The organism is Mycobacterium tuberculosis complex sp. N0072, from assembly GCF_030323725.1.
Classification (GTDB): domain Bacteria; phylum Actinomycetota; class Actinomycetes; order Mycobacteriales; family Mycobacteriaceae; genus Mycobacterium; species Mycobacterium tuberculosis.
Genome location: NZ_CP040689.1, coordinates 4,022,919 through 4,079,687, shown reverse-complemented (window position 1 = coordinate 4,079,687; position 56,769 = coordinate 4,022,919). Strand labels below are relative to the sequence as shown.

Here is a 56,769-nt window from a genome sequence, read left to right as displayed (position 1 = left end):
GGGTTAACGTCACCGCAAGGATGACAACGCCTCCCTGCGCGCCCAGTTCATTGGAGGTTAGCTTCAGCAAGACCGGAAACCCCATCACCAATATCGCGCTGGCACCGGCCGCGATGATCGAATGGGCGGCGCCCCTCAGGAATGTCGCAGTAGCGCCGGGCGTCATCAAGCGGGCGGCCGCGCGTGTCGGGGGTGAGGTCATCAACATGATCAGCCAGGCAACCAAACCCGCCACGGTTGCCCAGATGAACCCGACCAGCTGCCATCCGATCACGAACGTGGCCGCGGCGACCACCACCCGGATGACCGCGTCGGCCACCATCAGCGCGCCGTACTGGGTCCACCGGTTGGTGCCGGCCAGCATGCCCAGCAGGGTGGCGTGTAGGCAAAACCCAGCCAGCCCGATGCTGAGCAATGCGACCGATAGCCAGCGCGCCTCGGCGAATACCCGCCCGCTCCACAACGGTGAGCTACCGGCGATCACGACCAACGAGCCGAGGCCGACCATCCCGGAGACCCGCAGCGGATGGGTACGGCGGCCGTCTGCAGAGACGTCCAAGTACCCCAGCGAGCGGACCTCGCGGGTGGTTTCTTGCAGCAGGCCGTTGGCGGCCCCGGTGACCAGTCCGAATGCGCCCCAGAACACCCCGAATACCGAGAAGCCGTTGGGAGCCAGGTTGCGGGCCGCCAGATAAATCACCGCGTAGCCGCACAGCGCGGTAACCGCGGTCGCCGTGCCGACCCGGGCTACGCTGCCGCTTGCGATAGCTCCGCCAGAGGCGCCCGAGGAGCCAACAGGAGATGCCGTATCGCCGACTTCGGTCACCGCGGCGGCGCCAACGGCCAACCGACATGGATCGTCACGACTGAAAATAGTAGGCGGGCCGGTTGGCCGCGCTGCGCGGCGCGAGCCTGACCAATTGATGTCGGTTCGTCGCTATTGTGGGGTTTTTCCTCGGAAGGATCCATGTCAACGTTCCGCATCTTCGGCTTCTCGCTGCTGATGACGGTGGTGGCGTTGGTTACCGGATATTTGCACGGCGGGCCGACCGCCCTGTTCTTGCTGGCGGTTCTGGCGCTCCTTGAGGTATCGCTGTCGTTCGACAACGCCATCATCAACGCCGCGATTCTGCAGCGGATGAGCCCGTTTTGGCAGCGGATGTTCCTGACCATCGGGATTCTTATTGCGGTGTTCGGGATGCGGCTGGTGTTCCCGCTGGCCATCATCTGGACCACCGCGGGCCTGGACCCCGTCCGCGCAATGGAGCTGGCGCTTCGTCCACCGGCCCATGGCGCGCTGGAATTTGCGGACGGATCGCCCAGCTATGAAAAACTGATCACCGCTGCGCATCCGCAGATCGCGGCGTTCGGCGGCATGTTCCTGCTGATGCTTTTCCTGGACTTCGTCGTTCACGACCGCGATATCAAATGGCTGAAGTGGATTGAGGTCCCCTTTGCCCGCATCGGTCGACTCGGTCAGGTCCCGGTGATAGTGGCCAGTGTTGGGTTGGTCCTTGCCGGCGCGCTGTTGACACACTCCAGCGATCAGCGGGGTACGGTGCTGATCGCCGGCCTTTTGGGCATGGTGACCTATCTTGTCGTCAACGGGATCAGCCGGGCGTTCCGGCCGGCGGGGTTGGGTGAAGCCACGCCGGGCGTGCAGGCGAGGCAGGCGGCCGGAAAGGCTGGTTGCGCGTTGTTCCTGTATCTGGAGGTGCTCGACGCCGCCTTCTCTTTCGACGGCGTCACCGGGGCCTTTGCGATCACTACGGACCCGATCATCATCGCGCTCGGCCTTGGTGTGGTGGGTGCGATGTTTGTCCGGTCGATCACGATCTATCTGGTGCGACAGGACACACTGGACCGGTACGTGTACCTGGAACACGGCGCACACTGGGCGATTGGCGCGCTCGCCATAATCTTGCTGTTGTCCATCGACCACCGATTCGCCGTCCCCGAGTGGGTCACCGCTTCGGTGGGGGTGGTTTTTATCGGGGCGGCGTTCACCGAGAGTGTGCGGCGCAATCGCCTAACAGTCAGGTCCCCCACGAAGTTCGGATCATGACCGGCGGAGGGTGCCAAGGCGCGGGGCGGGCGCCCTAAGCCCAAATCAGTGTGTACCGGCCTTGAAGCGCTCCACTGAACGCTGCACCTCTGCCTCGGCTTCGGCGCGGTCGACCCAGTCGGCCGCCTTGACGAACTTACCTGGTTCCAGGTCCTTGTAGTGCACAAAGAAATGCTTGATCGCATCCAGCTCGAAAGCCGGAACGTCCCCGATGTCTTGGACGTGGTCCCACCGGGGGTCACCGGCTGGGACGCACAGCACTTTGTCGTCGCCGCCGTGCTCGTCGACCATCCGGAACATCCCCACCGGCCGCGCCGCCACCAGCACCCCGGGGAAGACCGGCTGCGGTAGCAGCACCAGCGCGTCCAGCGGGTCGCCATCGTCACCTAGGGTGTCCTCGATGAAGCCGTAGTCGGTCGGGTAGGCCATCGGGGTGTACAGGTACCGGTCCAGACGAACCCGCCCCGTCTCATGGTCGACCTCGTATTTGTTGCGCTGGCCCTTGGGAATTTCGATGGTCACGTCGAATTGCACGCGTCGGCTCCTTCAGATCAGAGTGCATGGGACAACGGGCAGGTCCAATGCGTCCGTGGACACCCTAGTCGAGCCGGTACCGTGGCAGCGTCGCCCTGCCGGTTCGGCAGAATGGGACCGGAAAGGCAGGAGAGCTCATGGGTCCCACACGCTGGCGGAAATCCACGCACGTGGTCGTCGGCGCGGCCGTGCTGGCGTTTGTCGCCGTTGTGGTGGCGGCCGCAGCGCTGGTCACTACTGGTGGTCACCGGGCTGGCGTGCGCGCACCTGTGCCTCCACCGCGGCCACCCACAGTCAAGGCGGGAGTGGTCCCTGTGGCGGACACCGCTGCGACACCGAGTGCCGCTGGCGTGACCGCGGCGCTTGCGGTGGTGGCGGCCGATCCTGATCTGGGCAAGTTAGCAGGTCGGATCACCGATGCCCTGACCGGACAAGAACTTTGGCAGCGGCTAGACGACGTGCCCTTGGTGCCGGCTTCGACCAACAAAATCCTGACGGCGGCGGCGGCTCTGCTGACACTGGACCGACAGGCCCGGATCAGCACGCGGGTGGTGGCCGGCGGCCAGAACCCCCAGGGACCTGTCGTGTTGGTGGGCGCGGGCGATCCGACGCTGTCGGCAGCGCCGCCCGGTCAGGACACCTGGTATCACGGCGCGGCTCGCATCGGTGACCTCGTCGAACAAATTCGCCGCAGCGGTGTGACGCCCACCGCCGTGCAGGTGGACGCTTCGGCGTTTAGCGGTCCGACGATGGCGCCGGGTTGGGATCCGGCCGATATCGACAACGGTGACATCGCGCCGATCGAAGCGGCGATGATCGACGCCGGGCGTATCCAGCCGACCACCGTCAATTCGAGACGGTCCCGCACCCCGGCGCTGGATGCCGGTCGGGAGTTGGCCAAAGCCCTTGGCCTGGACCCCGCGGCGGTGACGATCGCATCGGCTCCGGCCGGCGCGCGGCAGCTGGCCGTGGTGCAGTCGGCGCCGTTGATCCAGCGACTGTCTCAGATGATGAACGCCTCCGACAATGTGATGGCCGAGTGCATCGGCCGCGAGGTAGCGGTCGCGATCAACCGGCCGCAGAGCTTTAGTGGCGCGGTCGACGCGGTGACCAGCCGATTGAACACCGCACACATCGACACCGCCGGCGCTGCGCTGGTGGATTCTAGTGGATTGTCGCTCGACAACCGCCTGACCGCTCGGACGCTCGATGCAACGATGCAGGCCGCGGCTGGACCCGACCAGCCCGCGTTGCGGCCGCTGCTGGATCTGCTACCGATCGCCGGTGGCAGTGGCACGCTGGGCGAGCGCTTCCTCGACGCGGCCACCGACCAGGGTCCGGCCGGGTGGTTGCGGGCCAAGACCGGCTCGCTGACCGCGATCAACTCGCTAGTCGGGGTGCTCACCGACCGTAGCGGCCGAGTGCTCACCTTCGCGTTCATCTCCAACGAAGCCGGTCCCAACGGTCGCAACGCGATGGACGCTCTGGCCACTAAGTTGTGGTTCTGCGGGTGCACGACGTGACCGGAGCGTCCGAGCTGACACTGGGGAACACGGTCGATTGGGAATTTGCGGCCAGCGTCGGGGAGCGGCTGGCCCGGCCCGCTCCGCCGTCCACCGAATACACCCGTCGCCAGGTGATCGACGAGCTGACCGTCGCGGCGGAGAAGGCCGAACCGCCGGTGCGCGACGTCACCGGTCTGATCGCCGACGGTGTGGTGCCGCCGGCCCGTGTCGTCGACCGGCCGGCGTGGATTCGCTCGGCCGCCGAATCGATGCGGGCGATGACGCACGGAAGCGCCAAACCGCGGGGGTTTCTCACCGGTCGGATCACCGGTGCGCAGACCGGTGCCGTGCTGGCGTTTGTGGCCTCGGGCATCCTCGGCCAGTACGACCCGTTCGGAGCCGCCGGAGAAGGCTGCTTGCTGCTGGTATATCCCAATGTGATCGCCGTCGAGCGTCAACTGCGGGTCGAGCCGTCCGATTTCCGGTTGTGGGTGTGCCTGCACGAGGTCACCCACCGAGTCCAGTTCACCGCCAACCCCTGGCTGTCCGGCTACATGTCGCAGGCGCTAAACCTGTTGACCTTCGAACCCGTTGACGACATCGGGCGGGTGGTGAGCCGGCTGGCGGACTTCATCCGCAGCCGTGGACACGGTACCGACGATTCCGAGGTCAACCCGTCGGGCATTCTGGGCCTGGTGCGAGCCGTGCAATCCGAGCCGCAACGTAAGGCCTTAGACCAGCTGCTGGTACTTGGCACGCTGCTGGAAGGCCATGCCGAGCATGTGATGGATGCGGTCGGGCCGATGGTGGTGCCCTCGGTGGCCACCATCCGCCGCCGCTTCGACGACCGTCGTCATCACAAACAGCCGCCGCTGCAGCGGCTGGTGCGAGCTCTGCTGGGCTTCGACGCCAAGCTCAGCCAGTACACCCGAGGCAAGGCATTCGTCGACCATGTGGTCGACCGGGCGGGAATGAAGCTGTTCAACACGATCTGGTCGGGCCCCGAGACGCTGCCGTTGCCTGCCGAGATCGAAAACCCGCAGCGATGGATCGACAGAGTGCTGTAGCGCAGCTGCGTGCGGCTGCGGAGCAGTTCGCTCGGGTCCATCTCGACGCCTGCGACCGTTGGAGCGTGGGGCTCTCCGGCGGCCCGGACTCGTTGGCGCTCACCGCTGTAGCCGCACGGCTGTGGCCCACCACCGCACTGATCGTGGACCACGGTCTGCAGCCCGGCTCGGCCACGGTCGCGGAAACAGCTCGCATACAAGCGATTTCGCTGGGATGTGTGGACGCGCGGGTGCTTTGCGTTCAGGTGGGCGCGGCCGGCGGCCGGGAGGCGGCGGCGCGCAGCGCCCGCTACTCGGCATTGGAGGAGCACCGCGATGGCCCGGTGCTGTTGGCCCATACGCTCGATGATCAGGCCGAGACAGTGTTGTTGGGGCTTGGCCGTGGTTCGGGGGCCCGGTCGATCGCCGGCATGCGTCCGTACGATCCGCCCTGGTGCCGGCCGCTGCTGGGGGTGCGCCGCAGCGTGACACATGCGGCCTGCCGGGAGCTGGGCCTGACCGCCTGGCAGGATCCGCACAACACCGACCGCCGCTTCACCCGAACCCGATTGCGCACCGAAGTGCTGCCACTGCTGGAGGAAGTGCTGGGCGGAGGTGTGGCCGAAGCGCTGGCTCGCACCGCGACAGCGTTGCGCGAGGACACTGACCTCATCGACACGATCGCTGCGCAGGCGCTGCCCGGAGCCGCTGTTGCTGGCTCACGGGGACAGGAGTTGAGTACCAGCGCCTTGACCGCGCTGCCGGATGCGGTGCGGCGCCGGGTGATTCGGGGCTGGCTGCTGGCCGGCGGCGCGACCGGACTGACCGACAGGCAGATCCGCGGAGTGGACCGGCTGGTCACCGCGTGGCGCGGTCAGGGCGGGGTAGCGGTTGGGTCCACGTTGCGCGGTCAGCGACTGGTCGCCGGGCGGCGCGACGGCGTACTTGTGTTGCGGCGCGAGCCCGTTTGACGCCCGCGTTGGTCGTTGGTCCCGCGGCGTGGCACGCTGTGCACGTGACCCAGAGCTCCTCGGCGATCACCCCCGGGCAGACGGCGGAGCTTTATCCGGGGGACATCAAGTCGGTGCTGCTCACGGCCGAGCAGATTCAGGCCCGCATCGCCGAGCTCGGCGAGCAGATCGGCAACGACTACCGCGAGCTGTCCGCTACCACCGGCCAGGATCTGCTGCTGATCACCGTGCTGAAGGGCGCGGTGCTCTTCGTCACCGACCTGGCGCGAGCGATTCCCGTGCCGACCCAGTTCGAGTTCATGGCGGTGAGTTCGTATGGGTCATCGACATCCTCGTCGGGCGTGGTGCGGATCCTCAAGGACCTCGACCGCGACATCCACGGCCGCGACGTGCTGATCGTCGAGGACGTCGTCGACTCCGGCCTTACGCTTTCGTGGTTGTCGCGGAACCTGACGAGCCGGAATCCGCGGTCATTGCGGGTGTGCACGCTGCTGCGCAAGCCCGATGCGGTGCACGCCAACGTCGAAATCGCGTACGTGGGTTTCGACATTCCCAACGACTTCGTCGTGGGCTACGGCCTGGACTACGACGAACGCTACCGTGACCTGTCATACATCGGGACGCTGGACCCCAGGGTCTATCAGTAGGCGGCTAGGTCAGTTCCCAGACCACCGTGACCGAGAAGCCCACCGTCTGCTGGCCGGGTTCCAGCGGCACCGCGGATAGGCCGCGCGGCGGCGCCGGCGCCTCGTGCGTGGGCGCGGCGCCAGATGCCTCGGAGATCGAGATCACCTTGCCTAGCCGCAGCCCCGACAGTTGTGCGTACTGGTCCGCACGGTTCTTGGCGTCTTGGAAGGCGCGCGCCCGGGCATCCTTCACCAGCTGCGAGTCGTCGCCAATCGAGTAGCTGACCGAGCTGATCCGGGTGGCGTCACCGCCGGTGCTGACGACGAGGGCCAGCAGCCGCGACGCGGCGTCGGTCGGGTGGATCTTCACCTCGATGTCGTTGTCTGCCCGATACCCGGTGATGGTGGCGGTTCCGGCCGGCTCCGGATTGCTGTACTGCGGTGCCACGGTGACCCTGGTGGTGCGGATGTCCTTGCGGTCCAGGCCGGCACCCACCAGTGCATCGATCACCGCTTGCTGGCGATCATTGGTCTGGTTCATCGCGCTGGTGACGTCGGCCGCGGTGACCTGAATGCCGACGTCAGCGATCAACGTGTCCGGCACACCCTGCACTTGCCCGGATCCGAACACGGTCACCTGCCGCGGATCGGCACCGAGCGATCCCGAGTTGTGGGAATCGCACCCCGACAATGCGGCGGCAAGGCCGGCGGCCACCAGGGCGATCGAATGACGGACCAATCGGATCATGCCTGGGACCCTAGCGCCTGCGCCGTTGAATCGGTCGACGGTTGCTTCAGCGTGGCGTGGTGTGCGCAAGTTGCGCATTGTAGGGCCCGTCGATGCCAGTACCCCGAAATTCATACCAAACTCAAATTACTTGTTACCAATGAATTTCAGGGGAATTTCAAAAGCTACGGAAATGCCCTTGAAGTAAATGAATTGTTATTGACTTAGCCGTGAACAACCTGTGTGAAGTCTGTGATGTTCCTATAAGGATGGCTAGCCTGTCGTGTGGTCTTCAGCGGGGAACGCCGAAAGCTATTGATGCAACGCGCATTAGAGGGAGGAAAATACCATGTCGATCATGCACGCCGAGCCAGAGATGCTGGCTGCGACCGCGGGGGAACTGCAGTCGATCAACGCCGTTGCGCGGGCCGGAAATGCAGCGGTGGCGGGCCCGACGACGGGTGTGGTTCCGGCCGCCGCTGATTTGGTGTCCCTGCTAACCGCCTCCCAGTTTGCCGCGCATGCACAGCTGTACCAGGCGATTAGTGCCGAGGCGATGGCGGTCCAGGAGCAGTTGGCGACCACGCTGGGCATCAGCGCCGGTTCATATGCGGCCACCGAGGCTGCCAACGCCGCCACGATCGCTTAGGAGAGGCCGATGCTGGACTTTGCTCAGTTACCGCCGGAGGTCAACTCCGCGCTGATGTACGCCGGACCCGGTTCGGGACCGATGCTGGCTGCCGCGGCGGCCTGGGAGGCGCTGGCCGCCGAGTTGCAAACCACGGCGTCCACCTACGACGCTCTGATCACTGGCCTGGCCGACGGGCCATGGCAGGGGTCCTCCGCGGCGTCCATGGTGGCTGCCGCCACGCCCCAGGTGGCGTGGTTGAGGAGCACCGCCGGGCAGGCCGAGCAAGCCGGCAGCCAAGCGGTGGCAGCGGCGAGTGCTTATGAGGCGGCGTTTTTCGCGACCGTGCCGCCCCCGGAGATCGCGGCCAACAGGGCGTTGTTGATGGCGTTGCTGGCGACGAACTTCCTTGGCCAGAACACGGCGGCGATCGCGGCCACCGAGGCGCAATACGCCGAGATGTGGGCCCAGGATGCGGCCGCGATGTACGGCTATGCTGGCGCGTCGGCGGCGGCGACGCAGTTGTCGCCATTCAATCCGGCGGCGCAGACCATCAACCCGGCCGGGCTGGCCAGCCAGGCCGCATCTGTCGGACAAGCTGTCAGCGGGGCCGCAAATGCGCAAGCACTCACCGACATTCCTAAAGCGTTGTTTGGGCTTAGCGGAATCTTCACCAATGAACCGCCTTGGCTCACCGACCTTGGCAAGGCGCTCGGTTTGACCGGGCACACCTGGTCCTCGGACGGTAGCGGGCTCATCGTGGGCGGAGTGCTTGGCGACTTTGTGCAGGGTGTGACCGGGTCGGCAGAACTTGATGCCAGCGTGGCCATGGACACGTTCGGCAAATGGGTCTCGCCCGCTCGGCTCATGGTCACCCAATTCAAGGACTACTTTGGCCTGGCGCACGACCTGCCGAAGTGGGCGAGTGAAGGCGCCAAAGCCGCCGGTGAGGCCGCCAAGGCGTTGCCGGCCGCCGTTCCGGCCATTCCGAGTGCTGGCCTGAGCGGCGTTGCGGGCGCCGTCGGTCAGGCGGCGTCGGTCGGGGGATTGAAGGTTCCGGCCGTTTGGACCGCCACGACCCCGGCGGCGAGCCCCGCGGTGCTGGCGGCGTCCAACGGCCTCGGAGCCGCGGCCGCCGCTGAAGGTTCGACACACGCGTTTGGCGGGATGCCGCTCATGGGTAGCGGTGCCGGACGTGCGTTTAACAACTTCGCTGCCCCTCGATACGGATTCAAGCCGACCGTGATCGCCCAACCGCCGGCTGGCGGATGACCAACTACGTTCGTTGATCGAGGATCGAATTCGACGATTCAAAGGGAGGAATTCATATGACCTCGCGTTTTATGACGGATCCGCACGCGATGCGGGACATGGCGGGCCGTTTTGAGGTGCACGCCCAGACGGTGGAGGACGAGGCTCGCCGGATGTGGGCGTCCGCGCAAAACATTTCCGGCGCGGGCTGGAGTGGCATGGCCGAGGCGACCTCGCTAGACACCATGACCCAGATGAATCAGGCGTTTCGCAACATCGTGAACATGCTGCACGGGGTGCGTGACGGGCTGGTTCGCGACGCCAACAACTACGAACAGCAAGAGCAGGCCTCCCAGCAGATCCTCAGCAGCTGACCCGGCCCGACGACTCAGGAGGACACATGACCATCAACTATCAATTCGGGGACGTCGACGCTCATGGCGCCATGATCCGCGCTCTGGCCGGGTTGCTGGAGGCCGAGCATCAGGCCATCATTTCTGATGTGTTGACCGCGAGTGACTTTTGGGGCGGCGCCGGTTCGGCGGCCTGCCAGGGGTTCATTACCCAGTTGGGCCGTAACTTCCAGGTGATCTACGAGCAGGCCAACGCCCACGGGCAGAAGGTGCAGGCTGCCGGCAACAACATGGCACAAACCGACAGCGCCGTCGGCTCCAGCTGGGCCTAACCCGGGTCCTAAGTTGGGTCCGCGCAGGGCGGGCCGATCAGCGTCGACTTTGGCGCCCGATACACGGGCATGTCGTCGTCGGGAACACTGCGCCCGCGTCAGCTGCCCGCTTCCCCTTGTTCGGCGACGTGCTCGGTGATGGCTTTGACGACCGCTTCGCCGGCGCGGCCAATCAATTGGTCGCGCTTGCCTCTAGCCCATTCGTGCGACGCCCGCGGCGCCGCGAGTTGTCCCTTGAAATAAGGAATCACAGCACGGGCGAACAGCTCATAGGAGTGAAAGGTTGCCGGTGGCGGGGCCCAGTCGTGGCCGAGCAGTAGCAACGTTCCGAAGCCACCCGACCGGTGCAGCAAGTCTTCAATGTGGGCGATCGCGTCATCGGGCGTGCCGATGCAGCAATTTCCCTTGGCCGCGTATTGCTCGACGAATTCCCGAGACGACTGGGTGCCTTCCACGGTGTTCGCCAACGGGACAAACCCTGCCGCGCCGAAGTACCTCGAGAAGTCGGGTAACCCGTAAGTGCAGTCGTCGATCGCCTGGTCGCGGCTGTCCGACAAGTGCATGATGCTCAACACCCGCCAATCGGCGCGATCCGGCTCGCCCCGCCCAGCTTTGGCGGCCTGCTCCCGCACCACGCCCCACGCTGTTTCCAGCGCAGCGTAGCCGCCGGGCACTGACATCGACAGTGATAACAGCGACGTGCCCAGCGCACCGGCCAGTCGCGGACCCGATGGCGAAATCATGGCTGCGGTAGCGATTTCGGGGTACGGCCAGGTGTAGGGGCGGATGTGCAATTGCGCTTCACGCAGGGTGAACCAGTCGGAGTGGCGGTCGATTCGCTCGTCAGGTGCGGCACGGAACAGCGCGAGAATCGCCTCGAGGGACTCCTGCATCATTCGTCGCTGCTCGACCGGATCGATGCCCATCATGTAGGCGTCCGACGGCAGCGCGCCGGGGCCGGTGCCGAACATGACCCGCCCACGGGTCAGGTGATCCAGCAGCACCCAACGGTCGGCCACCATTAGCGGATGATGGTAGGGCAGCGAAACCACTCCGGTACCTAGCCGGATGTGGGTGGTCCGTTCCGCTGCGGCCGCGATAAACACCTCCGGGCAAGCGATCAGCTCGTAGCCACCGGAGTGGTGTTCGCCAAACCACGCCTCGTCGTAGCCGAGCCGGTCCAGCGCAACGACGCGCTCCATGTCGTATTGCAACGCCACGGTCGGGGATTGACCGGTCGGATGGAATGGCGTGATGAAAACGCCAAAACGCGACGGTGCCTTCATCGCAACTCCAACCCCGTCAGGAACTCCAGCAGGGCCGCGGTCACCTCACCGGGACGTTCCTGCTGCAGCCAGTGACCGGCCCCGTCGATCAGCACCTCGCGATACGGGCCGGAGATCACCTCCGCAGCGCGGTCGGTGCGGGTGAACGTCAAGACGGGATCGGCTGTGCCCGCAATGAACAACGAGGGCACGGAGATCGTCTTGCCGGCGAGGTCGGCCGTGGTCTCCCAGTTGCGGTCGAAGTTGCGGTACCAGTTCAGGCCGCCGGTGAAACCGGTGCGGGTGAACTCGCCGATGTAGTGGTCGAGTTCCTCCTGACTAATCCAGGCCGGCAACCCGGCCGGCTCCGGAAGCCGATCGATAAAGCCGTCGGGGCCGGGCGCCAGCATACGCATTGCCGCGCTCTGATCGCCCGGAGGGCGCAGACCGCCGATCATTCGGCGCATCGTGCGGGCCGGGTCGCCATTGAGTTCGGCGTCGGCGATGCCGGGCTCCTGGAAATAAAGGATGTAGAAGAAGTTCTCCCCAAACCTGCTGCGGAACGCTTGCGTCGGCGGCACCTGTGCCCGGGGCAGCGCGGGGACGCTCAACGCGGCAACGGCGGCGACTCGGTCAGCGTGCAGCAGTGGCGCGTTCCACACCACCACGGCACCCCAGTCATGACCAACCCAGACCGCCCGCTCGGCACCGACATCATCTAGTAGGCCCACTAGGTCAGCGGTCAACCGGTGAATGTCGTAGGCCTCGATCGCCTCTGGGCGAGACGATCCGCCGTAACCGCGCTGATCGGGAGCCAACACGTGGTAGCCGGCGTCGGCAAGCGCAGGAATCTGGTGTCTCCATGAATAGGCCAGTTCGGGAAAGCCGTGGGCCAGTATCACCACGGGTGCGCCGGGCTCACCGGCCTCGACCACTCGCAGTCGCACGCCGTTGGTATCAACTAACCGTTCGGTAGGTGCGCCCATCGTCTCACCAAATCACACCGGGCACCGGCCTGAGAAGGGCTTGGGGAGCAGCCAGAGGCGATTGTCGCGGGTGCTGCCGCGCATCATTGATCGGCCGGCCGGACCAGTCGGGCCTCCCTTGACGTCCGGATCGCACTTCCTGTGCAGCTGGCATGGCTACAGCTCACAGTGACTGCCCCACGATTGCCGGCCAGGTCCAGTTCAAATTCCGGTGAATTCGCGGACAAAAGCAGCAGGTCAACCAACCGCAGTCAGTCGAGGGTCCCAAACGTGAGCCAATCGGTGAAATGGCTTGCTGCAGTGACACCGGTCACAGGCTTAGCCGACAGCACCGGAATAGCTCAGGCGGGCTATAGAGTCCTATAGAAACATTTGCTGATAGAATTAACCGCTGTCTTGGCGTGATCTTGATACGGCTCGCCGTGCGACCGGTTGGCTCAGTAGCTGACCACCATGTAACCCATCCTCGGCAGGTGTCTACTAAGGCGAGACACCGCATTGGTGGGGATGCATCGCAAATCGGTCCGAGCATGTAGCACTGCCGTTATCCCGGGATAGCAAACCACCCGGAACCAGGGCTATCCCAGTCGCTCTCCGACGGAGGCCGTTTCGCTTTCCGTTGCCCGATAACTCCCGAGTGGATATCGGCGTCATCAGATTCAGGCTTTTCTTCGCAAGGTACCGGTGTTCGCTATATTCGGATATCTCGGACGGATAATTACTAAAACTTCAGTGGTTTAGATAAGGCCGCCGCAATACTTCGCCGATCTTGCCGAGCGCAACGGATTTCCATCGTCGGTTTTCGTCGCCTTATCAAACATGATCGGAGATAATGACAGATCGGCCTAGCTAGGTGTTTAGCGGACGCGATTTAGGACAACCGAGATTTGCTTTGCCTCGCAACCATGAGAGCGCCCCGCTTCGACGCCGAATCGGGTGAGTGATGGTGGGTTAGCACAGCCCTGATTGCGCCACCGGCGAGGTGATTGTGCCCGCCACGAGGCCGCCGCCGGCTAGCCCCATGAGCACACTATATAGACTCTCCTGCAACAGATCTCATACCGATCGAAGGCGAAGCGCAGGCATCGACGTCGGAGACACTGCCTTGGGATCGCGCCGCCTACACGGCGGTTGGCGCATTGTCGCAGCGCAGTTGCAGGAGGGCAAATGTGCGCAGACGATGTAGTCGACAACAAGTGAACATGCCGTCTTCACGAACTCAAAACTGACGATCTGCTTAGCATGAAAAAAACTGTTGACATCGGCCAAGCATGACAGCCAGACTGTAGGCCCTACGCGTGCAATGCAGAACCAAGTCTATGCATGGAATCGACGACCGTTGAGATAGGCGGCAGGCATGAGCAGAGCGTTCATCATCGATCCAACGATCAGTGCCATTGACGGCTTGTACGACCTTCTGGGGATTGGAATACCCAACCAAGGGGGTATCCTTTACTCCTCACTAGAGTACTTCGAAAAAGCCCTGGAGGAGCTGGCAGCAGCGTTTCCGGGTGATGGCTGGTTAGGTTCGGCCGCGGACAAATACGCCGGCAAAAACCGCAACCACGTGAATTTTTTCCAGGAACTGGCAGACCTCGATCGTCAGCTCATCAGCCTGATCCACGACCAGGCCAACGCGGTCCAGACGACCCGCGACATCCTGGAGGGCGCCAAGAAAGGTCTCGAGTTCGTGCGCCCGGTGGCTGTGGACCTGACCTACATCCCGGTCGTCGGGCACGCCCTATCGGCCGCCTTCCAGGCGCCGTTTTGCGCGGGCGCGATGGCCGTAGTGGGCGGCGCGCTTGCCTACTTGGTCGTGAAAACGCTGATCAACGCGACTCAACTCCTCAAATTGCTTGCCAAATTGGCGGAGTTGGTCGCGGCCGCCATTGCGGACATCATTTCGGATGTGGCGGACATCATCAAGGGCATCCTCGGAGAAGTGTGGGAGTTCATCACAAACGCGCTCAACGGCCTGAAAGAGCTTTGGGACAAGCTCACGGGGTGGGTGACCGGACTGTTCTCTCGAGGGTGGTCGAACCTGGAGTCCTTCTTTGCGGGCGTCCCCGGCTTGACCGGCGCGACCAGCGGCTTGTCGCAAGTGACTGGCTTGTTCGGTGCGGCCGGTCTGTCCGCATCGTCGGGCTTGGCTCACGCGGATAGCCTGGCGAGCTCAGCCAGCTTGCCCGCCCTGGCCGGCATTGGGGGCGGGTCCGGTTTTGGGGGCTTGCCGAGCCTGGCTCAGGTCCATGCCGCCTCAACTCGGCAGGCGCTACGGCCCCGAGCTGATGGCCCGGTCGGCGCCGCTGCCGAGCAGGTCGGCGGGCAGTCGCAGCTGGTCTCCGCGCAGGGTTCCCAAGGTATGGGCGGACCCGTAGGCATGGGCGGCATGCACCCCTCTTCGGGGGCGTCGAAAGGGACGACGACGAAGAAGTACTCGGAAGGCGCGGCGGCGGGCACTGAAGACGCCGAGCGCGCGCCAGTCGAAGCTGACGCGGGCGGTGGGCAAAAGGTGCTGGTACGAAACGTCGTCTAACGGCATGGCGAGCCAAATCCATTGCTAGCCAGCGCCTAACAACGCGCAATGCTAAACGGAAGGGACACGATCAATGACGGAAAACTTGACCGTCCAGCCCGAGCGTCTCGGTGTACTGGCGTCGCACCATGACAACGCGGCGGTCGATGCCTCCTCGGGCGTCGAAGCTGCCGCTGGCCTAGGCGAATCTGTGGCGATCACTCACGGTCCGTACTGCTCACAGTTCAACGACACGTTAAATGTGTACTTGACTGCCCACAATGCCCTGGGCTCGTCCTTGCATACGGCCGGTGTCGATCTCGCCAAAAGTCTTCGAATTGCGGCGAAGATATATAGCGAGGCCGACGAAGCGTGGCGCAAGGCTATCGACGGGTTGTTTACCTGACCACGTTTGCTGCCCGCAGTGCAGGCCACAGCGTCTTCCCAACGACCTGTTCGGACTGACCACGCCAGCTGCCCAGGCCGACCCTTCCCGGGTGGCAATGAATTCCGAAGGGACGGTGGACTTGCCCGGAAATGACTTTGACAGCAACGATTTCGACGCCGTGGATCTCTGGGGCGCCGACGGCGCGGAGGGCTGGACTGCGGATCCGATTATTGGCGTCGGGTCGGCGGCGACCCCGGACACCGGACCCGACCTGGACAATGCCCACGGTCAGGCGGAGACGGACACCGAACAAGAGATCGCGCTTTTTACCGTGACGAATCCCCCACGCACGGTGTCGGTATCGACGCTGATGGACGGCCGGATTGACCATGTCGAGCTGTCGGCCAGGGTGGCCTGGATGAGTGAGTCGCAGCTCGCTTCTGAGATCCTGGTGATTGCCGACCTAGCGCGGCAGAAGGCGCAGTCGGCCCAGTACGCCTTCATCCTTGACAGGATGAGTCAACAGGTCGATGCAGATGAACACCGCGTCGCACTGCTACGTAAGACCGTGGGCGAAACCTGGGGGTTACCATCGCCGGAAGAAGCCGCGGCAGCAGAAGCTGAGGTGTTCGCGACGCGCTACAGCGACGATTGTCCAGCACCAGACGACGAGAGCGATCCATGGTGAGTTGAACCGCCCCGGCCGCTGCGGTGACTCTGGTGCTCCGCGTGTTTCCCGACTGGGCTCACAATTCGCGGCTCAGCATTAATAGAGCACGGGTGGAAAATGTGCACAATGCCAAAGCTTTGGCGCGCCTTCATGGCGGGCCGGCCGCTCGGGAGCACCTTCACGCCCAGACAGCCAACCGGGGCTGCGCCGAACCACGTTCGCGCGCTGGATGACTCAATTGACCCGAGTTCTGCTCCCGCTGCCCGTGCTGCTCTTTAGTCACGTCCGCAACACTGGACTCCACCGGGGGCGATGGTCGCTGTGCTCACCTATGCGCGACAACTCGGTTTCTGCCGGTCAACGCCGCCTACAATCCCGCACAGCCGCAACCAACTTGTGAACAAAACCGCAGGTCAGGCAGCTGTCGCTGAGAGCTGGGCAGATCGGGTGTCGCCCGGTGCAGTGACACATGCGACCGGAGCGATGTGCCCGACCCTCGGTGCGCACCAATTCGAGCCAAATCAGGTCCGGTGCACCGCGTGTTTGACCCGAACGCTCAGCTGTCGGATTTTCCGACGCCGTCGGGAACTACCGGTCGTTGGTCTAGCCAGTGGCGACCCGCTGCACCCGGCTCTGGGGTGATTGCCTGGCTCCTCCTCGGCCCGTTTTGCGGGCCGCATTGTCGCCAGGCGCGGGGTTTGCGATCGCCACGGGGCTGATGGTGGCGACCCGCTGCACCCGGCTCTGGGGTGATTGCCTGGCTCCTCCTCGGCCCGTTTTGCGGGCCGCATTGTCGCCAGGCGCGGGGTTTGCGATCGCCACGGGGCTGATGGTGGCGACCCGCTGCACCCGGCTCTGGGGTGATTGCCTGGCTCCTCCTCGGCCCGTTTTGCGGGCCGCATTGTCGCCAGGCGCGGGGTTTGCGATCGCCACGGGGCTGATGGTGGCGACCCGCTGCACCCGGCTCTGGGGTGATTGCCTGGCTCCTCCTCGGCCCGTTTTGCGGGCCGCATTGTCGCCAGGCGCGGGGTTTGCGATCGCCACGGGGCTGATGGTGGCGACCCGCTGCACCCGGCTCTGGGGTGATTGCCTGGCTCCTCCTCGGCCCGTTTTGCGGGCCGCATTGTCGCCAGGCGCGGGGTTTGCGATCGCCACGGGGCTGATGGTGGCGACCCGCTGCACCCGGCTCTGGGGTGATTGCCTGGCTCCTCCTCGGCCCGTTTTGCGGGCCGCATTGTCGCCAGGCGCGGGGTTTGCGATCGCCACGGGGCTGATGGTGGCGACCCGCTGCACCCGGCTCCGCCGGGTTTGCGATCGCCACGAGCGGTAACCTGGACTTTCCAGCTGCGTGTATCGGGAAGGACCTGGCCGGCACGGCCGATGATCGATGAACCGGAAAAACGTGACTCGCACCATAACAGCGATCGCCGTCGTGGTGCTGCTCGGCTGGTCGTTCTTTTACTTCAGCGACGACACCCGCGGCTACAAGCCCGTTGATACCTCGGTGGCGATAACACAGATCAACGGCGACAACGTCAAGAGCGCACAGATCGACGATCGCGAGCAACAGCTGCGGCTGATCCTGAAGAAGGGTAACAACGAGACCGACGGGTCCGAGAAGGTCATCACCAAGTACCCCACCGGGTACGCCGTCGACCTGTTCAACGCGCTCAGCGCCAAAAACGCGAAGGTCAGCACGGTCGTCAACCAGGGCAGCATCCTGGGCGAGCTGCTGGTCTACGTGCTGCCGCTGCTGTTGCTGGTGGGGCTGTTCGTGATGTTCTCCCGCATGCAAGGCGGCGCCCGGATGGGCTTCGGGTTCGGCAAGTCACGCGCCAAGCAACTGAGCAAGGACATGCCCAAGACCACCTTCGCCGACGTCGCAGGTGTCGACGAGGCGGTCGAGGAGCTCTACGAGATCAAGGACTTCCTGCAGAACCCCAGCAGGTACCAAGCGCTGGGCGCCAAGATCCCCAAAGGCGTGCTGCTCTACGGGCCGCCGGGAACCGGTAAGACGTTGCTGGCTCGTGCGGTGGCCGGCGAAGCCGGAGTGCCGTTCTTCACCATCTCCGGCTCCGACTTCGTCGAAATGTTCGTCGGCGTCGGCGCATCCCGTGTCAGAGACCTGTTCGAGCAGGCCAAGCAGAACAGCCCGTGCATCATCTTCGTCGACGAGATCGACGCCGTCGGCCGACAAAGAGGCGCCGGGCTGGGCGGCGGTCACGACGAGCGTGAGCAGACCCTCAACCAGTTGCTAGTCGAAATGGACGGTTTTGGCGATCGCGCCGGCGTCATCCTGATCGCGGCCACCAACCGGCCCGACATCCTGGACCCGGCGCTGTTGCGGCCGGGCCGCTTCGACCGCCAGATCCCGGTATCCAACCCCGATCTGGCGGGTCGGCGGGCGGTGCTGCGCGTGCACTCCAAGGGCAAGCCGATGGCCGCGGACGCCGACCTCGACGGACTGGCCAAGCGGACCGTCGGCATGACCGGAGCCGACCTGGCCAACGTCATCAACGAGGCGGCGCTGCTGACCGCCCGGGAGAACGGCACCGTCATCACCGGTCCCGCCCTCGAGGAAGCGGTGGACCGGGTGATCGGCGGCCCGCGCCGCAAAGGCCGGATCATCAGCGAGCAGGAGAAGAAGATCACCGCCTATCACGAGGGCGGGCACACCCTGGCCGCTTGGGCGATGCCCGATATCGAGCCGATTTATAAGGTGACGATCCTGGCACGCGGGCGTACCGGCGGGCACGCGGTGGCGGTGCCGGAAGAAGACAAGGGCCTGCGGACCCGCTCGGAAATGATCGCGCAACTGGTGTTCGCGATGGGTGGGCGCGCCGCCGAAGAACTGGTGTTTCGTGAGCCGACCACCGGCGCGGTGTCCGACATCGAGCAGGCCACCAAGATAGCGCGCTCAATGGTCACCGAATTTGGAATGAGCTCCAAGCTGGGCGCGGTCAAATACGGCTCCGAACACGGCGACCCGTTCCTCGGACGTACCATGGGCACCCAGCCGGACTACTCCCACGAGGTCGCCCGCGAGATCGACGAAGAGGTCCGCAAGCTTATCGAGGCGGCGCATACCGAAGCGTGGGAAATCCTGACCGAATACCGCGACGTGCTGGACACTTTGGCCGGCGAGCTGCTGGAAAAGGAGACCCTGCACCGACCCGAGCTGGAAAGCATCTTCGCTGACGTCGAAAAGCGGCCGCGGCTCACCATGTTCGACGACTTCGGTGGCCGGATCCCGTCGGACAAACCGCCCATCAAGACACCCGGCGAGCTCGCGATCGAACGCGGCGAACCTTGGCCCCAGCCGGTCCCCGAGCCGGCGTTCAAGGCGGCGATTGCGCAGGCTACCCAAGCCGCTGAGGCCGCCCGGTCCGACGCCGGCCAAACCGGGCACGGCGCCAACGGTTCGCCCGCCGGCACCCACCGGTCCGGTGACCGCCAGTACGGCTCCACCCAGCCTGACTACGGTGCCCCGGCGGGCTGGCATGCGCCGGGATGGCCCCCAAGGTCATCTCATCGGCCCAGCTATAGCGGTGAACCGGCACCGACGTATCCGGGTCAGCCCTACCCGACCGGTCAAGCCGATCCGGGTTCCGATGAGTCCTCGGCGGAGCAGGATGACGAGGTCAGTCGGACCAAGCCGGCCCACGGCTGACGAACGGAGCATTCGATGTCGCAGCTGGATTCGCGCAGCGCATCTGCTCGTATCCGTGTGTTCGACCAGCAACGTGCCGAGGCCGCGGTGCGCGAATTGCTGTACGCGATCGGCGAGGATCCGGATAGGGACGGCTTGGTAGCCACCCCGTCCCGGGTTGCCCGGTCATACCGCGAAATGTTCGCCGGGCTCTACACCGACCCCGACTCGGTGTTGAACACCATGTTCGACGAAGACCACGACGAGCTGGTGTTGGTCAAGGAAATCCCTATGTACTCCACCTGCGAACACCACCTGGTGGCGTTCCACGGTGTGGCCCACGTCGGCTACATCCCGGGCGACGACGGCAGGGTGACCGGCTTGTCAAAGATCGCGCGACTGGTCGATCTGTACGCCAAGCGACCTCAGGTCCAGGAGCGGCTCACCAGTCAGATCGCCGATGCCCTGATGAAAAAACTCGATCCACGCGGGGTAATCGTGGTGATCGAGGCTGAGCATCTGTGCATGGCGATGCGCGGGGTTCGCAAGCCCGGCTCGGTCACCACTACGTCGGCGGTGCGCGGACTGTTCAAAACCAATGCCGCTTCTCGAGCCGAAGCGCTCGACCTCATTTTGCGGAAGTGAGTCCGGCGCCCGTGCAGGTGATGGGGGTTCTAAACGTCACGGACGACTCTTTCTCGGACGGCGGGTGTTATCTCGATCTCGACGATGCGGTGAAGCACGGTCTGGCGATGGCAGCCGCAGGTGCGGGCATCGTCGACGTCGGTGGTGAGTCGAGCCGGCCCGGTGCCACTCGGGTTGACCCGGCGGTGGAGACGTCTCGTGTCATACCCGTCGTCAAAGAGCTTGCAGCACAAGGCATCACCGTCAGCATCGATACCATGCGCGCGGATGTCGCTCGGGCGGCGTTGCAGAACGGTGCCCAGATGGTCAACGACGTGTCGGGTGGGCGGGCCGATCCGGCGATGGGGCCGCTGTTGGCCGAGGCCGATGTGCCGTGGGTGTTGATGCACTGGCGGGCGGTATCGGCCGATACCCCGCATGTGCCTGTGCGCTACGGCAACGTGGTGGCCGAGGTCCGTGCCGACCTGCTGGCCAGCGTCGCCGACGCGGTGGCCGCAGGCGTCGACCCGGCAAGGCTGGTGCTCGATCCCGGGCTTGGATTCGCCAAGACGGCGCAACATAATTGGGCGATCTTGCATGCCCTTCCGGAACTGGTCGCGACCGGAATCCCAGTGCTGGTGGGTGCTTCGCGCAAGCGCTTCCTCGGTGCGTTGTTGGCCGGGCCCGACGGCGTGATGCGGCCAACCGATGGGCGTGACACCGCGACGGCGGTGATTTCCGCGCTGGCCGCACTGCACGGGGCCTGGGGTGTGCGGGTGCATGATGTGCGGGCCTCGGTCGATGCCATCAAGGTGGTCGAAGCGTGGATGGGAGCGGAAAGGATAGAACGCGATGGCTGACCGAATCGAACTGCGCGGCCTGACCGTGCATGGTCGGCACGGGGTCTACGACCACGAGCGAGTGGCCGGGCAGCGGTTTGTCATCGATGTCACCGTGTGGATAGACCTGGCCGAGGCCGCCAACAGCGACGACTTGGCCGACACCTATGACTACGTGCGGCTGGCTTCGCGGGCGGCCGAGATCGTCGCCGGACCCCCGCGGAAGCTGATCGAAACGGTCGGGGCCGAGATCGCTGATCACGTGATGGACGACCAGCGAGTGCATGCCGTTGAGGTGGCGGTACACAAGCCGCAGGCGCCCATTCCGCAGACGTTCGACGATGTGGCGGTGGTGATCCGACGCTCACGGCGCGGCGGCCGCGGTTGGGTAGTCCCGGCGGGCGGCGCGGTATGACGCGGGTAGTGCTCTCGGTTGGCTCCAACCTGGGTGACCGCCTGGCACGATTGCGGTCGGTCGCCGACGGTCTCGGCGATGCGTTGATTGCGGCTTCCCCGATATATGAGGCCGACCCCTGGGGTGGGGTGGAGCAGGGGCAGTTCCTCAATGCGGTGCTGATCGCCGACGATCCTACCTGCGAACCGCGGGAGTGGCTGCGGCGGGCGCAGGAGTTCGAGCGCGCTGCGGGCAGGGTGCGTGGCCAGCGCTGGGGTCCACGAAATCTCGACGTCGACCTGATCGCCTGCTACCAGACCTCGGCCACCGAGGCTCTGGTCGAAGTGACCGCGCGGGAGAACCACCTCACGCTGCCGCACCCACTGGCGCATCTGCGGGCCTTTGTGTTGATCCCGTGGATTGCCGTCGACCCAACGGCGCAGCTGACGGTTGCCGGGTGCCCGCGGCCCGTCACGCGACTGCTGGCCGAGCTGGAGCCCGCCGACCGCGACAGTGTGCGGTTGTTTAGGCCGTCGTTCGATCTGAATAGCAGACACCCCGTCAGTCGGGCACCGGAAAGCTGATGGGACCGACCCGAAAACGTGATCTGACCGCCGCGGTGGTCGGCGCCGCGGCGGTGGGATATCTGTTGGTGGCGGTGCTTTACCGGTGGTTTCCGCCGATCACGGTGTGGACGGGCTTGTCCTTGCTCGCGGTCGCGGTCGCCGAGGCGTTGTGGGCTCGCTACGTGCGGGTCAAGATCAGCGATGGCGAGATCGGAGACGGGCCCGGCTGGCTGCACCCGCTTGTGGTGGCGCGCAGCTTGATGGTAGCCAAGGCCTCGGCCTGGGTGGGTGCGCTGGTGACGGGGTGGTGGATCGGGGTACTGGCGTACTTCCTGCCGCGGCGGTCATGGCTGCGGGCGGCCGCCGAGGACACCACTGGCACGGTGGTGGCGGCGGGCAGCGCGCTAGCGTTGGTGGTTGCCGCGCTTTGGCTGCAACATTGCTGCAAGTCTCCGCAGGATCCGACCGAGCACGCCGACGGCGCGGAAAGCTAGCCCACACCCGACGGTGCCGCGCGCTGCGTCGGCCATGGCCGAACCGGCGATGGGCGTCGGTCGTCGACGTTGCTGGCCGGGCGGCCGACCCGGAATGCGGGGTTGTCTACGCGGCGAATTTGGCCGAACTGCCTACCCGGCTAAGCCATGCGGGAATCGCCGGACCGGCGCGACACGCGGATTGACCTCGCCCGGGTACAGTCAGGCCATGACCGTTCTGTCCCGCGGCGCCCGGGTCCGGCGCGGCGGCCGCAGGCCGGGTTGGGTGCTTTTGACGGCGTTGCTGGTCCTGGCGATTGGGGCCAGTTCCGCATTGGTTTTCACCGATCGCGTGGAACTTCTCAAGCTCGCTGTTCTGCTGGCGCTGTGGGCGGCGGTCGCGGGTGCGTTTGTGTCGGTGCTTTACCGCCGGCAAAGCGACGTGGATCAGGCCCGGGTGCGTGACCTGAAGCTGGTCTATGACCTTCAGTTGGATCGCGAGATTTCGGCGCGCCGGGAGTACGAGCTGACCCTGGAATCTCAGCTGCGCCGCGAGCTGGCCTCGGAGTTGCGCGCTCCGGCCGCCGACGAGGTAGCAGCCCTGCGGGCCGAACTGGCCGCGCTGCGAACCAGCCTGGAGATTTTGTTCGACGCCGACCTCGAGCACCGTCCGGCGCTGGGGACCGTGGAGAAAGAGGCCAGGGCCGCGCGTGCCCTCGATGGCGAGAGCCCTCCCGCGGACTGGGTATCCAGCGATCGGGTTATGGCGGTCCGCGGGGGTGATGGCGCCAGCCGCACCGACGAGGCCTCGATCATCGATGTGCCGGAGGTGGGGGTACCACCGGTGAGCGGAGGACCGCGGCATTATGAGGCTCCGCCACCGCCGCAACCTGAGCCGTTATTCGAGCCGCGCCACCGGCCCCCGCCGCTCCCGCCGCAACAGGAGCGACCAGTCTGGCAGCCGGTCACCAGCCACGGGCAGTGGCTGCCTGCCGAAACACCTGGCAGCCAGTGGGCATCCGTCGAACCCGAAACCACGCCGGCGGCCCCGCCGCCGGGGCGCCGGCGCCGCGCCCGGCATGCCAGCCCAGCAGACCAGGCCTACAATCCGCCCGCCTACGTCGAGCTCGCGGCACAATACGGTGAATCCGGTCGCCGGTCGCGTCATTCGGCGGAGCACCGCGACCATGACATCGGCGGCTCCGGTGCCGGGACGGGTGAGCGTCCGCCGTCACCTCCAATGGCCCCGCCGCCGCCTGCTGAGCCCACACGCCGGCACCGCACCGCGGACACGCCGCCGGATGACTCCGGTGGTTTGCATGCGCGGGACCCGCTAACCGGCGGCCAGTCGGTCGCCGACCTTATGGCGAGGCTTCAGGTCGAGTCGACCGGAGGCGGCCGGCGTCGCCGCCGCGGTGAATAGCGGCGCCGCTTGTGCCAGGGTGTACCCGCCCGATTGCCGCCGGCAACCGACACTGTTGGTGTAGTGACCAAATCAGCAGTGCCCCGGGTGGGTCTTGACGTGCAAATCGACTACAGTCTTGGTGACCGTCCGGTACCCGGGCATGGGACTGGAACGAACCAAGAAACCTGTGAGGCCGTCTGCTATGGAGCGGTTCGACGGTTTGCGTCCGGCCAGGCTCAAGGTGGGGATCATCTCGGCTGGCCGGGTCGGCACCGCGCTAGGGGTCGCGCTGCAGCGCGCCGACCATGTTGTGGTGGCGTGCAGCGCCATCTCTCATGCGTCCCGGCGGCGCGCGCAGCGCCGGCTGCCTGATACCCCGGTGCTGCCACCGCTGGACGTCGCGGCCAGCGCTGAGCTGCTGCTATTGGCGGTCACCGACAGCGAACTCGCCGGCCTGGTATCCGGCCTGGCAGCCACCTCGGCGGTGCGGCCACAAACGATTGTGGCGCACACCTCCGGAGCTAACGGGATTGGCATTCTGGCGCCGCTAGCCCAACAGGGCTGCATACCATTGGCGATTCACCCGGCGATGACCTTCACCGGCTCCGACGAGGACATCAGCCGGCTGCCGGATACCTGCTTCGGGATCACCGCGGCCGACGACGTCGGGTATGCGATCGGACAGTCACTGGTTCTTGAGATGGGCGGGGAGCCGTTTTGTGTGCGCGAAGACGCCCGCATCCTCTACCACGCGGCGCTGGCCCATGCGAGCAACCACATCGTCACCGTGCTGGCCGATGCGCTCGAGGCGTTGCGGGCCGCCCTGAGCGGGGGGGAACTGCTCGGCCAACAAACCGTCGACGACCAGCCGGGCGGGATCGTGGAGCGCATCGTCGGGCCGCTGGCCAGAGCGGCGCTGGAGAACACGCTGCAGCGGGGACAGGCCGCGCTCACCGGACCGGTCGCCCGCGGCGATGCGGCAGCGGTCGCGGATCATCTGGCGGCCCTCGCGGACGTCGACGCAGCGCTGGCCCAGGCATACCGGATAAACGCGCTGCGGACCGCGCAGCGCGCACACGCCCCCGCGGATGTCGTCGAGGTTTTGACGGCATGACGATTCCTGCGTTCCATCCCGGTGAACTCAATGTGTACTCGGCACCGGGGGATGTCGCCGATGTCAGTCGCGCACTGCGACTCACCGGCCGGCGAGTGATGTTGGTGCCTACTATGGGTGCGCTGCACGAAGGCCACCTCGCGTTGGTGCGTGCGGCCAAGCGGGTGCCCGGATCGGTCGTCGTCGTGTCGATCTTCGTCAACCCGATGCAATTCGGTGCCGGGGAAGATCTCGACGCCTATCCCCGCACCCCGGACGACGACCTGGCGCAACTGCGGGCCGAAGGCGTGGAAATCGCTTTCACGCCAACTACCGCGGCGATGTATCCCGACGGCCTGCGCACCACCGTGCAACCCGGTCCGTTGGCCGCCGAACTCGAGGGCGGCCCGCGGCCAACCCATTTCGCCGGCGTGCTGACGGTCGTGCTAAAGCTGCTGCAGATCGTGCGCCCGGATCGGGTGTTCTTTGGTGAGAAGGACTACCAGCAGCTGGTGCTGATCCGGCAGCTGGTCGCGGACTTCAACCTCGATGTCGCGGTGGTCGGCGTGCCGACCGTGCGCGAAGCCGACGGGCTGGCGATGTCGTCGCGCAACCGCTACCTGGACCCGGCCCAGCGTGCGGCGGCCGTCGCGCTCTCGGCGGCGCTAACGGCCGCAGCGCATGCGGCAACGGCTGGCGCGCAGGCCGCGCTGGATGCCGCCCGTGCGGTGCTCGACGCTGCACCCGGCGTGGCGGTCGACTACCTGGAGCTGCGCGATATCGGGCTTGGCCCGATGCCGCTCAACGGTTCCGGTCGGCTGCTGGTTGCTGCCCGGCTTGGCACCACCAGGCTGCTGGACAACATTGCGATTGAAATCGGAACTTTCGCCGGCACCGACCGCCCGGACGGATACCGGGCAATCCTCGAATCACATTGGAGAAACTGATGTTACGGACGATGCTGAAGTCGAAGATCCACCGCGCCACGGTGACCTGCGCCGACCTGCACTACGTCGGCTCGGTGACCATCGATGCCGACTTGATGGACGCCGCCGACCTGCTGGAAGGCGAACAGGTAACCATCGTCGATATCGACAACGGTGCTCGACTGGTCACCTACGCGATCACCGGCGAACGCGGCAGTGGTGTGATTGGCATCAACGGTGCCGCCGCGCACTTGGTGCATCCGGGGGATCTGGTGATTCTGATTGCGTACGCGACGATGGACGACGCCCGGGCCCGCACATACCAGCCGCGGATCGTGTTTGTCGACGCTTACAACAAACCGATCGACATGGGCCACGATCCGGCATTTGTGCCCGAAAACGCGGGCGAGCTGCTAGACCCCCGGCTCGGTGTGGGATAGCCGTGCTGCTGGCGATTGACGTCCGCAACACCCACACCGTTGTGGGCCTGCTGTCCGGAATGAAAGAGCACGCAAAGGTCGTGCAGCAGTGGCGGATACGCACCGAATCCGAAGTCACCGCCGACGAACTGGCACTGACGATCGACGGGCTGATCGGCGAGGATTCCGAGCGGCTCACCGGTACCGCCGCCTTGTCCACGGTCCCGTCCGTGCTGCACGAGGTGCGGATAATGCTCGACCAGTACTGGCCGTCGGTGCCGCACGTGCTGATCGAGCCCGGAGTACGCACCGGGATCCCTTTGCTCGTCGACAACCCGAAGGAAGTGGGCGCAGACCGCATCGTGAACTGTTTGGCCGCCTATGACCGGTTCCGGAAGGCCGCCATCGTCGTTGACTTTGGATCCTCGATCTGTGTTGATGTTGTATCGGCCAAGGGTGAATTTCTTGGCGGCGCCATCGCGCCCGGGGTGCAGGTGTCTTCCGATGCCGCGGCGGCCCGCTCGGCGGCATTGCGCCGCGTTGAACTTGCCCGCCCACGTTCGGTGGTTGGCAAGAACACCGTCGAATGCATGCAAGCCGGTGCGGTGTTCGGCTTCGCCGGGCTGGTAGACGGGTTGGTAGGCCGCATCCGCGAGGACGTGTCCGGTTTCTCCGTCGACCACGATGTCGCGATCGTGGCTACCGGGCATACCGCGCCCCTGCTGCTGCCGGAATTGCACACCGTCGACCATTACGACCAGCACCTGACCTTGCAGGGTCTGCGGCTGGTGTTCGAGCGTAACCTCGAAGTCCAGCGCGGCCGGCTCAAGACGGCGCGCTGACGTCGATGCCGGCATCGAGTCTGGGTACCGGGTCGCCCGCCGCCGACAGGCTCGACGCCACCCACGAGCGTCGGCGTGAGGTCATTTAAGCTGGCACGTCGTGAGTGCCGCTGACACAGCAGAAGACCTTCCTGAGCAGTTCCGGATTCGCCGGGACAAGCGCGCTCGCTTGCTGGCCCAGGGGCGCGATCCCTATCCCGTCGCGGTGCCGCGCACTCACACGTTGGCCGAGGTTCGCGCCGCCCACCCTGACTTGCCGATCGATACCGCGACCGAAGACATCGTCGGCGTCGCGGGCCGAGTGATCTTTGCGCGCAACTCGGGAAAGCTATGCTTTGCGACACTTCAGGACGGCGATGGTACCCAGCTGCAAGTGATGATCAGCCTCGACAAGGTCGGCCAGGCTGCTCTCGACGCATGGAAAGCCGATGTCGACCTGGGCGACATCGTCTACGTGCATGGCGCGGTGATCAGTTCGCGCCGCGGCGAGCTGTCCGTCCTGGCGGATTGCTGGCGGATCGCCGCCAAGTCGCTGCGGCCGCTTCCCGTCGCGCACAAAGAGATGAGTGAAGAGTCGCGGGTTCGTCAGCGCTATGTTGACCTCATAGTTCGACCGGAAGCGCGCGCGGTGGCTCGACTACGGATCGCCGTCGTCCGCGCGATCCGGACGGCGCTTCAACGTCGTGGGTTCCTGGAAGTCGAGACGCCCGTCTTGCAGACGTTAGCCGGTGGTGCGGCGGCCCGTCCGTTCGCCACTCATTCCAATGCCCTAGACATCGATCTGTACCTGCGGATCGCGCCGGAACTGTTCCTCAAGCGCTGCATCGTGGGTGGTTTCGACAAGGTCTTCGAACTTAATCGAGTGTTCCGAAACGAAGGAGCCGATTCCACGCATTCTCCGGAATTCTCCATGCTGGAGACCTACCAGACCTACGGAACCTATGACGATTCGGCAGTCGTCACCCGGGAGCTTATTCAAGAGGTGGCCGATGAGGCGATCGGAACCAGACAACTGCCGTTGCCCGACGGCAGTGTCTATGACATCGACGGAGAATGGGCGACTATACAAATGTACCCGTCGCTGTCTGTGGCGCTCGGTGAAGAGATCACACCGCAGACGACGGTCGATCGCTTACGTGGGATCGCCGATAGCCTTGGCCTGGAGAAAGACCCAGCGATTCATGACAACCGTGGCTTCGGCCACGGCAAACTCATCGAGGAACTCTGGGAGCGCACAGTGGGCAAGAGCTTGAGCGCACCCACATTTGTCAAGGATTTTCCGGTTCAGACAACGCCTTTGACCCGTCAGCACCGCAGTATCCCCGGCGTAACCGAGAAGTGGGACCTCTATCTGCGCGGAATCGAACTTGCCACCGGCTACTCGGAATTAAGCGACCCGGTAGTCCAGCGGGAGAGATTCGCCGACCAGGCCCGTGCCGCGGCCGCTGGCGATGACGAAGCGATGGTGCTTGACGAGGATTTTCTGGCCGCTCTGGAGTACGGCATGCCACCGTGCACCGGAACCGGAATGGGTATCGATCGGTTGTTGATGTCTTTGACTGGGTTGTCAATTAGGGAGACAGTTTTGTTCCCGATTGTTCGACCACACTCCAACTGAACTGTGGGTGTTGTGTCTGGATTGAGTATTCTGCGTTCTTATGGCAGATTGGTGACCGGGGAGTCTATCCGTACTGCACAGGAAGAAACGCGAGGGTAAGCCAATGGCGAAGAAAGTAACCGTCACCTTGGTCGACGATTTCGACGGTTCGGGCGCCGCCGACGAAACGGTCGAATTCGGGCTTGACGGGGTGACCTATGAGATCGACCTTTCCACTAAGAATGCCACGAAACTGCGTGGCGACCTGAAGCAATGGGTGGCGGCGGGCCGTCGCGTCGGTGGGCGCCGGCGCGGCCGTTCCGGATCCGGCCGTGGACGTGGCGCGATCGACCGCGAGCAGAGCGCGGCGATCCGCGAATGGGCTCGTCGTAACGGGCACAATGTGTCGACGCGAGGCCGGATCCCGGCCGACGTCATCGACGCATACCACGCGGCGACCTGACATTTGGCTACCGGCGCCCAGGCGAAAGCCTGGGCGCCGGTACTTTGCCGCGTTCGCTGGCGGCGAACCGATGGCCGCTCGGCGCCGGAAACGCTTGGGTGGTTTTCTCGTTTATCTCCTATGCGGTTCTGTTCAACGGCGACTTGGGGCGCTGCGCCCCGGAACCGACCAGGCACCGCAAGGTTAGGAACCCTGGCAGGCCGACCATTACAGTGGACGGCAGGTACGCGGTGTCGACCGCTGTATCCGATGGTGAGGGAGAGCAGGTAGCCACCGATGTTCGAACGATTTACCGACCGTGCCCGCAGGGTCGTCGTCCTGGCTCAGGAAGAGGCCAGGATGCTCAACCACAACTACATCGGCACCGAGCACATTCTTTTAGGCCTGATCCATGAAGGGGAAGGCGTTGCCGCCAAGTCACTGGAGTCGTTGGGGATCTCGCTGGAAGGTGTGCGCAGTCAGGCCGAGGAGATCATCGGCCAGGGCCAGCAGGCGCCGTCTGGGCACATTCCGTTTACCCCCCGCGCCAAAAAGGTCCTCGAGCTGAGCTTGCGTGAAGCGCTGCAGCTTGGCCACAACTACATCGGGACCGAACACATTTTGCTGGGCCTCATCCGAGAGGGTGAAGGCGTGGCCGCCCAGGTGCTGGTCAAGCTGGGCGCCGAGCTGACCCGGGTGCGCCAGCAGGTGATCCAGCTGCTCTCCGGTTACCAAGGCAAGGAGGCCGCCGAAGCCGGCACCGGCGGCCGCGGGGGAGAGTCCGGCTCTCCGTCTACGTCCTTGGTGCTCGACCAGTTCGGCCGCAACCTCACGGCGGCGGCGATGGAAGGCAAACTGGACCCGGTCATCGGCCGCGAGAAGGAAATCGAGCGGGTCATGCAGGTGCTCTCTCGGCGCACCAAGAACAACCCGGTGCTGATCGGCGAGCCCGGCGTCGGCAAGACCGCGGTCGTCGAAGGACTGGCGCAGGCCATCGTGCACGGCGAGGTGCCCGAGACGCTCAAGGACAAGCAGCTCTACACGCTGGATCTGGGATCGCTGGTGGCGGGTAGCCGCTACCGCGGTGACTTCGAGGAACGCCTCAAGAAGGTGCTCAAGGAGATCAACACCCGCGGTGACATCATCCTGTTTATCGACGAGCTGCACACCTTGGTCGGTGCTGGAGCCGCCGAGGGCGCGATCGACGCCGCCTCGATCCTGAAACCGAAGCTCGCTCGCGGTGAACTGCAAACGATCGGCGCCACCACGCTCGACGAATACCGCAAGTACATCGAGAAGGACGCCGCGCTGGAGCGCCGCTTCCAGCCGGTGCAGGTGGGTGAGCCGACGGTGGAGCACACCATCGAGATCCTCAAGGGCCTGCGGGACCGGTACGAGGCGCACCACCGGGTGTCGATCACCGATGCGGCGATGGTGGCCGCCGCGACCCTGGCCGACCGCTACATCAACGACCGGTTCCTGCCCGACAAGGCGATCGACCTGATCGACGAGGCGGGTGCTCGGATGCGGATTCGTCGCATGACCGCACCGCCAGACCTACGCGAGTTCGATGAGAAGATCGCCGAGGCTCGTCGGGAGAAGGAATCGGCTATCGACGCCCAGGACTTCGAGAAGGCCGCCAGCCTGCGCGACCGGGAGAAGACACTGGTCGCACAGCGTGCTGAGCGCGAAAAGCAGTGGCGTTCAGGCGATCTTGACGTGGTCGCGGAGGTCGACGACGAGCAGATCGCCGAGGTGCTGGGCAACTGGACCGGTATCCCGGTGTTCAAGCTCACCGAGGCCGAGACCACCCGGCTGTTGCGGATGGAAGAAGAGCTGCACAAGCGGATCATCGGGCAAGAGGACGCCGTCAAGGCCGTTTCCAAGGCCATCCGGCGTACCCGGGCCGGGCTGAAAGACCCCAAGCGCCCGTCGGGCTCGTTCATCTTCGCCGGCCCGTCCGGTGTCGGTAAGACCGAACTGTCCAAGGCGCTGGCCAACTTCTTGTTCGGTGACGACGACGCGCTTATTCAGATTGACATGGGTGAATTCCACGACCGGTTCACCGCGTCGCGGCTATTCGGCGCGCCGCCCGGATACGTCGGCTACGAGGAGGGCGGCCAACTCACCGAGAAGGTGCGGCGCAAGCCGTTCTCGGTGGTGCTGTTCGACGAGATCGAGAAGGCGCATCAGGAGATCTACAACAGCCTGCTGCAGGTGCTCGAGGATGGCCGGCTCACCGACGGGCAGGGCCGCACGGTGGACTTCAAGAACACCGTGCTGATCTTTACGTCCAATCTGGGCACCTCCGACATCTCTAAGCCGGTCGGTCTGGGCTTTTCCAAGGGCGGCGGTGAGAACGACTACGAGCGGATGAAACAGAAGGTCAACGACGAGCTGAAGAAACACTTCCGCCCGGAGTTCCTCAACCGCATCGACGACATCATCGTCTTCCACCAGCTGACCCGCGAGGAGATCATCCGGATGGTCGACCTGATGATCAGCCGGGTCGCCGGCCAGCTCAAGAGCAAGGACATGGCGCTGGTGCTGACCGATGCGGCCAAGGCGCTGCTGGCCAAGCGTGGCTTCGACCCGGTGTTGGGGGCCCGCCCGTTGCGGCGCACCATCCAGCGTGAGATCGAAGATCAGCTCTCGGAGAAGATCCTCTTCGAGGAGGTCGGGCCGGGTCAGGTGGTCACCGTCGACGTGGACAACTGGGACGGTGAAGGTCCCGGCGAGGACGCGGTGTTCACCTTCACCGGTACCCGCAAGCCGCCGGCCGAGCCGGATCTGGCCAAGGCTGGAGCGCACAGCGCGGGCGGCCCGGAGCCGGCCGCGCGGTAGCGGTCTAGGTCCATCGGCCGTATTAGGCGAAAACCGCGACCGCCGATCCGCTGTGACAATAGACTCTGCTGACGTCGGTTTGTCCGGAAGCTGTTCGGAGGTGGCCAATGTCGTTTGTGATTGCCGTTCCGGAGTTCCTGTCGGCGGCGGCCACGGATTTGGCCAATCTCGGTTCGACGATCAGCGCGGCTAACGCGGCTGCCAGCATCCCGACCACCGGCGTGCTGGCCGCGGGCGCAGATGACGTATCGGCGGCGATTGCGGCGCTCTTCGGCGCGCACGCCCAGGCGTATCAGACGATCAGCGCGCAGGCGGCGACGTTTCATGCCCAGTTCGTGCAGACCTTGAGTGCGGGTGCGGGGGCGTATGCCAACGCCGAGGCCGCCAACGTTCAGCAGAGTTTGCTGAACGCGATCAATGCGCCCACCCAGGCACTGTTGGGACGTCCGTTGATCGGTGATGGTGCCGACGGGACGGCGCCCGGGCAAAACGGCGGGGCGGGCGGGCTGCTGTATGGCAATGGCGGTAATGGCGCGGCCGGGGTGAACGCGGGGATTGCCGGCGGCAGCGGCGGGGCGGCCGGGTTGATCGGCAACGGCGGATCCGGTGGTGCCGGCGGAGCCGGTGCGGCCGGCGGGTCCGGCGGACAAGGCGGGCTGCTGTACGGCAACGGCGGCGCGGGCGGCAACGGCGGGGCGGCGACTATCCCCGGCGGCAACGGCGGCGCCGGTGGTGCCGGCGGCAACGCGTGGCTATTCGGCAACGGTGGGGCCGGGGGGCTCGGCGCGGCCGGCGCGGCGGGTGCCGCCGGGGTCAACCCCCTGACCGTCCCGGCGGGCCAGGGCAGCATGGGTAACAACGGTGAACCGGGCGGCCCCGGCCAGCCAGGCACCGAGTTCGGGCAAACCGGTGGCACCGGTGGCACTGGCGGTACTGGCCTGTCCGTTGGCGGGACCGGCGGGACCGGCGGAAACGGTGGCCCCGGCGCGCCCGGCGGCACCGGGGGGACCGGCGGGGCCGGCGGCTCTGGCGGTCGGGGTGGGCTCCTGGTCGGCGACGGCGGCGCAGGTGGCATCGGGGGCACAGGGGGCGAAGGCGGCATCGGCGCCCGGGGCGGCACCGGCGGTCAGGGCGGAATGGGCGGCGCCGGGCAACCAGGCGTTGGGGGTGACGCTGGTGACGGGGGTAACGGCGGGATCGGCGGTGACGGCGGCGCCGGCGGAGACGGCGGCGCGGGCGGCGCGGGCGGCGCGGGCGGCCTGTTCGGCGTCTCCGGTAGCTCCGGGCTGGGCGGTGCCGCCGGTAGCGGGGGTAATGGCGGGGGCGGTGGTGAGCCCGGTGTGGCCGGCTCCCCGGGCGTTGGGCCTGCGGGCCGTGGCGGCGACGGCAACCTCGGCCAGTTCGGCCCTGAAGGTGCACCCGGCCAGCCCGGCCAGCCGGGCCAGCCCGGTTGACATCGTTGCAGCGGGTCCGTCAGCACCCCGCCGCCTGCTGGAGCAGCTACCGAGTGTCACTGGGCCGGTCGAGGCCCTCGCGCGCGTCGAGTTTTGCGGCCAGGGCGTCGACCTTATTGCCGAGCTCGGCTAGGTAGTCGACGATCGTCTTGTCGCCGAGTACCGGCCAGCCGCGGCCCTCGATGCCGCGTAGCTGGTCCCACACCTCCTCGAGCAGGATGCGATCGTCACGCGGGTTGCGCGGCTTGGGCAGAATCGGTGGGCGGGCAATCACCGCCGGCGGCGGGGTGAGGGGGTGGTCGAACTCGCCCCGCGTGTCCTTTGCCACCTCGGCGCGAAACCAGTCCATCGACAGGTTTCCCGGGTCCCATTTGCCTTGAGCCGCCCCGGCATACTCTTTGTGCCCAATATTGCGTTCGGGCCCGTAGCCGAGCTTGAGCGTGAGCGCCGCGGCGACGTCTCGCATGCTCACGATCTGCGCGTCAGGCCAGCGCTCACCGGCGTCGTAGGAGCCGTCACGCCGGATGGTCGGCCACGCGCACTCGACGCCAATCATGTGCCAGTTGGCGTTGTCGGTTGGCAGCCACGGGTAGCTGCCGCGGCCGGCGTGCCAGCACACGCCTACCGCGACGATCGTTACGACCCCGCTGTGCGCGATGTGCAGATTGGCCAGCGGGCCGGGTAAGTCGGGCCGGCCGCGGGCAATGCTTTTGGCGGTCTCACGTGAGTTGCCGGTGTGGTGCCACATCACACCGCGGATATCGCGAAAGTCGCCGTGTCCGCGTTCCCGCCAGCCGTCGAGCACCCGCAGGCGCTCGCCGAGTGCCGGCCGTAGCACCTCCTCGAGCCAAATCGGATCGCCGATCCATCCCACGGTGGCGCCTCCTATCGGTGAGCCGGAGCGAATCGGCCGTCGAACGCACCGGCGCGGGAAGTGTCTCGTTGTTCACGTCGAGCACGACCGGCCGGTCGTTACGGAAGCGAGCCGCGGATACCTCCGGATGCCTGGGCTGTAGCGATCTATTGTGGCGCTATCAACGCAAAGACTTGCCTGGCGACCTGCAGCATCCAGCCGGTCACCGTCGGTCCGTGATCGCGGGGCCAGTTCAGCTGAAAGCTCACCACCCATGGTTGGCCGGTCTTGTCGACGGCGTACCAGCTGAACGTCAGATCGCCTGGCAGGCCACCTGCTTTCGCGCCGATATAGGGCCACACGCTGCGGTCCAGCTGGATACCCGGGACGGCGGACATGATCTGTCGGACGGGCGAGGCCGGGCCGACCGCGTCGGCTCGCAGTGCCGCGTGCACACGGCAGATATCTTCGGCGCTGCCGTACCATTCCGCACCGTAGTTTGACGCCGGAGTGTGAGCGCGCGTTGGGTCGGGTTGGTAGGGCGTGGAATTGGTTTGCCGCAGTATCTGGGCACGGACCTGTTGGGTCGCATGCTTCCACTGGTCACGCAGATCTGGCTTGCCCCAGCCGACGGAGAACAGCTCGTACATCGTGGGGAAGGGGGTCATGCTGGCCGGATCGTGATGGCCGGCGCTGGCCAGCGCTTCCTCGATGGCGCGGGTGCCCAGCCTTTCGATCAGCAAGTCGGTGGCCATGTTGTCACTGGTGGCGATCATCTTCTCGGCGGCTGTGCGAACCGAAACACGTGCCCCCACAGGCAGTTCCAGGCCGGAAGAGCCCACGGCTTTGCTTTTGGCGGTGACCGTCAGCAGATCATCCCAGGACACCGTGTTGTGCTGGACCGCACCGGCCAGCGCATGTAACACGTACAACTTGAAGATCGATGCCAGCGGCAGGGATTCGCCGGTGTTGGTGCCCGCCACCGGGTCGCAGCGACCGTTGTCGACCTTTGCCACCTGAAATGAGTAGCGGGCGCCGGTCTTGCTCAGCACCGCGTCGACGTCGCGCCACGAAGCGATCGACGGCGCCTGCGTTTCGACGTCGAATCGGTCAACCCAGCCGTCGTCGTCGGTATGAATGCGGATGTCTTGTTGCGCGCCGTAAGAGGAGATGAGGTGCAACGCGGCCACACTGGCGCCGATATCGACGCCGGCCAGCGCGAACGGGCGATCCCACCAGAGCGCTTCCATGGTGGTCTTGACCGTGTCGACCTGCCCGGGCGCGGCGAGAGTGCCAACGCCGATCTCGCCGATCGGCCAGTCCGAGTTGAGCATGTCCATGGTCTGTTGCGCCCGCAGACCAGGCGGAGTTCTGGTGTCGATCCGGTGCCCGTGATTTGCCGCGTTCGCGGACGGCGTCGGAGCTGAGGAGCAACCCGACGCCAGCGCCACAATCAATGCCGCCGCGGCGCTTAACGCCAGCATCCGGCGCCCCGCGCGCCGGTTATGCAGTCTTGCCGGTCCCACCGACGTCAAGCACGACCTCGAATTCCAGCAGCGAAGCACCGGTCGCCACGGGGTTGGCCCGGTGTCCGGCATGGGCTGCGATGGCGGGCCCGTTTGCCCACGCCTGGAATGCTTCATCGGACTCCCAGTGTGTCACCACGAAGTAGCGTTCTTCACCCTTGACCGGACGTAACAGCTGAAAGCCGAGGAAACCCGGGGAGTTCTCGACCGCGTGCGCGCGGTGAGCGAACCGCTTCTCCAGCTCGGGGCCAGCGCCGGCGGGCACCTCGATTGCGTTGATCTTCACCACTGGCATGCCGCTAGGCTACCGTGCCCCGCATGCCAGCGAATCTGTTAACCCATCGCGGCGGACGGGGCGAGCCGTTGGTCCTGGTGCACGGCTTGATGGGTAGGGGTTCCACCTGGGCCCGTCAGCTTCCGTGGCTGACGCTGTTAGGCGCCGTGTACACCTACGACGCGCCCTGGCACCGCGGGCGTGACGTCGCCGATCCACACCCGATCAGCACCGAACGCTTCGTGGCCGATCTGGGCGACGCGGTTTCGGCGCTGGGCGCGCCGACCAGGATGGTCGGACATTCGATGGGAGCCTTGCATTCGTGGTGTCTGGCTGCCGAGCGCCCGGAACTGGTTTCGGCGCTGGTGGTCGAGGACATGGCGCCGGACTTCCGTGGTAGGACCACCGGCCCATGGGAGCCGTGGCTGCGCGCCCTTCCGGTCGAATTCGACTCTGCCGAACAGGTATTCGCCGAGTTCGGGCCCGTCGCCGGCCGGTACTTCCTGGACGCATTCGACCGCACGGCCACCGGGTGGCGGCTACACGGGCGCACCGCACGATGGATCGAGATCGCCGCCGAATGGGGCACCCGTGACTACTGGGCGCAGTGGCGGGCCGTACGGTCGCCGGCGCTGCTCATCGAGGCCGGCGATGGGGTAACTCCCCCGGGCCAGATGCGCGCGATGGCTGAAAGAGATTATCCGACAGCGTATTTGCGTGTTCCCGACGCCGGTCATCTGGTTCATGACGAGGCTCCACAGGTTTACCGGCGGGCGGTGGAGTCGTTCCTGGCGGGGCTTACCCCGTGAGCCCACGCGGCGCGGGCAATGTGGCGAAAAGCCTGGCCATAACGGGTTTTGTCGGCCCGTGATCGCGCTACGATCGGGCCGTCAGGCCGCGCCGCGGAAAGGGGTGTCAGATGTCGTTTGTGATCGTGGCGCCGGAAGCGCTGATGTCGGTGGCTTCAGAGGTGGCCGGTATCGGTTCGGCGCTCAATGCCGCCAACGCCGCCGCGGCCGCCCCGACCACGGGTGTGCTAGCGGCCGCCGCGGACGAGGTGTCGGCGGCGATGGCGGCGCTGTTCGGCGCGCACGCCCAGGAGTACCAGAGGCTCAGCGCCCAGGCGGCGGGGTTTCATGCCCAGTTCGTGCAGGCGTTAAACGCGGGAGTGAACTCCTATGCCAGCGCCGAGGCCGCCAACGCGTCGCCGCTGCAAGCCGTGGAGCAGCAGGTGCTCGGCTTGATCAACGGGCCCGCGCAGACGCTACTGGGGCGCCCGTTGATCGGCAACGGTGCCGACGGGGCGCCGGGAACCGGGCAGCCGGGCGGGCCCGGCGGGCTGCTGTGGGGTAATGGCGGCAACGGCGGGTCGGGTGTGGCCGGTGTGGGCGGGCCCGGTGGTAGCGGCGGCGCCGCCGGGCTGTTCGGGCACGGCGGCAATGGCGGGGCCGGCGGGAGCAACGCCGCCGGCGCCGGCGGTGTGGGCGGAGCCGGTGGGGCGGGCTGGCTGGTCGGCAACGGCGGTGCCGGCGGGTTCGGCGGGGTGGGAACGACCGTCAGTGGCAACGGAGGAGCCGGCGGCGCCGCCGGCGCGTTCGGCAATGGCGGTGTGGGCGGGGCGGGCGGGGCCGCGGTCATCGGCGGGTTGCCCGGCAATGGGGGTGCCGGCGGCAACGCGGGGCTGATCGGCGCCGGCGGCGACGGCGGCGTCGGCGGGGTGGGTGCCCCCGGAACCAACGGGATGAACCCGCCGCCGAACCAGACCAGCCAGGCGGCAAACGGAAGCCCCGGCGCCAACAACGGCGCCGGTAGCGGTGGCGCAGGGCTGCCCGGCAACCCGGGTGCCGTACCAGGGCGGGCTGGCGGCGCTGGCGGTTTAGGCGGCAGCGGCAGCGATACGAGTGAAGGCCCTGTGACGGGGGGCAACGGAGGCAATGGCGGCGACGGCGGTCCCGGCGCGCCCGGCGGCAACGGCGCACCCGGCGGCATCGGTGTCAATACCGGTACTGGCTGGGCCTACGGGGGAAACGGGGGCAATGGCGGTGACGGTGGCGCCGGCGCCCGGGGCGGCGACGGGGGCAACGGGGGCAACGGCCTAGCGCTAAACGGTGGCAACGGGATCGGCGGCAACGGTGGCGCCGGGGGCCGGGGCGGCACCGGGGCTGCGGGCGGCAATGGTGGCATTGGCGGCGGCGCCACCGGCACGCTGACCTTTTTTGGTAGCGGAGGCGACGGCGGCCCCGGCGGGGCTGGCGCCAACACCGCCGGCACCGGGGGTGTCGGCGGTGTCGGGGGTGCGGGCGGTCAGGGCGGGCTGCTGTTCGGCGACGGCGGTAACGGGGGCGCCGGCGGTGCCGGCGGCATCGGCGGCACGGGTGCCTCGGGCGGCGCCGGAGGCAAGGGCGGCTCTGGCCTGGTCGGCGGTGACGGCGGCAACGGTGGTGCCGGCGGCGCCGGCGGCAACGGCGGCAAGGGCGGTGCCGGAGGTGCCGGCGGAGGTGCCGGAATGTTCAGCCAGCCAGGTGTCCACGGTGCGGGCGGTACCGGGGGCCAGGGAGGTGCCGGCGGCGCTGGCGGCGCGGGTGGCGCCGCGGGAGCTGGGACAGTCGTCGCGGGCAACCCCGGTGATCCCGGCGGTTTCGGCGCCGCCGGTGCGGACGGCCTACCCGGCTAAAACCCTTCGCCGGGCAACGCGAACCGGCCATCGACCGTCCGGGTCACCAGCGCATCGGCCAGCAGCGACTCCAGCGCCCGGTCACGCTGTGCGGTATCGGTCAGCCACGCCACGTCCAACTCGGCCCGGGTGACGGGAAACTCCGCGGCGCGCAACACATCCAGTAACCGTCCGCGGACTTGGCGGTCGGTTCCGGTGTAGGCCTGCCCCCGGCGCGGCGGACCGTCCGACGGCGGATAACCGGCATGCCGCCATGCGCACCAGTCCAGCGGGCATAACCCGCACCGGGGTGTGCGGGCGGTGCACACCGTCGCACCCAACTCCATCAGCGCGACCGAAAATTCAGGCGCCGTCTCGCGGTGCGGCAACAGCGCCAAGACGTCGGCGTGGTCGCGCGGCACCGATGGCGCACCGGCGTCGGCGCGGCCGTGAACGGCGCGGGCCACCACGCGCCGCACATTGGTGTCCACCACCGGCACCCGCTGGCGGTAAGCGAAACACGCCACCGCGCGCGCGGTGTAGCTCCCGACGCCCGGCAGGGTGACCAGGATCTCGATATCGTCGGGCACCACGTCATTGTGGTCGCGGGCGATGACGGTGGCGCACTCGTGTAAGCGCTTGGCTCGCCTGGGATAGCCCAGCTTGCCCCAGGCGCGTAACACATCGGCGGTGCTGGCCGTGGCGGTGGCCGACGGCGTGGGCCACCGCCGCACCCAGTCCGGCCAGATCGCCAGCACCCGGGCGGCCGGCGTCTGCTGCAGCATGAACTCGCTGACCAGGATCTGCCACGGGCTGACACCGGGCTCTCGCCAGGGCAGATCCCGGTGCGATCGCTGATACCAAGCGAGAAGATTGGTATCTGATATGTGTCGCGGGCCGGTCACCGACGGTTCCGGCAGTATGTGAGGCATGCCCAACACCAATCCGGTAGCCGCGTGGAAAGCACTCAAAGAGGGTAACGAGCGATTCGTCGCCGGCCGGCCCCAGCATCCCAGTCAGAGCGTCGACCACCGAGCCGGCTTGGCCGCCGGGCAGAAGCCCACGGCGGTGATCTTCGGCTGCGCGGACAGCCGAGTGGCCGCTGAGATCATCTTCGACCAAGGCCTGGGCGACATGTTCGTGGTCCGCACCGCCGGGCATGTCATCGACTCGGCCGTGCTGGGCTCCATAGAGTACGCGGTGACCGTGCTCAATGTGCCGCTCATCGTCGTCCTCGGCCACGACAGCTGCGGCGCCGTGAACGCCGCTTTGGCCGCGATCAACGACGGCACCCTGCCAGGCGGCTACGTGCGAGACGTCGTGGAAAGGGTTGCGCCGTCGGTCCTGCTCGGCCGCCGTGACGGTCTGAGTCGTGTCGACGAGTTCGAGCAACGACATGTACACGAGACGGTGGCGATCCTCATGGCGCGTTCATCGGCCATCTCAGAACGAATCGCAGGGGGCAGCCTGGCGATCGTGGGCGTCACCTATCAACTCGACGATGGGCGGGCTGTACTGCGCGACCACATCGGCAACATCGGCGAGGAGGTCTGAGTTACCGCCCGATAACAGGCCACCGTTAACACGGCGTCGGCCAGCGAAGCCGGCGACACGCCGAGGCGGGTCAAGCGCGTTTGCGTGACCTGGCCCTACGGTGTAATCGTGCTGGATCTGGAACCGCGTGGCCCGCTACCTACCGAGATCTACTGGCGGCGCAGGGGGCTGGCCCTGGGCATCGCGGTCGTCGTAGTCGGGATCGCGGTGGCCATCGTCATCGCCTTCGTCGACAGCAGCGCCGGTGCCAAACCGGTCAGCGCCGACAAGCCGGCCTCCGCCCAGAGCCATCCGGGCTCGCCGGCACCCCAAGCACCCCAGCCGGCCGGGCAAACCGAAGGTAACGCCGCCGCGGCCCCGCCGCAGGGCCAAAACCCCGAGACACCCACGCCCACCGCCGCGGTGCAGCCGCCGCCGGTGCTCAAGGAAGGGGACGATTGCCCCGATTCGACGCTGGCCGTCAAAGGTTTGACCAACGCGCCGCAGTACTACGTCGGCGACCAGCCGAAGTTCACCATGGTGGTCACCAACATCGGCCTGGTGTCCTGTAAACGCGACGTTGGGGCCGCGGTGTTGGCCGCCTACGTTTACTCGCTGGACAACAAGCGGTTGTGGTCCAACCTGGACTGCGCGCCCTCGAATGAGACGCTGGTCAAGACGTTTTCCCCCGGTGAGCAGGTAACGACCGCGGTGACCTGGACCGGGATGGGATCGGCGCCGCGCTGCCCATTGCCGCGGCCGGCGATCGGGCCGGGCACCTACAATCTCGTGGTACAACTGGGCAATCTGCGCTCGCTGCCGGTTCCGTTCATCCTGAATCAGCCGCCGCCGCCGCCCGGGCCGGTACCCGCTCCGGGTCCAGCGCAGGCGCCTCCGCCGGAGTCTCCCGCGCAAGGCGGATAATTATTGATCGCTGATGGTCGATTCCGCCAGCTGTGACAACCCCTCGCGCACATGACGGGCCCACATGGCGCCGATGCCGTCCACTGATTGCAGATCGCCGGCGCTGGCCGCCAGCAGACCCTGCAACGTTCCGAACGCCCGGACCAGCAGGTCGGCATGGGCGAACTGGAGCCGGGGGATACCGGCCATCGCGCGGTAGCCACGCGGGCTCAGCGCCGAATCCTGCGCTTCCGTGGTCGTCGGATATCCGAAAACCTTTGCCAGCGCGGTGAAATCGAGGAGGTCGCCGTCCGACAGGGCGTCCAGTTCGTCCAGGGTGGCATTGATTTGCCCCGTGGACGGTGGTTCCGGGTTGGCGTGGTAATCGCGCACGATCAATTCCCGGGCGGTGTCGTTGCCGCCGAGCAACTCGTCGAGCTGCAGCCGCAGCTGACGACCATCAGTGCCGAGTTCGACCACGTCGTAGTCGATCACCAGCCCGATTCGCCGGACCAGCTCGAGGCGTTGCACCACCGTCATCACATCGCGCAGCGTGACGAAGTCCTCGATTTCTGCCCTGGACAGTTGCCGGCTGACCTCGTCGAGCCTGGTTTTGTACCGCTCCAGGGTTGCGATGGCCTGGTTGGCCCGCGACAGGATGGTTGCCGAGTCGGTCAATACGTGACGTTCCCCGCGGACGTAGACGGTCACGATGTTCATCGAGTGGCTCACTGAGATCACCGGGTAACCGGTCTGGATCGCGGCCCGCTCGGCCGAGCGGTGCCGGGTCCCCGATTCGTCGGTGGGGATCGACGGATCCGGTACCAGTTGCACGTTGGCCCGCACGATGCGGCTGCCGTCGGTGGACAGCACCACGGCGCCGTCCATCTTGCACAGCTCGCGTAGCCGGGTTGCTGCATAGCGGACATCGAGGGAGAAGCCACCATCGCAGATGGCCTCGACATTCTCGTCATGGCCCAGCACGATCAGGGCACCAGTGCGGCCGCGCAGGATACGCTCCAGGCCGTCCCGCAGCCCAGTGCCCGGGGCTAGGCGGGCGACAGCCTCACGCAGGGTCGGACGAGTCACAGCGTGCATTCTGCTATGTACCGCGCCCTAGTGGGACGTGTCCAGTCCCGGAATGTGAGGGCGGGGTTGCGAGGGTGGTGCCGCGGTGGTCGGCAATGTCGACCATGTACTGCAGCGCCGCGACGATGGTGGATGCGCGCAGCGCGTGCATACCGGGCGGCACCGGATCGTCACTGGGCGGGACCAAGGCGATGGTGAACCCTTGGCGGGCGGCTTCGCTAAGGCGCCGCGCCATCCCGTTGACCCGCCGGATGTCGCCGGCCAGACCTACCTCGCCGATCATGACGGCAGTGGTGGGCAGCGGCAGATTTGCATAGGCCGAGGCGAGCGCGATGGCGACCGCCAGATCCGCCGACGGCTCGGTCAACCGCATGCCGCCCACGGTGGACAGGTAGATGTCGTTAACGGCGATCGCCAGCCGTGCGTGCTTTTCCAGCACAGCAGCGATCATCGCAGCGCGGGCCTGGTGGATCCCGCTGACGGCCCGCCTCGGCGAGCCGCCGCACGGTGTGGCCAGCAATGCCTGGACTTCCCCGACGAGCGGCCGTTTTCCGTCCAGCGTCACGGTGATCGCGGTACCGGCGACGGGTGTCGGCCGCTGGTCCAGGAACAGGTTCGACGGGTCGACGATACCGTCAATTCCGTTGTCGTGCAGGAGGAAACATCCGACTTCATCGGCGGCGCCGAATCGGTTCTTGACCCCGCGGACCATCCGCAGCGCACCGTTGCGGTCCCCTTCAAAATGCAGCACAACGTCGACGAGGTGCTCTAGCGAACGCGGTCCGGCTATGGCCCCGTCCTTCGTGACGTGGCCGACGAGAATCAATGCGACCTCGTTGGCCTTGGCGGCAGCGGTCAGGGCAGCCGTAACCGCACGGACCTGCGTGACCCCGCCGGTGACGCCGTCGGCCTCGCTGGTGGACATGGTCTGCACCGAGTCGACGATGACCAGTGCCGGCTGCACCGTCTCGATCTGGTCGAGCACGGTGTGCACGTCGGATTGTGCGGCGAGGTAGATCTCCTCGACCTCCGTGCCGCAGCCGATCCGGTCGGCACGCAGCCGGATCTGACCGGCGGATTCCTCACCAGAGACATAGAGGGCGCGCCGTCCGGACTGGGCCCAGCGGTGCGCGACCTCGAGCAACAGCGTCGACTTACCCACTCCGGGATCGCCGGCCAGCAGTGTCACCGAACCGGGAACGATACCGCCACCTAGCACCCGGTCCAGTTCGTCGATGCCGGTTGGGCAGGGTCGGGTCCGATGCGCGTCGACGGCACTGATCGGAACGGCGCCCGACGCCGGCGCCACCGAACGGCGCCTGGTGCCACCGACGGCACTGAGCACCGCCACCTCGTCTACGGTGCCCCAGCGGCCGCACTCCAGGCAGCGTCCCACCCACTTCGCGCTGACATGGCGGCATTCCGAACAGCGGTACTGCGAACGAGCGTTGGCCACGCCGTGACCGTATCGGGGGGGTGTGACAACCCGAGCGAGTCGCTCGTCTGGCGACGATGCGGCGCCTATTCGTGCGGCGTAGCCAATCCGGCCGAGATCGGCACCATTACGCTGCCCTGACCGGCCTTCTCGAACTTGAAGGTGAAGTTGTAGGTGAGGCCGTTTGCGATCGGCTTGGTCAAGTTAACGGTCGCCTTGGCCGCTTGATTGGATGGCAAGGGCCCCGGCGCCACGATCTGGCCGTCCGGCGTCCCGACAAAAAGCATCCCGGATGCGGGCAGTCGAGCGTCGCCGGCCACCGTCACCGAGCCGATATCACTGGTGATGCCCACCAGCCGGTCCGAAACGTCGGGTGATTGGTTGACGGCTACCAGCACCAGATCCACCGCTTTGCCTGGCTGGATGAAATCGCTGGTTTGGACGGCCTGGATGCGGATGTCGCGCAGCAACACGTTGTTGATGGTGAGCCGATTGCCGTTGACGGCCGGCTTCTGGTTCGCTGTCTGGGAGATCTGACCGGCCCCGCAACCGCTCAGTGCGGCGGCCAGCAGGGCGATGCTCGCCACCCAGGTGGTCATCCCGGCAAGACGCAGGCGGATGTTGCAGCGGTTCACTCGGATGCCTCCTGCTCGGCCTTGGCGCGGCATGGTGCCTGCGGCTCGACTATGCACAGTAGTAGTTAGGTGCCGCCGACGGTAGCGGTGGGGACCGCGGCGTCGACCGGACCGGCGCGGTAGCCCGGGCACCCCGTTCTCAGGGGCGTCCCAGATTCGGCGATGCACTTCTAGGCCCGTCTGTCAACCCCCAATCTTCCCGCGCTATGCCCCTGACCTGCACCGTTGTTCGGCGCCCGTTAGGGCCCCGTGTTAGCATGGAGTAACGAAAGGGGCTCAAATCAGATGATTTTCAAGGTCGGAGACACCGTTGTCTATCCACACCACGGTGCTGCGTTAGTCGAGGCGATCGAAACCCGGACCATCAAAGGGGAACAAAAAGAGTATCTCGTCTTGAAAGTTGCGCAGGGCGACCTGACAGTACGAGTTCCCGCTGAAAACGCCGAATACGTCGGTGTTCGCGATGTCGTCGGGCAGGAAGGCCTGGACAAGGTTTTCCAGGTGTTGCGTGCCCCGCACACCGAGGAGCCGACGAACTGGTCACGTCGTTACAAGGCGAACCTCGAGAAACTCGCATCCGGCGATGTGAACAAGGTGGCCGAGGTAGTGCGCGATTTGTGGCGTCGCGACCAGGAGCGTGGCTTGTCGGCCGGTGAGAAGCGCATGCTGGCCAAGGCCCGGCAGATTCTGGTCGGCGAGTTGGCGTTGGCTGAGAGCACCGATGACGCCAAAGCCGAGACCATCCTTGACGAGGTTTTAGCCGCCGCGTCTTGACCGCCCTGAGGCTCTAGTGGTCAGGGAAGCGGGCGAAGTAGTTGCGATCGTCCCGGCTGCGGGGTCGGGGGAGCGGTTGGCCGTCGGTCTGCCCAAGGCGTTTTACCAGCTCGACGGGCAGACTCTCATTGAGCGGGCCGTCGATGGCCTGCTGGATTCGGGGGTAGTTGACACCGTTGTTGTGGCCGTGCCCGCCGACCGTACGGACGAGGCGAGGCAGATCCTCGGCCACAGGGCGATGATTGTGGCGGGTGGGTCGAATCGCACTGACACCGTGAACCTGGCGCTGACAGTGCTGTCCGGGACCGCGGAGCCGGAGTTTGTGCTTGTGCATGATGCCGCGCGGGCACTGACACCACCGGCCCTGGTCGCCCGGGTGGTCGAGGCGTTGCGGGACGGTTATGCCGCCGTCGTTCCCGTACTGCCGCTTTCTGACACCATCAAGGCCGTGGATGCCAACGGGGTGGTCCTGGGCACGCCGGAACGAGCCGGGCTGCGGGCCGTGCAGACCCCACAAGGGTTCACTACCGACCTGCTGCTGCGGTCATATCAGCGCGGCTCCCTAGACCTTCCAGCCGCCGAGTACACCGATGACGCGTCGCTGGTCGAGCATATCGGCGGCCAGGTGCAGGTGGTCGACGGCGATCCGCTGGCGTTCAAGATCACCACCAAACTGGATCTGTTGCTGGCCCAAGCTATAGTGCGCGGGTGAATCAGCTGCCCCGCGTTGGTTTGGGGACCGATGTGCATCCGATCGAACCCGGACGTCCGTGCTGGCTGGTGGGGTTGTTGTTCCCGAGCGCCGACGGTTGCGCGGGCCACTCCGACGGTGACGTGGCCGTTCATGCGCTGTGCGACGCGGTGCTGTCGGCCGCGGGGCTAGGCGACATTGGCGAGGTGTTCGGCGTCGACGATCCCCGTTGGCAGGGTGTCAGTGGTGCCGACATGTTGCGCCATGTCGTCGTCCTGATCACCCGGCATGGCTATCGGGTCGGCAACGCTGTGGTGCAGGTGATCGGCAACCGACCGAAGATCGGTTGGCGCCGGCTCGAGGCGCAGGCGGTGCTGTCACGTCTGCTCAACGCGCCGGTGTCGGTGTCGGCTACCACCACCGACGGGCTGGGCCTCACTGGCCGCGGCGAGGGCTTGGCCGCAATCGCTACGGCATTGGTGGTTTCGTTGCGGTAGCGCACTCCTGGTCCGGACGCGCGCGCCGCAGGTTGCAGCAATTGGGCAGGTAAGCTGGCACGTCGTGACCGATCGGGCTCGCTTGCGGCTACACGACACTGCCGCCGGTGTCGTGCGGGATTTCGTCCCGTTGCGACCTGGACACGTCTCGATCTACCTGTGCGGTGCCACGGTGCAGGGCCTACCGCATATCGGGCATGTCCGCAGCGGGGTCGCCTTCGACATCCTGCGCCGATGGTTGCTCGCGCGTGGCTACGACGTCGCGTTTATCCGCAACGTGACCGACATCGAAGACAAGATCCTGGCCAAGGCCGCCGCGGCGGGCCGGCCGTGGTGGGAGTGGGCGGCTACCCACGAGCGTGCCTTCACCGCGGCCTACGACGCTCTGGACGTCTTGCCGCCGTCCGCGGAGCCGCGCGCCACCGGGCATATCACCCAGATGATCGAGATGATCGAGCGCCTGATCCAGGCCGGCCACGCGTATACCGGTGGCGGTGACGTTTACTTCGACGTTCTGAGCTACCCGGAGTACGGCCAGTTATCCGGTCACAAGATCGATGACGTCCATCAGGGCGAAGGTGTGGCTGCCGGCAAGCGGGACCAGCGCGACTTCACTTTGTGGAAGGGCGAAAAGCCGGGTGAACCGTCGTGGCCGACGCCGTGGGGCCGCGGGCGTCCGGGCTGGCATCTGGAATGCTCGGCAATGGCTCGCAGCTATCTCGGGCCGGAATTCGATATCCATTGCGGTGGAATGGATTTAGTCTTCCCGCATCATGAGAACGAAATCGCCCAGAGCCGCGCCGCCGGTGATGGGTTCGCCCGCTACTGGCTGCACAATGGCTGGGTGACGATGGGCGGGGAGAAGATGAGCAAGTCGCTGGGCAACGTGTTGTCCATGCCGGCGATGTTGCAGCGGGTGCGGCCGGCTGAGCTGCGTTATTACCTGGGCAGCGCGCACTACCGGTCGATGCTCGAGTTCTCCGAGACCGCTATGCAGGATGCGGTGAAAGCCTATGTCGGGCTAGAGGACTTCCTGCACCGCGTTCGCACCCGGGTGGGCGCCGTCTGCCCCGGCGATCCGACCCCACGGTTCGCCGAAGCGCTCGACGACGACCTGTCCGTTCCGATCGCGCTCGCCGAGATTCACCACGTGCGGGCGGAAGGCAACCGGGCACTCGATGCCGGCGACCACGACGGGGCCTTGCGAAGCGCTAGTGCGATTCGGGCGATGATGGGCATCCTGGGCTGTGACCCGCTCGACCAGCGCTGGGAATCCCGAGACGAAACCTCGGCAGCGCTGGCCGCCGTCGATGTGCTGGTCCAGGCTGAACTACAGAATCGGGAAAAGGCCCGCGAGCAGCGCAACTGGGCGCTCGCCGACGAGATCCGGGGTCGGCTGAAGAGAGCCGGCATCGAGGTCACCGACACCGCCGACGGGCCACAGTGGTCGCTGCTGGGTGGTGACACCAAGTAGATGCCCGGTAACTCTCGGCGGCGGGGTGCGGTCCGCAAATCCGGTACCAAGAAAGGCGCAGGCGTCGGCTCGGGCGGTCAGCGACGCCGTGGGCTGGAAGGGCGCGGGCCTACCCCGCCGGCGCACCTGCGTCCCCACCATCCCGCCGCCAAGCGGGCACGTGCACAGCCACGCCGCCCGGTCAAGCGCGCGGACGAGACCGAGACGGTGTTGGGTCGCAACCCAGTGCTGGAATGCCTGCGCGCGGGTGTTCCGGCCACCGCGCTATACGTCGCCCTTGGTACCGAGGCCGACGAGCGACTGACTGAATGCGTTGCGCGGGCGGCTGATTCAGGGATTGCGATCGTCGAGCTGCTACGTGCCGACCTGGATCGGATGACCGCCAACCACCTCCATCAAGGCATCGCGCTACAGGTGCCACCGTACAACTACGCCCATCCCGATGACCTGCTGGCCGCCGCCCTCGACCAACCGCCTGCGCTGCTGGTCGCTTTGGACAACCTTTCCGACCCGCGCAACCTCGGTGCGATCGTGCGGTCGGTGGCCGCGTTCGGTGGCCATGGGGTGCTGATTCCGCAACGCCGTTCTGCGTCGGTGACCGCGGTGGCGTGGCGCACCAGCGCCGGGGCGGCGGCCCGGATTCCGGTGGCCCGGGCCACCAATCTCACCAGGACGCTGAAGGGCTGGGCCGATCGTGGAGTGCGGGTGATCGGACTGGACGCCGGTGGCGGCACCGCGCTCGACGATGTAGATGGCACTGACTCGTTGGTGGTGGTCGTTGGGTCGGAAGGCAAGGGGTTGTCCCGGTTGGTAAGGCAGAACTGTGACGAGGTGGTGTCCATCCCGATGGCCGCTCAGGCCGAATCACTGAACGCCTCGGTGGCCGCTGGGGTGGTGCTCGCCGAGATCGCCCGCCAGCGCCGGCGGCCACGCGAGCCTCGCGAGCAGACGCAGAATCGCATGATTTGAGCTCAAATCATGCGATTCTGCGTCTGCTCGCGCCCTTGCGGCTAGATCCCCAGAACCTGGGCGCTGGCCCACAGCGCGAGCACCGCCATCGCCAGGGCCGCAGGCACGGTGCACAGTCCCAGTCGGGTGTACTCGCCGACGCTGGCGTCGACGTTGTGCCGGCGCAGCACGCCCCGCCACAGCAGGTTAGACAGCGAACCGGCATAGGTCAGGTTGGGTCCGATGTTGACCCCGAGTAGCACGGCCAGCACGGCCGCCGGCCCGCCGGCCGCCACCAGCGGCACTAACACCAGAGTCGCGGGCAGGTTGTTGACCACGTTGGCCAGCACGGCGGCCAGCGCGGCGATGCCGAGCAGCGCGGGCAACCCGGACCCGGTCGGCAGCACGGCGGACATCCTGGCGGCCATGCCGTTGAGCATGACCGCGTGCACCACGACACCCAGGGCCAACACAAAGACCAGGAACGACACGTTGACGGCGCGCGCGATCCGCAGCACCGAAGTGTGTCCACGCCGCAGACTTCGCAGCGCCAACACTGCGGCGCCAGCCAGCGCCGCCCACGTTGGGGCCAGTCCCACCGACTCGGCGACGGCGAAGCCCCCGAGTGTCAGCGCCACCACCACCAGCACGAACATTGGCAGGCGCGGCGCCGGCTTGAGTTGCTGCCGCTCCGGCACCACGCGTAGATCCCGGGCGAAAAACCAGCGGAAGACCACATAGACCGCGGCCACGGCGGACAGCCAAGGCAATGCCATCAGCAGCGTGAACTTGGTGAACGAGATGCCGGCACCGTGGTAGGCGAGCAGGTTGGTCAGATTCGACACCGGAAGCAGCAGCGAAGCGGCGTTGGCTAGGTGGGCGGTGGCGTAGGCATAGGGGCGCACCGGGGTCCGCAGCCGGCGGACCGTCGCCAGCACCACCGGGGTCAACAGCACCACGGTGGCGTCCAGGCAGAGCGCCGCGGTGATGGCGGCCGAGACGGCGAACACCTGCCGTAGCAGTCGGTGCGACTCCGCGCTCGCTCGAGCCATGGCCGCGCCGGCTGCCTCGAACAGGCCTTCGTCGTCGCACAGCTTAGCCAGCACCAGAACCGCACCCAGAAACGCGACCACGCGCGCCAGCCCGGACACCTGCGCCATCGCCTGCTGGGGCGAGATCGCCCCGATCGCTAACAGGATGACCGCTGCCGGAACCGCCGCCGCTGCCTCCGGCCAGCCGCGTGGGCGGGCAACCGCGAACCCCAGGACCACGGCAAGCAGTATCAGCGCAACAGCAAGTGTCAAGGGCTAGAGCGCTTCACATCCAGGGATCCTCGCGGCGCCACACCGTCGGCATCTGCAGCGCGACGCCGTCCTGGGCGGCCAGCTCGTCGAGGATGCGGATCGACAGGTCTAGGTCGTCGGCCGCATATGGCAAGGCCCGCAACGGCTTTGACAGCGGCCGAAAAAAGTCGTCCCAGTGGATGAGAATCACGCGGCGGACGCCCACCGTGCGCACGGTCTCGGTCCAGTATTCGAGCAGGTATGACGGCGGTTGCAGGCCGAGCTGGCCGACACTGAGGTAGGCGGCATCGGCGCGGTAACCGGCCAGTGCGCCGCTGACGAAACCGGCGCTGTCCTGGATTAACAGCCGGCGCCCCGATGGCCGGTGGTGCACCAGCGTCGACCACGCCTCACCGCAGCGGTAGGCCGACGCCTTCACCGGCGGTGTCAGTGGTGCGCTGATCACACCGGGAAACCGGTCGGGTGGGCAGTGATGCGACTCCACCAACGTCACGTCGAAGGCGCCCAACTGGATTGGTTCACCTGGGACGGCGACGACAAGAGACTCCTCAGGCAACCCGTATCCGCGCCCGACATTGGCCGCCGACTCCCCCCCGACCAGCTGGGCTCCGGTACGGTCGGCGACCAGCGCGGAATCCATCGCGTGGTCGATGTGAGTGTGCACCGGGATAACGGCCGTCAGCCGGGAGACATTGGCCCGGGCAAGGCAACCGTCGACCCGCTCCGCTGACGGCGACACTTTACCCGCCGCCACCCGTGCCAGGCCGGGCCGGGAAAAGTAGCCATCAGTCATCAGGGCCGACGATCCGTCGTCGACCAGCAGCGTCGCAACGCCCATCCAGGTCACCGACAACGGAGCATCGGATCTGGCGGTAGGCACGCTAAACCTGTTGGAATACCGCGCGATATTGGGACGCCCAAGTTTCGGCCGCATCAGCGGCGGTCCTTGATCGCGGTTCCCGCGGCATTCGGGTGGCCACGCACAGCTGTTGGAATCTCTGCCGTATCTACCGAATAGCCATGTATGTAAACCGATTTAGCCGTGATGGCAAGGGGACCGTCGGCCATGCCTACTGCTTAGCAACCTTGGCCGCGATTTGGTTAGCGATGCCAATCGCCACCAAATCCGGTTGGCTATAGGCGCACGTGACAATGTCGATAGTGACGTTGTTGCGCGCAGTCAGGGCACGCTGGCAGGTCCATCCGTCGCCGCCTTCCTGAACCTGCGAGCTACTGAGCATGCCGTTGTCGTTGACAACGTCAGCCACAGTCCAGGCGGCGTCGTCCTGTCCGGGGGTGACTTCGACAAACCGGCGGTTCGAGCAGCTGCTCCAGCTTTGCACCGAGGAGCTGTAGAACTCCTCGGCATCATGTGCGGTCGGGAAGCCGACGACCGCTTGAATGGCGTAGTGGTCGCGTTTCTTGGAGTCATCGATGCTGTCATCCAGCCGTTGGCCGCGCATAGCGGTCCACCCGGTGCCGGCATAGACCTTTTCCTGTGCTGGACCGTCGATAGCCAGGCAATTCTTGTCGGCCACGCTCTTGCTCCAGTCCCACATTGCCTTGGCGTTGAACCACACCTTCATCGATGTCGCACCCAGCGCGGCATTGATCTGGCTCAAGTCGAGAAGCAGCCCTTCAAGCGCTGAAACCGGTATCGGATCCTGATGCAGTGGTCCGGATTTGTCGGCAGCCACGGCGGTCCCGTCGACCACGTTGGTGCATCCGGCTGCGAGCATGCACGCACCGACCAGCGCGGCGAGCGCGGCTAGCTGCTTGCCCACTGTTCCTCCCTGCCGGCACCATGTGCGACAAGCTTAAGCGCAGCAGTACCGGCGGTGCCTGGGCATCCAGCAAAACGGGGAGCTCAAGAACGATTCATGAACGAGGGGTCGTCACCAACGTCGAAACCGACGGTTGCCAGCCGGCCCACGATATTGCGTGCTCGAGGGTCCGCTGTACCCTCACCGAACGTGAGTCCCACACCGCGGAGGCGGGCGACTCTGGCGTCGTTAGCAGCCGAGCTCAAGGTGTCCCGCACCACTGTCTCGAATGCTTTTAACCGACCGGATCAGCTCTCCGCCGATCTACGTGAACGAGTGCTTGCCACGGCCAAGCGACTGGGCTATGCCGGACCGGATCCGGTGGCGCGATCGTTGCGGACCCGCAAAGCCGGTGCGGTCGGTTTGGTGATGGCCGAACCGCTGACCTATTTCTTCAGCGACCCGGCCGCGCGGGATTTTGTTGCGGGAGTGGCGCAGTCGTGCGAAGAGCTGGGGCAGGGCCTGCAGCTGGTTTCCGTCGGCTCCAGTCGGAGCCTTGCGGACGGCACAGCTGCCGTGCTCGGCGCTGGGGTGGACGGCTTCGTGGTGTATTCGGTAGGCGACGACGATCCCTACCTGCAGGTCGTGCTGCAGCGGCGGCTGCCGGTGGTGGTGGTCGACCAGCCCAAAGACCTCTCCGGAGTGTCCCGGGTCGGCATCGACGACCGGGCGGCGATGCGTGAGCTTGCCGGCTACGTACTCGGGTTGGGGCATCGCGAGCTCGGCCTGCTGACCATGCGGCTGGGACGGGATCGGCGGCAAGACTTGGTGGACGCCGAGCGGCTGCGGTCGCCGACCTTCGACGTACAGCGCGAACGCATCGTCGGCGTATGGGAGGCGATGACGGCCGCCGGCGTCGACCCGGACTCGCTGACCGTGGTGGAAAGCTACGAGCATTTGCCGACGTCCGGCGGCACTGCCGCCAAGGTGGCTCTGCAGGCCAATCCGCGGCTGACCGCGCTGATGTGCACAGCGGACATCTTGGCGCTCTCAGCTATGGATTACCTTCGGGCGCACGGGATTTACGTGCCCGGGCAGATGACCGTCACAGGGTTTGACGGAGTGCCAGAGGCGCTGAGCCGGGGGCTGACCACGGTCGCGCAGCCGAGTCTGCACAAGGGGCACCGGGCGGGCGAGCTATTGCTGAAGCCGCCGCGGTCCGGACTGCCCGTCATCGAGGTGCTCGATACCGAGCTGGTCCGGGGCCGCACCGCGGGTCCGCCGGCGTAAGTCTTCTAGGCGCTGTCTTGATCGCCGATCAGCAGCCGCACGGCCAGGTCCAGCCGCTTGCTGACGTCGGTAGCCGAGGCTCGTCGGGTAAGCCACGCGAGCAGGTTCGACAACCACACGTCCGAGATCACCCGCGCTATGTGGTACTGGTCCTCGGTTGGTTCGCCGTTGGCCATTGCACGCGCGAACATACTGTCGATGAGCTTTTCGACCTGGTCGACCTCGCTGGCCGCCGAGGCGTCGGCGAACACGTAGGCACGTGTCATGGCCTCGGTGAGTAGCGGATTGCGTTGCATCGCGCGGTTGAGCTTGCCGACCATAAAGTTCAGCCGCTGGAAGGGGGTGGCCCCGGCGACCGCGGAGCGGTCGGTTTTCGCGTCGATGCGGCTGAATTCCCGACCCAGCGCCGACACCAGCAGATGCACCTTCGACGGGAAGTACCGGTACAGCGTGCCAACCGCGACGTCGGCGCGGTCGGCGACGGCGCGCATCTGCACCGCCTCATAGCCGCCTTTGGACGCGATAGCCATGGTGGCGTCCAAGATGCGCTTGCGGCGCTCCCGCTGTGCCTCCGATCCGAGCTCGGACTCGGCAAGTACCGCCACTTTCATGACCGCGCGAGGTGGTGCGTCGGGAGCGCTACTGGTGTTCGTGTTCGCTGACGACATGTAGCGGGCAGCTCCTCTTCCGGGCGGTTCGTTTGCAAACGATACGCATGCTGTGTGTAGATTTCCCACCTCCCGACAGCCGAGACGACGACATGTGCTGGAGTTATTGCCTTCGACTTGACGGTTGATCGTTAGCACTATTAGAACACGTTCTAGTGGGCAAGAACGCTCCATTGCTATGTGAAATTGTCGACGCGGAGGTCTGCAGGTGGTAGCGACCGTCACCGACGAACAATCCGCGGCTCGTGAGTTGGTGCGCGGCTGGGCCCGCACCGCGGCCTCAGGTGCGGCCGCGACTGCGGCGGTCCGCGACATGGAATACGGCTTCGAAGAAGGAAATGCGGACGCATGGCGGCCGGTGTTCGCCGGGCTGGCGGGCCTGGGCCTCTTCGGTGTCGCCGTCCCAGAGGATTGTGGCGGAGCTGGCGGCAGCATCGAGGACCTGTGTGCGATGGTCGACGAGGCGGCCAGGGCGTTGGTACCGGGGCCGGTCGCGACCACCGCGGTGGCCACTTTGGTTGTCTCCGATCCCAAGCTGCGCAGCGCGCTAGCGTCGGGTGAACGGTTCGCCGGGGTGGCTATCGACGGTGGCGTGCAGGTCGACCCGAAGACGTCGACCGCGTCGGGCACCGTCGGCCGAGTGCTTGGTGGCGCGCCCGGCGGCGTCGTGCTGTTGCCGGCCGACGGGAATTGGCTGCTGGTGGACACTGCTTGCGACGAGGTCGTAGTGGAGCCGCTGCGGGCCACCGACTTTTCGCTGCCGCTGGCCCGGATGGTGCTGACATCGGCACCGGTCACCGTTCTGGAGGTGTCGGGGGAGCGGGTGGAAGACCTGGCCGCTACCGTGCTGGCGGCCGAGGCGGCCGGGGTGGCTCGATGGACGCTCGATACCGCGGTTGCCTACGCCAAGGTGCGGGAGCAATTCGGCAAGCCGATCGGCAGCTTCCAGGCTGTCAAGCACCTGTGTGCTCAGATGTTGTGCCGTGCCGAGCAGGCCGATGTGGCCGCCGCCGATGCGGCCCGCGCCGCAGCCGATTCCGATGGCACCCAACTTTCGATCGCCGCGGCGGTGGCCGCGAGCATCGGCATCGACGCCGCCAAAGCCAACGCCAAGGACTGTATCCAGGTGCTCGGTGGTATCGGCTGCACCTGGGAGCACGACGCGCATTTGTATCTGCGCCGGGCCCACGGAATCGGTGGGTTCCTCGGTGGATCCGGGCGCTGGCTGCGTCGGGTTACGGCGCTGACCCAGGCCGGTGTCCGTCGTCGCTTGGGCGTCGACCTGGCCGAGGTGGCCGGCCTGCGACCGGAGATCGCGGCGGCGGTCGCCGAGGTGGCCGCGTTGCCCGAGGAGAAACGTCAGGTGGCGCTGGCGGACACCGGCCTGCTGGCGCCGCACTGGCCGGCGCCGTACGGGCGCGGCGCGTCCCCGGCCGAGCAACTGCTGATCGATCAGGAACTGGCCGCGGCCAAGGTTGAGCGCCCGGACCTGGTGATCGGCTGGTGGGCGGCGCCGACCATCCTTGAACACGGCACGCCGGAACAGATCGAACGTTTCGTCCCGGCCACCATGCGCGGTGAATTCCTTTGGTGTCAGCTATTTTCCGAGCCGGGGGCCGGTTCGGACCTGGCGTCGCTGCGTACCAAGGCGGTGCGGGCTGACGGCGGCTGGCTGCTCACCGGACAGAAGGTGTGGACGTCGGCGGCTCACAAGGCTCGGTGGGGGGTGTGCCTGGCGCGCACCGACCCGGATGCTCCGAAGCACAAGGGCATTACCTACTTCCTGGTGGACATGACCACACCGGGAATTGAGATCCGACCGCTGCGCGAGATCACCGGCGACTCGCTGTTCAACGAGGTCTTCCTGGACAATGTGTTCGTCCCCGACGAGATGGTCGTCGGCGCCGTGAACGACGGCTGGCGGCTGGCGCGCACCACGCTAGCCAACGAGCGGGTCGCGATGGCCACCGGGACCGCGCTGGGCAACCCAATGGAAGAGCTGCTCAAGGTCTTGGGTGACATGGAACTCGATGTCGCGCAGCAAGATCGGCTGGGCAGGCTGATCCTGCTGGCTCAGGCCGGTGCGCTGTTGGACCGGCGGATCGCCGAGTTGGCCGTCGGCGGCCAGGATCCGGGGGCGCAATCCAGCGTCCGCAAACTGATCGGCGTGCGCTACCGACAGGCGCTGGCCGAATACCTGATGGAGGTGTCCGACGGGGGCGGGCTCGTCGAGAACCGCGCGGTGTACGACTTCCTCAACACCCGGTGCCTGACGATAGCCGGCGGTACCGAGCAGATCCTGTTGACGGTGGCCGCCGAACGGCTGCTGGGTCTGCCGCGTTGATTTACCGGCTCAGCGAGTACCAGGACGAGTCCTAGCTAGGAAAAGTTGGCTTGCGCGCAGGTGCTGGGCGAGGTGAGGTTGACCCCCGGGTAGACCACCTGCATGTGTGTACACACGATGACGTTGACGTCGGTCATCGGTTGACCGGTCGACCAATTGGTCGAGTCGATGACCCCGGTGGTCTGGTATTTGTCCGGCGGACCCTCGCCGAAGTAGACGGTGGTGATCACGTCGGATCCGCCCGCCTTCATTACCCGTTCGAACTGGCTGGTGGCGTGCGCGTCCAGATAGGCCAACCGGTTCGTCGAACGGATCTCGGTGGTTTGGCGCGCCCACAGCCCGGGCGGAAAGCCCGTCGGGCCGTCGGGTGTGCGCAGATTTGCTCCAGCGACGAAGTCGCAGCTGCCGTTGGGGTGGCAATCGAGGAAGGTGTGCGTCTCCAGCTGGGTGACCTCGTCGACCGGGAACAGGGTGGTGGCGGTGTTGCTCCCGGCCGCCGAGGTGGGCGCGGGCAGTAACGTCAGCATCAGCCCGACGAGCGTGCAACCCGGTATCAGCCGCGTCATCTCGCTCCCTTCCGGGACTACTCGTCGTAGGTCACTTCCACCGAATCAGATTCCGGGCGAGATTGACAGGCCAAAATCAGTCCCTCATCGAGATCCTGCTGCTCGAGCACGTCGTTGACT

Annotated in this window: 57 protein-coding genes (2 of these 57 running past the window's edge); 39 read left to right on the top strand and 18 right to left on the bottom strand. The window is 66.3% G+C overall.

All coding sequences use genetic code 11. From position 1 onward, the window contains the following. Window positions 1-847, bottom strand: the 5' portion of a protein-coding gene (locus tag FF952_RS19100; protein ID WP_003902672.1) for a hypothetical protein. Its footprint begins 449 nt before the window's first position; only the first 847 of its 1,296 coding nucleotides appear in the window; its start codon is at window positions 845-847; its stop codon lies beyond the left edge, outside the window. A 120-nt stretch (window positions 848-967) separates the two neighbouring features. Here FF952_RS19100 and FF952_RS19095 point away from each other — a divergent pair, with 120 nt between their 5' ends. Then, window positions 968-2,065, top strand: a complete 1,098-nt coding sequence (locus FF952_RS19095; protein ID WP_003419580.1) for a DUF475 domain-containing protein — start codon at window positions 968-970, stop codon at window positions 2,063-2,065. Between the two features lie 45 nt (window positions 2,066-2,110). Here FF952_RS19095 and ppa read toward each other — a convergent pair whose 3' ends face one another. Then, window positions 2,111-2,599 carry an inorganic diphosphatase gene (ppa, locus tag FF952_RS19090; protein WP_003419577.1) on the bottom strand — a complete coding sequence of 163 codons (489 nt, stop codon included), beginning with the start codon at window positions 2,597-2,599 and terminating at the stop codon, window positions 2,111-2,113. Between the two features lie 137 nt (window positions 2,600-2,736). Here ppa and dacB point away from each other — a divergent pair, with 137 nt between their 5' ends. From dacB to hpt, 4 genes are read left to right on the top strand one after another with little or no spacing between them, the layout of a single operon-like run. Then, a complete protein-coding gene (gene dacB / locus FF952_RS19085) occupies window positions 2,737-4,122 on the top strand; it encodes a D-alanyl-D-alanine carboxypeptidase/D-alanyl-D-alanine endopeptidase (RefSeq protein ID WP_003902671.1) in 1,386 nt (461 codons plus the stop codon). Then, on the top strand, window positions 4,119-5,171 hold the full coding sequence (locus FF952_RS19080) for an Rv3626c family coenzyme F420 biosynthesis-associated protein (RefSeq protein ID WP_003419571.1): 1,053 nt from the start codon (window positions 4,119-4,121) through the stop codon (window positions 5,169-5,171). The genes dacB and FF952_RS19080 overlap by 4 nt, the downstream gene beginning before the upstream one ends. Beyond that, complete coding sequence (tilS, locus tag FF952_RS19075; protein ID WP_003905118.1) at window positions 5,150-6,121, top strand: tRNA lysidine(34) synthetase TilS; 972 nt, start codon at window positions 5,150-5,152, stop codon at window positions 6,119-6,121. Before FF952_RS19080 ends, tilS begins: the two co-directional genes overlap by 22 nt. Then, the gene (gene hpt, locus FF952_RS19070; RefSeq protein ID WP_003419558.1) at window positions 6,118-6,768 is read left to right on the top strand and encodes a hypoxanthine phosphoribosyltransferase; all 651 of its coding nucleotides are present in this window, start codon (window positions 6,118-6,120) and stop codon (window positions 6,766-6,768) included. The genes tilS and hpt overlap by 4 nt, the downstream gene beginning before the upstream one ends. 4 nt (window positions 6,769-6,772) lie before the next feature. Here hpt and FF952_RS19065 read toward each other — a convergent pair whose 3' ends face one another. Next, complete coding sequence (locus FF952_RS19065; protein WP_003899606.1) at window positions 6,773-7,495, bottom strand: SIMPL domain-containing protein; 723 nt, start codon at window positions 7,493-7,495, stop codon at window positions 6,773-6,775. A 328-nt stretch (window positions 7,496-7,823) separates the two neighbouring features. On the opposite strand from FF952_RS19065, the gene FF952_RS19060 reads away from it, so the two are divergent. The 4 genes from FF952_RS19060 to esxL are packed head-to-tail and all read left to right on the top strand — an operon-like array spanning window position 7,824 to window position 10,038. Then, window positions 7,824-8,123, top strand: a complete 300-nt coding sequence (locus FF952_RS19060) for a PE family protein (protein ID WP_003899605.1) — start codon at window positions 7,824-7,826, stop codon at window positions 8,121-8,123. Between the two features lie 9 nt (window positions 8,124-8,132). After that, entirely contained in the window at window positions 8,133-9,374 is a 1,242-nt protein-coding gene (locus tag FF952_RS19055; protein ID WP_003900723.1) for a PPE family protein, read from the top strand. A 56-nt stretch (window positions 9,375-9,430) separates the two neighbouring features. Beyond that, the gene (esxW, locus tag FF952_RS19050) at window positions 9,431-9,727 is read left to right on the top strand and encodes a type VII secretion system protein EsxW (protein WP_003899603.1); all 297 of its coding nucleotides are present in this window, start codon (window positions 9,431-9,433) and stop codon (window positions 9,725-9,727) included. A gap of 26 nt (window positions 9,728-9,753) precedes the next feature. Beyond that, complete coding sequence (esxL, locus tag FF952_RS19045; RefSeq protein ID WP_003900722.1) at window positions 9,754-10,038, top strand: type VII secretion system ESX-5 protein EsxL; 285 nt, start codon at window positions 9,754-9,756, stop codon at window positions 10,036-10,038. A gap of 98 nt (window positions 10,039-10,136) precedes the next feature. On the opposite strand, the gene FF952_RS19040 is transcribed toward esxL, so the two are convergent. Together FF952_RS19040 and ephA are read right to left on the bottom strand one after the other, a co-directional pair. After that, window positions 10,137-11,324: an LLM class flavin-dependent oxidoreductase gene (locus FF952_RS19040; RefSeq protein ID WP_003902667.1), complete on the bottom strand. Its 1,188-nt coding sequence runs from the start codon at window positions 11,322-11,324 to the stop codon at window positions 10,137-10,139. Further along, the gene (gene ephA, locus FF952_RS19035; protein ID WP_003899600.1) at window positions 11,321-12,289 is read right to left on the bottom strand and encodes an epoxide hydrolase EphA; all 969 of its coding nucleotides are present in this window, start codon (window positions 12,287-12,289) and stop codon (window positions 11,321-11,323) included. The genes FF952_RS19040 and ephA overlap by 4 nt, the downstream gene beginning before the upstream one ends. Before the next feature lie 1,357 nt (window positions 12,290-13,646). Here ephA and espA point away from each other — a divergent pair. From espA to FF952_RS18935, 19 genes are all read left to right on the top strand, one after another. Further along, complete coding sequence (espA, locus tag FF952_RS19030) at window positions 13,647-14,825, top strand: type VII secretion system ESX-1 target EspA (RefSeq protein ID WP_003419551.1); 1,179 nt, start codon at window positions 13,647-13,649, stop codon at window positions 14,823-14,825. A gap of 73 nt (window positions 14,826-14,898) precedes the next feature. After that, window positions 14,899-15,210, top strand: coding sequence for a type VII secretion system ESX-1 filament-forming target EspC (espC, locus tag FF952_RS19025; protein ID WP_003899599.1), 312 nt, complete (start codon window positions 14,899-14,901; stop codon window positions 15,208-15,210). Between the two features lie 115 nt (window positions 15,211-15,325). Next, the gene (gene espD / locus FF952_RS19020) at window positions 15,326-15,880 is read left to right on the top strand and encodes a type VII secretion system ESX-1 target EspD (protein ID WP_003419545.1); all 555 of its coding nucleotides are present in this window, start codon (window positions 15,326-15,328) and stop codon (window positions 15,878-15,880) included. Between the two features lie 99 nt (window positions 15,881-15,979). Continuing rightward, window positions 15,980-16,141: a hypothetical protein gene (locus FF952_RS19015; protein ID WP_003902532.1), complete on the top strand. Its 162-nt coding sequence runs from the start codon at window positions 15,980-15,982 to the stop codon at window positions 16,139-16,141. A gap of 1,108 nt (window positions 16,142-17,249) precedes the next feature. Then, entirely contained in the window at window positions 17,250-19,532 is a 2,283-nt protein-coding gene (gene ftsH, locus FF952_RS19005; RefSeq protein ID WP_003419543.1) for an ATP-dependent zinc metalloprotease FtsH, read from the top strand. Window positions 19,533-19,547: 15 nt separating this feature from the next. Further along, window positions 19,548-20,156 carry a GTP cyclohydrolase I FolE gene (gene folE, locus FF952_RS19000; protein ID WP_003899597.1) on the top strand — a complete coding sequence of 203 codons (609 nt, stop codon included), beginning with the start codon at window positions 19,548-19,550 and terminating at the stop codon, window positions 20,154-20,156. Next, the gene (folP, locus tag FF952_RS18995; RefSeq protein ID WP_003899596.1) at window positions 20,153-20,995 is read left to right on the top strand and encodes a dihydropteroate synthase; all 843 of its coding nucleotides are present in this window, start codon (window positions 20,153-20,155) and stop codon (window positions 20,993-20,995) included. Before folE ends, folP begins: the two co-directional genes overlap by 4 nt. Beyond that, window positions 20,988-21,389 (top strand): dihydroneopterin aldolase, encoded by a 402-nt coding sequence (gene folB, locus FF952_RS18990; RefSeq protein ID WP_003419537.1) that lies wholly within the window; start codon window positions 20,988-20,990, stop codon window positions 21,387-21,389. The genes folP and folB overlap by 8 nt, the downstream gene beginning before the upstream one ends. Then, window positions 21,386-21,952 carry a 2-amino-4-hydroxy-6-hydroxymethyldihydropteridine diphosphokinase gene (folK, locus tag FF952_RS18985; RefSeq protein WP_003419536.1) on the top strand — a complete coding sequence of 189 codons (567 nt, stop codon included), beginning with the start codon at window positions 21,386-21,388 and terminating at the stop codon, window positions 21,950-21,952. The genes folB and folK overlap by 4 nt, the downstream gene beginning before the upstream one ends. Further along, a complete protein-coding gene (locus FF952_RS18980) occupies window positions 21,952-22,428 on the top strand; it encodes a DUF3180 domain-containing protein (RefSeq protein ID WP_003419535.1) in 477 nt (158 codons plus the stop codon). Before folK ends, FF952_RS18980 begins: the two co-directional genes overlap by 1 nt. A gap of 208 nt (window positions 22,429-22,636) precedes the next feature. Then, window positions 22,637-23,830, top strand: a complete 1,194-nt coding sequence (locus tag FF952_RS18975; protein WP_003899595.1) for a DUF6779 domain-containing protein — start codon at window positions 22,637-22,639, stop codon at window positions 23,828-23,830. A 184-nt stretch (window positions 23,831-24,014) separates the two neighbouring features. Then, window positions 24,015-24,926 (top strand): Rossmann-like and DUF2520 domain-containing protein, encoded by a 912-nt coding sequence (locus tag FF952_RS18970; RefSeq protein ID WP_003419533.1) that lies wholly within the window; start codon window positions 24,015-24,017, stop codon window positions 24,924-24,926. Further along, window positions 24,923-25,852 carry a pantoate--beta-alanine ligase gene (gene panC / locus FF952_RS18965; RefSeq protein ID WP_003419526.1) on the top strand — a complete coding sequence of 310 codons (930 nt, stop codon included), beginning with the start codon at window positions 24,923-24,925 and terminating at the stop codon, window positions 25,850-25,852. Before FF952_RS18970 ends, panC begins: the two co-directional genes overlap by 4 nt. Then, window positions 25,852-26,271, top strand: coding sequence for an aspartate 1-decarboxylase (panD, locus tag FF952_RS18960; RefSeq protein WP_003419523.1), 420 nt, complete (start codon window positions 25,852-25,854; stop codon window positions 26,269-26,271). The genes panC and panD overlap by 1 nt, the downstream gene beginning before the upstream one ends. Before the next feature lie 2 nt (window positions 26,272-26,273). Further along, the gene (locus FF952_RS18955) at window positions 26,274-27,092 is read left to right on the top strand and encodes a type III pantothenate kinase (protein WP_003419517.1); all 819 of its coding nucleotides are present in this window, start codon (window positions 26,274-26,276) and stop codon (window positions 27,090-27,092) included. 100 nt (window positions 27,093-27,192) lie between these two features. Beyond that, entirely contained in the window at window positions 27,193-28,710 is a 1,518-nt protein-coding gene (gene lysS, locus FF952_RS18950) for a lysine--tRNA ligase (RefSeq protein WP_003419514.1), read from the top strand. Window positions 28,711-28,813: 103 nt separating this feature from the next. After that, entirely contained in the window at window positions 28,814-29,152 is a 339-nt protein-coding gene (lsr2, locus tag FF952_RS18945; protein ID WP_003419513.1) for a histone-like nucleoid-structuring protein Lsr2, read from the top strand. Window positions 29,153-29,428: 276 nt separating this feature from the next. Beyond that, window positions 29,429-31,975 (top strand): ATP-dependent protease ATP-binding subunit ClpC, encoded by a 2,547-nt coding sequence (gene clpC1 / locus FF952_RS18940; RefSeq protein WP_015631599.1) that lies wholly within the window; start codon window positions 29,429-29,431, stop codon window positions 31,973-31,975. A 107-nt stretch (window positions 31,976-32,082) separates the two neighbouring features. Then, on the top strand, window positions 32,083-33,429 hold the full coding sequence (locus tag FF952_RS18935; RefSeq protein ID WP_003419510.1) for a PE family protein: 1,347 nt from the start codon (window positions 32,083-32,085) through the stop codon (window positions 33,427-33,429). A gap of 46 nt (window positions 33,430-33,475) precedes the next feature. Here FF952_RS18935 and FF952_RS18930 read toward each other — a convergent pair whose 3' ends face one another. The 3 genes from FF952_RS18930 to mhuD all read right to left on the bottom strand — a co-directional run bounded on the left by FF952_RS18930 (window position 33,476) and on the right by mhuD (window position 36,103). After that, entirely contained in the window at window positions 33,476-34,303 is an 828-nt protein-coding gene (locus FF952_RS18930) for a peptidoglycan recognition protein family protein (RefSeq protein ID WP_003419504.1), read from the bottom strand. Between the two features lie 146 nt (window positions 34,304-34,449). Then, window positions 34,450-35,808 carry a serine hydrolase gene (locus FF952_RS18925; RefSeq protein ID WP_003900716.1) on the bottom strand — a complete coding sequence of 453 codons (1,359 nt, stop codon included), beginning with the start codon at window positions 35,806-35,808 and terminating at the stop codon, window positions 34,450-34,452. Continuing rightward, window positions 35,786-36,103, bottom strand: coding sequence for a mycobilin-forming heme oxygenase MhuD (gene mhuD / locus FF952_RS18920; RefSeq protein WP_003419501.1), 318 nt, complete (start codon window positions 36,101-36,103; stop codon window positions 35,786-35,788). Before mhuD ends, FF952_RS18925 begins: the two co-directional genes overlap by 23 nt. Window positions 36,104-36,117: 14 nt before the next feature. Between mhuD and FF952_RS18915 the strand changes: the two genes are divergently transcribed. Both FF952_RS18915 and FF952_RS18910 read left to right on the top strand, forming a co-directional pair. Beyond that, complete coding sequence (locus FF952_RS18915; protein ID WP_003419499.1) at window positions 36,118-36,891, top strand: alpha/beta fold hydrolase; 774 nt, start codon at window positions 36,118-36,120, stop codon at window positions 36,889-36,891. Window positions 36,892-37,001: 110 nt separating this feature from the next. Next, the gene (locus FF952_RS18910; protein WP_010886177.1) at window positions 37,002-38,756 is read left to right on the top strand and encodes a PE family protein; all 1,755 of its coding nucleotides are present in this window, start codon (window positions 37,002-37,004) and stop codon (window positions 38,754-38,756) included. Here FF952_RS18910 and FF952_RS18905 read toward each other — a convergent pair. Then, complete coding sequence (locus FF952_RS18905; RefSeq protein ID WP_003419495.1) at window positions 38,753-39,667, bottom strand: HhH-GPD family protein; 915 nt, start codon at window positions 39,665-39,667, stop codon at window positions 38,753-38,755. The genes FF952_RS18910 and FF952_RS18905 overlap by 4 nt on opposite strands. Between FF952_RS18905 and canB the strand changes: the two genes are divergently transcribed. Together canB and FF952_RS18895 are read left to right on the top strand one after the other, a co-directional pair. Then, entirely contained in the window at window positions 39,666-40,289 is a 624-nt protein-coding gene (canB, locus tag FF952_RS18900; protein ID WP_003419492.1) for a beta-carbonic anhydrase CanB, read from the top strand. The genes FF952_RS18905 and canB overlap by 2 nt on opposite strands. Window positions 40,290-40,397: 108 nt before the next feature. Then, window positions 40,398-41,192 carry a hypothetical protein gene (locus tag FF952_RS18895; RefSeq protein WP_003419490.1) on the top strand — a complete coding sequence of 265 codons (795 nt, stop codon included), beginning with the start codon at window positions 40,398-40,400 and terminating at the stop codon, window positions 41,190-41,192. On the opposite strand, the gene disA is transcribed toward FF952_RS18895, so the two are convergent. The 3 genes from disA to FF952_RS18880 all read right to left on the bottom strand — a co-directional run bounded on the left by disA (window position 41,193) and on the right by FF952_RS18880 (window position 44,330). After that, the gene (gene disA, locus FF952_RS18890) at window positions 41,193-42,269 is read right to left on the bottom strand and encodes a DNA integrity scanning diadenylate cyclase DisA (RefSeq protein WP_003419489.1); all 1,077 of its coding nucleotides are present in this window, start codon (window positions 42,267-42,269) and stop codon (window positions 41,193-41,195) included. Between the two features lie 4 nt (window positions 42,270-42,273). Then, the gene (radA, locus tag FF952_RS18885; RefSeq protein ID WP_003419487.1) at window positions 42,274-43,716 is read right to left on the bottom strand and encodes a DNA repair protein RadA; all 1,443 of its coding nucleotides are present in this window, start codon (window positions 43,714-43,716) and stop codon (window positions 42,274-42,276) included. Window positions 43,717-43,781: 65 nt separating this feature from the next. Then, window positions 43,782-44,330 (bottom strand): copper chaperone PCu(A)C domain-containing protein, encoded by a 549-nt coding sequence (locus FF952_RS18880; RefSeq protein ID WP_003900715.1) that lies wholly within the window; start codon window positions 44,328-44,330, stop codon window positions 43,782-43,784. Window positions 44,331-44,615: 285 nt separating this feature from the next. On the opposite strand from FF952_RS18880, the gene carD reads away from it, so the two are divergent. The 5 genes from carD to rlmB all read left to right on the top strand — a co-directional run bounded on the left by carD (window position 44,616) and on the right by rlmB (window position 48,735). Continuing rightward, window positions 44,616-45,104, top strand: coding sequence for an RNA polymerase-binding transcription factor CarD (gene carD, locus FF952_RS18875; protein ID WP_003419482.1), 489 nt, complete (start codon window positions 44,616-44,618; stop codon window positions 45,102-45,104). 16 nt (window positions 45,105-45,120) lie between these two features. After that, a complete protein-coding gene (gene ispD / locus FF952_RS18870; protein ID WP_003905111.1) occupies window positions 45,121-45,816 on the top strand; it encodes a 2-C-methyl-D-erythritol 4-phosphate cytidylyltransferase in 696 nt (231 codons plus the stop codon). Then, the gene (gene ispF / locus FF952_RS18865; RefSeq protein ID WP_003904367.1) at window positions 45,813-46,292 is read left to right on the top strand and encodes a 2-C-methyl-D-erythritol 2,4-cyclodiphosphate synthase; all 480 of its coding nucleotides are present in this window, start codon (window positions 45,813-45,815) and stop codon (window positions 46,290-46,292) included. Before ispD ends, ispF begins: the two co-directional genes overlap by 4 nt. Window positions 46,293-46,356: 64 nt before the next feature. Next, complete coding sequence (gene cysS / locus FF952_RS18860) at window positions 46,357-47,766, top strand: cysteine--tRNA ligase (protein WP_003900108.1); 1,410 nt, start codon at window positions 46,357-46,359, stop codon at window positions 47,764-47,766. After that, entirely contained in the window at window positions 47,767-48,735 is a 969-nt protein-coding gene (gene rlmB, locus FF952_RS18855) for a 23S rRNA (guanosine(2251)-2'-O)-methyltransferase RlmB (protein WP_003900107.1), read from the top strand. A 41-nt stretch (window positions 48,736-48,776) separates the two neighbouring features. Here rlmB and FF952_RS18850 read toward each other — a convergent pair whose 3' ends face one another. The 3 genes from FF952_RS18850 to FF952_RS18840 form a co-directional block, all read right to left on the bottom strand. Further along, complete coding sequence (locus FF952_RS18850; RefSeq protein WP_015631598.1) at window positions 48,777-50,018, bottom strand: SLC13 family permease; 1,242 nt, start codon at window positions 50,016-50,018, stop codon at window positions 48,777-48,779. A 13-nt stretch (window positions 50,019-50,031) separates the two neighbouring features. Further along, window positions 50,032-50,952 (bottom strand): MBL fold metallo-hydrolase, encoded by a 921-nt coding sequence (locus FF952_RS18845; RefSeq protein ID WP_003900106.1) that lies wholly within the window; start codon window positions 50,950-50,952, stop codon window positions 50,032-50,034. Window positions 50,953-51,088: 136 nt separating this feature from the next. Beyond that, complete coding sequence (locus FF952_RS18840) at window positions 51,089-51,802, bottom strand: sensor domain-containing protein (RefSeq protein ID WP_003900105.1); 714 nt, start codon at window positions 51,800-51,802, stop codon at window positions 51,089-51,091. A gap of 189 nt (window positions 51,803-51,991) precedes the next feature. On the opposite strand from FF952_RS18840, the gene FF952_RS18835 reads away from it, so the two are divergent. After that, window positions 51,992-53,071, top strand: a complete 1,080-nt coding sequence (locus tag FF952_RS18835; RefSeq protein ID WP_003419400.1) for an Rv3575c family transcriptional regulator — start codon at window positions 51,992-51,994, stop codon at window positions 53,069-53,071. Window positions 53,072-53,076: 5 nt separating this feature from the next. On the opposite strand, the gene kstR is transcribed toward FF952_RS18835, so the two are convergent. Continuing rightward, window positions 53,077-53,676 carry a cholesterol catabolism transcriptional regulator KstR gene (gene kstR / locus FF952_RS18830; RefSeq protein WP_003419397.1) on the bottom strand — a complete coding sequence of 200 codons (600 nt, stop codon included), beginning with the start codon at window positions 53,674-53,676 and terminating at the stop codon, window positions 53,077-53,079. A gap of 271 nt (window positions 53,677-53,947) precedes the next feature. Here kstR and FF952_RS18825 point away from each other — a divergent pair, with 271 nt between their 5' ends. Then, complete coding sequence (locus FF952_RS18825) at window positions 53,948-56,083, top strand: acyl-CoA dehydrogenase family protein (RefSeq protein WP_003419394.1); 2,136 nt, start codon at window positions 53,948-53,950, stop codon at window positions 56,081-56,083. 35 nt (window positions 56,084-56,118) lie between these two features. On the opposite strand, the gene FF952_RS18820 is transcribed toward FF952_RS18825, so the two are convergent. Further along, a complete protein-coding gene (locus FF952_RS18820) occupies window positions 56,119-56,649 on the bottom strand; it encodes a hypothetical protein (protein ID WP_003419389.1) in 531 nt (176 codons plus the stop codon). 17 nt (window positions 56,650-56,666) lie between these two features. Then, a protein-coding gene (kshB, locus tag FF952_RS18815) for a 3-ketosteroid-9-alpha-hydroxylase reductase subunit (RefSeq protein WP_003900102.1) crosses the window boundary here: on the bottom strand, window positions 56,667-56,769 show its final stretch. It continues 974 nt past the right edge of the window; the window shows 103 of its 1,077 coding nt (coding positions 975-1,077); its start codon lies beyond the right edge, outside the window; the stop codon is at window positions 56,667-56,669.

Excerpts from the sequence above, each read along its gene's own strand:
- FF952_RS19095 (WP_003419580.1), top strand. The coding sequence starts at position 968 with ATGTCAACGTTCCGCATCTTCGGCTTCTCGCTGCTGATGACGGTGGTG.
- dacB (WP_003902671.1), top strand. The coding sequence starts at position 2,737 with ATGGGTCCCACACGCTGGCGGAAATCCACGCACGTGGTCGTCGGCGCG.
- tilS (WP_003905118.1), top strand. The coding sequence starts at position 5,150 with ATGGATCGACAGAGTGCTGTAGCGCAGCTGCGTGCGGCTGCGGAGCAG.
- FF952_RS19065 (WP_003899606.1), bottom strand. The coding sequence starts at position 7,495 with ATGATCCGATTGGTCCGTCATTCGATCGCCCTGGTGGCCGCCGGCCTT.
- FF952_RS19060 (WP_003899605.1), top strand. The coding sequence starts at position 7,824 with ATGTCGATCATGCACGCCGAGCCAGAGATGCTGGCTGCGACCGCGGGG.
- FF952_RS19055 (WP_003900723.1), top strand. The coding sequence starts at position 8,133 with ATGCTGGACTTTGCTCAGTTACCGCCGGAGGTCAACTCCGCGCTGATG.
- esxW (WP_003899603.1), top strand. The coding sequence starts at position 9,431 with ATGACCTCGCGTTTTATGACGGATCCGCACGCGATGCGGGACATGGCG.
- esxL (WP_003900722.1), top strand. The coding sequence starts at position 9,754 with ATGACCATCAACTATCAATTCGGGGACGTCGACGCTCATGGCGCCATG.
- FF952_RS19040 (WP_003902667.1), bottom strand. The coding sequence starts at position 11,324 with ATGAAGGCACCGTCGCGTTTTGGCGTTTTCATCACGCCATTCCATCCG.
- ephA (WP_003899600.1), bottom strand. The coding sequence starts at position 12,289 with ATGGGCGCACCTACCGAACGGTTAGTTGATACCAACGGCGTGCGACTG.
- espA (WP_003419551.1), top strand. The coding sequence starts at position 13,647 with ATGAGCAGAGCGTTCATCATCGATCCAACGATCAGTGCCATTGACGGC.
- espC (WP_003899599.1), top strand. The coding sequence starts at position 14,899 with ATGACGGAAAACTTGACCGTCCAGCCCGAGCGTCTCGGTGTACTGGCG.
- FF952_RS19015 (WP_003902532.1), top strand. The coding sequence starts at position 15,980 with ATGTGCACAATGCCAAAGCTTTGGCGCGCCTTCATGGCGGGCCGGCCG.
- ftsH (WP_003419543.1), top strand. The coding sequence starts at position 17,250 with ATGAACCGGAAAAACGTGACTCGCACCATAACAGCGATCGCCGTCGTG.
- folE (WP_003899597.1), top strand. The coding sequence starts at position 19,548 with ATGTCGCAGCTGGATTCGCGCAGCGCATCTGCTCGTATCCGTGTGTTC.
- folB (WP_003419537.1), top strand. The coding sequence starts at position 20,988 with ATGGCTGACCGAATCGAACTGCGCGGCCTGACCGTGCATGGTCGGCAC.
- folK (WP_003419536.1), top strand. The coding sequence starts at position 21,386 with ATGACGCGGGTAGTGCTCTCGGTTGGCTCCAACCTGGGTGACCGCCTG.
- FF952_RS18980 (WP_003419535.1), top strand. The coding sequence starts at position 21,952 with ATGGGACCGACCCGAAAACGTGATCTGACCGCCGCGGTGGTCGGCGCC.
- FF952_RS18975 (WP_003899595.1), top strand. The coding sequence starts at position 22,637 with ATGACCGTTCTGTCCCGCGGCGCCCGGGTCCGGCGCGGCGGCCGCAGG.
- FF952_RS18970 (WP_003419533.1), top strand. The coding sequence starts at position 24,015 with ATGGAGCGGTTCGACGGTTTGCGTCCGGCCAGGCTCAAGGTGGGGATC.
- panC (WP_003419526.1), top strand. The coding sequence starts at position 24,923 with ATGACGATTCCTGCGTTCCATCCCGGTGAACTCAATGTGTACTCGGCA.
- panD (WP_003419523.1), top strand. The coding sequence starts at position 25,852 with ATGTTACGGACGATGCTGAAGTCGAAGATCCACCGCGCCACGGTGACC.
- lsr2 (WP_003419513.1), top strand. The coding sequence starts at position 28,814 with ATGGCGAAGAAAGTAACCGTCACCTTGGTCGACGATTTCGACGGTTCG.
- clpC1 (WP_015631599.1), top strand. The coding sequence starts at position 29,429 with ATGTTCGAACGATTTACCGACCGTGCCCGCAGGGTCGTCGTCCTGGCT.
- FF952_RS18935 (WP_003419510.1), top strand. The coding sequence starts at position 32,083 with ATGTCGTTTGTGATTGCCGTTCCGGAGTTCCTGTCGGCGGCGGCCACG.
- mhuD (WP_003419501.1), bottom strand. The coding sequence starts at position 36,103 with ATGCCAGTGGTGAAGATCAACGCAATCGAGGTGCCCGCCGGCGCTGGC.
- FF952_RS18910 (WP_010886177.1), top strand. The coding sequence starts at position 37,002 with ATGTCGTTTGTGATCGTGGCGCCGGAAGCGCTGATGTCGGTGGCTTCA.
- canB (WP_003419492.1), top strand. The coding sequence starts at position 39,666 with ATGCCCAACACCAATCCGGTAGCCGCGTGGAAAGCACTCAAAGAGGGT.
- FF952_RS18905 (WP_003419495.1), bottom strand. The coding sequence starts at position 39,667 with ATGCCTCACATACTGCCGGAACCGTCGGTGACCGGCCCGCGACACATA.
- disA (WP_003419489.1), bottom strand. The coding sequence starts at position 42,269 with ATGCACGCTGTGACTCGTCCGACCCTGCGTGAGGCTGTCGCCCGCCTA.
- carD (WP_003419482.1), top strand. The coding sequence starts at position 44,616 with ATGATTTTCAAGGTCGGAGACACCGTTGTCTATCCACACCACGGTGCT.
- rlmB (WP_003900107.1), top strand. The coding sequence starts at position 47,767 with ATGCCCGGTAACTCTCGGCGGCGGGGTGCGGTCCGCAAATCCGGTACC.
- FF952_RS18845 (WP_003900106.1), bottom strand. The coding sequence starts at position 50,952 with ATGCGGCCGAAACTTGGGCGTCCCAATATCGCGCGGTATTCCAACAGG.
- FF952_RS18820 (WP_003419389.1), bottom strand. The coding sequence starts at position 56,649 with ATGACGCGGCTGATACCGGGTTGCACGCTCGTCGGGCTGATGCTGACG.